We start from the raw sequence: 56,768 nt of genomic DNA, 5'->3' as shown, positions 1-56,768 counted from the left end.
CTCCTGAAACAGCTGCTTCATAAATCGCGGCGTGGGGGTCTCCCGCTTACGGTACCCCAGCGGGCGGGACAGCACCACGGTGATATCCCGCGCACCCATTTCGTAGGCGCGGATCACCGGAATGGAATCCGCCAGCCCGCCGTCGGTCATGGGCTCGCCGTTGACCCGCGGGAAGCCGCGGTAGGCAAACGGAATGGCGCAGGATGCCGGGAACACCTCGTGCATATTCTCCACCGTCACTTCCAAATAGTGTGCCCGGCCGCTCTCGACGCTCGTGGTGACCGCGAACAGGGGCACGCCATTGTCGTAGTAGCGTTGCAAGTTCAGCGGCAGTTCGTCGAAGGAAGCGTGCCAGAGCCAGGCCACATCGCAGAAGTGGCCGCCCTTGAGAAAGCGGCGCCAGTTGATGAAGTCGTCGCGCCGGGCGTGATCCAGCAGTATGCGCCGGCTGCGACCGTGATTGCCGGCCAGGTAGCCGATCAGGTTGGTGGAGCCGGCGGAAACGCCAAGGGCAAAATCAAAGGGTTGAAAATCCCTTTCGATAAAAACGTCCAGAACCCCGGCGGCGAAGATGCCGCGCATCGCTCCACCCTCAACCACGAGTGCCGATTGGGGGACGACGGTGCCTTGATTCATGGACGCTCCAGATCCCGGTTGCGATTTTGATTGGGGTAGCGAACCAAATTGTATCCATGGCGGCAGACAGACACATTTGCCGTGCCGCCCACATACAGTGACCAGAGTGCCACATTGACTGCTGCCAGCTGCCGCCTGCCAGCAACCGCCTTCGCCTTCCATTGACTTCCACTGACTTCCACTGACGTCCAACACCATCGCCATCGCCATCGCTATCGCCACAGCCACAGCATCACCACCGATACCCGCGCGCTGTAACCGCGAATGCGGCGGCTGACAAAAAAACCTCTGCCCGTTAGAGTAGCGGTGACAGGAGACTTCTCAGTCTAAATACCGCCAACAAAACCCAGCGAGCACTGAACCACTATGCCCACTCACTCCCCGATACTGCTGCCGGTTGTCGCACTGGTTGCCTGGTCTCTGATCATGTGGATCTGGATGTATGCCACCCGCCTGCCGGCTATACGCCGAGCCCACCTGGAGCTGGACCCCACGGCGCCGCAGGGGGAACTGATGAAACAGCTACCGGCGCCGGTGCGCTGGAAGGCCGACAACTACAATCACCTGATGGAGCAGCCAACGCTGTTCTACGCCATTGCGCTGGTGCTTGCGCTCACTGGTGAGGGCCAGGGAATGAACCTGACCCTGGCCTGGGTGTATGTGGCCAGCCGGGTGCTGCACAGCCTGGTCCAGGCGCTGGGCAATAAAATCGAAGTGCGCTTCCTGATTTTTGTTTTCTCCTCACTGGCGCTGTTTGGCTTGACCTTCCGCGCCGCCACAGCCCTGATGTAAACGGCAACCACTCATGTCCAAGCCACTGCAATTCGGCGCACCCTGGAGCCGCCAGCTCAAAGTGCTGACCACCCTGTTTAGCCTGTTCCTGCTGGGCCTGCCCCTGATTCTTGCAGAGCGGGCCCCGCACAATGCTCCCGCGCTTTACCAAATCGCCATCTGGCTGCCGGTGGCGATCCTGATCCTTGCCGCCCTCTTTGCCATCCGCGGTTTTGTGATCGAGGGGGAGCAGCTGCTGGTGCTGCGGCCACTGTGGAAAACCCGCATTTGCCTTCGCGACCTGCAGCGGGCGGAAGCCGACCCGGACGCCATGCAGGGCTCTGTGCGCACTTTTGGCAACGGCGGCCTGTTCGGCTATATCGGCCTGTTCCGCAACGACAGACTCGGGCGTTACCGGGCCTTTGCCACCGACGAGAAAAATTCCGTGGTGCTGCGCTTTGAAACCCACACGCTGGTGATCACCCCGGAGCAACCGCAACGGGTCGCCGCGCTGCTCAACCGCGAGAGATAAAACATGGACATGGAACATGGAGCGTGAGGTGAGAACTCTGAGACAAGAGCCGCCCAGCTAAACCCAGCCCCCTTCAACGCCCGCTCGGGCGAACACTAAGAGCTGAAAAACCAGTCGAAACCCAAGTTCAGCGTCGACCTTCGGCGTCGACCTTCAACGTCGACCTCGATGGGGTTACCGCCGCGTTATCAGTGGCAGGGAGGCCGCTAGCCAGGCCGCTCTTTTTTTATCCGTATTCCTCCGTATTCCCCTCGGCTATTGAGCGTGCGGTGCCGGCCCTGATTGAGCATTGGCCACTGCGCCGATCAATCGCCCGGCCGCTGTTGATTCGCAAGCAAGCCAATCTTCACTCAGCCTCATCCTAACCTCCTCTTGCCTCCTCTTAGCCTCCTCTTAGCCTCCTCTTAGCCACCTCACAGCGTCCACCCCGGGTCAGCGATTCTGGCTGGCGGTCGCAAAACCCAGGCCGCTGGGGGCAACCAAAACCTGCGCTCGACTGGCGCAAAGCTGGCTTGCGGTAAGCCGCCGCGACGGTGATCCAGTACCCACTTCACAGCGTAACCGTGTGCTATTTCACGCCAAATTAAACCAACCATAACTTAGGGGACTTCCAATGGGCGAACTGGTTCGTCTGGTCTATGCCAGCAAAGCTTCCTTCATGCCAATGCCAGCCAGCAGCGGGGTGGAACCGACGGTGGCCCGCATTCTGATGCAGAGCCGGCAGAACAATAGCCGCAAAGATGTAGGTGGCGTTCTTTATTTCGGGGATGGCTTTTTTTTCCAGGCTCTGGAGGGAGACCGGGGCACGGTCACTGAAACTTTCGAGCGCATCAGCGCCGACAGCCGCCACCAGCAGGTCACCACCCTGTCGATGAAAACCGTAACCACCCGCCTGTTCGCAGACTGGTCGATGAAATACGTTCCGGCCGAGAAGTCCCTGCGGGAGTTTCTCGGCCGCCGCGGCTATACGCGCTTCCAGCCACTGCGATTCTCCGAGGAGGAGGCGGAAGCACTGGTGCATTTCTTCGATGCCAAACGTGATGAGGACGTGGACGGCGGCAAAAAGCCGGGGCGCTTCAGCCTGCGCGCCCTCTTCTCGCGCAAGTCGCGCCCCGCCAATTGAGGCGGGCCGAGGGAAAAACACGCTGCCGGTGAGCTGTACAGCGCGGACTTTGCCGCTAAAGTAGAGTCCGTGCCACTGACATCCCGCTGACAATTTTCAGCCGCCGGAAGACGTTTCCTATGAAAGTGAAAGCCATTGCCGCCGCGATTCTCTCCCTGCTGTTGCTCACCCCGCTGAGTGGCAACGCCACCTGTGTGATCCTCCTGCATGGGCTGGGGCGCTCCGATGGCTCCATGCAAGAACTGGCCGAGGCGCTGGCGAAGGCCAACTTCCATACCGTCAATGTCGATTACCCCTCGACCCTGTATCCCATCGAGACGCTTGCCGGTCAGGCCATCGCCCCGGCGCTGGACCAGTGCGCCAGCGCGGCCGAAAAGACCGAAGACCCTGAGGATACCCGCGTGCATTTCGTCACCCACTCCATGGGCGGCATCCTGGTGCGCCAATACCTGAGCCGGGTCAGCATCCCCAATCTCGGTCGCGTCGTCATGCTCGGGCCGCCCAATCAGGGCAGCGAGGTGGTCGATACCCTTGGCGAGTTTCCCGGGTTTCACGCCATCATGGGTGATGCCGGCCTGCAACTGGGCACCGGCGAGGAGAGTGTTCCCAACCAGCTGGGCGCGGCGAATTTCGATGTGGGCATCATCGCCGGTACCCGCAGTATCAATCCGATCCTGTCGCAGATCATCCCCTCCACCGACGATGGCAAGGTCTCGGTGGCCAGCACCAGGCTGGAAGGCATGAGCGACCACCTGCAGATGCCTGTCACCCATGTATTTATGATGCAGAATGAGCAAGTCATCGCGCAGGTACTGCACTTTCTCCAATACGGGCGCTTTTATCGCGCCGAGCCAACGTCGCCGTGATCGATCGGCAACCCGCGTCGCCCCTGGCCGGGATTTAAGCTCGGGGGTTCAAGCCGCGTTTAAGCGCCGCTGCAGGCATCCGGCATCAGAATCCGTTAGTCTGGGCAGACTGACACCAATACAAAACCAACCCTAACGGTGGCTTTCAAGGCATGTTTCATTGGCAGTGGTCCCGCTTCGAGGACCTCACCCTCCGGCAACTCTATGACATTCTCCAGCTGCGCCAGGCTGTTTTTGTGCAGGAGCAGGACTGCGCCTATCAGGACGCCGACGGCAGGGACCAGCACAGCTGGCACCTGGCGGCGTGGGAAAAACAGGGGGAGGATTTCTCTCTGCAGGCCTATCTGCGGGTGGTGGACCCGGGCGGCAAGTATGCGGAGCCGTCCATCGGCAGGGTGCTGACAGCACCCGCCGCACGCAGGACCGGACTGGGCCGCGAACTGATGGCGCGGGGGCTGTCGCTTTGTGACCAGCACTTTTCAGGCAGTGCCATACGTATTTCCGCTCAGCTGTACCTGTCGCGGTTTTACCGGGAATTTGCTTTCGAGCCGGTTTCCGAACCCTATGACGAGGACGGCATCCCCCATATCGAAATGGTCCGTGCCGGCCGGCAGCCGTTAACCGTTAACCGTTAAACCCTGAGGACCAGCCATAGCGCCGAATACACTTCAGTGGGTTGAGGTCTTGGAGAAGAGGTGCATGATCACCACCCCGGCAATAATCAGTGTCATGCCTATGATGGCGGGCCAGTCGGGAATCTGGCGGTAAATAACCGCTCCCGCCAGGGCCACCAGCAGGATGCCGACGCCAGCCCAGATTGCGTAGGCGATACCCACGGGCATGCTCTTCAGCACCAGGGTCAGCATGTAGAAAGAAACCCCATAACCCAACACCACGAGAGCTGAGGGAAGCGGGCGGGAAAACTGCTCGGAAGCTTTGAGCGCGGTGGTGGCGGTCACCTCGGCCAGGATGGCGACTGCCAGATAAACGTAAGCCATTTTTACATCTCGAAAAAAACGGGAGCCGGCAAGCCCCCATCTTCTGGTAAATCAACCGGTCTCTGTGTTCGTCAGGAATAGGGTGTCAGTCAGGGGTAGGTATAACTGGACTGCAGCCCCAGGGGAATCCCCAGCGACCAGTACAGTACCAGGAATATCGACCAGCAGAATAGAAATACCAGCGAATACGGCAGCATCATGGAAACCAGTGTGCCGATACCGGTGCTCTTTACATAGCGCTGGCAGTACACCACCACCAACGGGAAGTAAGGCATCAAGGGGGTAATGATATTGGTTGAGGAGTCCCCTACCCGATAGGCGGCCTGGGTCAGGTCCGGCGAGAAGCCCACTTGCATCAGCATGGGGACAAAGATGGGGGCCAGCAGGGCCCACTTGGCGGAGGCCGAGCCCACAAACAGGTTTACAAAGCCCACCAGCAGGATAATTCCCATCAGCGTCACCGGTCCCGGCAGCGCCATGGCCGCGAGCAGATTCCCCCCCTCTACCGCCAGCAGCGTGCCCAGACCGGAACGGCCGAATTCGGAGATAAACAGGGCGCAGAAAAAGGCCATGACGATGTAATAGGACATGGAGCCCATGGTTTTCGACATGGCATCGATCACATCCTTGGACTTTTTAAACGTGCCCACCACATAGCCGAAGACCACACCGGGAAGAATAAACAGCAGGAAAATCAGCGGCACGATGGACTTCATCGCCGGCGCACCGAAGGCCGCCAGGTTGCCGGCGCTGTCCCGCAGGGCGGAATCGGCGGGCAGCATCCAGCCGATCAGGGCGCCGATACCGAGCAGCATGACCAGCGAGGACAGTCGCAGGGCGCGGCGCTCGCGGCTGCCCACCTCCTGCATTACCGGCATTTCGTCCGGATCACCGTCGATGGCGACGTTCTTCAGGCGCGGTTCGATCACCCTGTCGGTCAACCACCAGCCCAGCAACACGATCACCAGACTGGAAGCCGAGGTGAAAAACCAGTTATTGAGGGGATTCAGCTGCAGCTGAGGACTGACGATCTGCCCGGCAGACTGGGTAAACCCCTGCAGCAATGGATCGATGGCCGATGGCACGAAGTTGGCCGAAAAACCACCGGACACGCCGGCGAAGGCCGCCGCAATACCGGCCAGCGGGTGTCGACCGGCGGCGTAGAAAATCACCCCGCCCAGCGGGATCACCAGCACATAGCCGGCGTCCACCGCGGTGTGACTGACAATGGCCACCAGAATCAGCATGGGGGTCAGCAGCATTTGCGGCGTCACCGCCAGCAGCTTTTTCAATACCGCGTTGATAAAGCCGCTCTCTTCCGCCACCCCCACACCCAGCATGGCCACCAGCACCACCCCCAACGGCGCAAAGCCGGTGAAGGTGGTGACCATATGGGAGAGGAAGTAGGCGAAGCTGTCGCCGGACAGCAGGTTGGTGACCTGCACCGCCTCCCCCGTAGCCGGGTGAATGGCATCGAAGCGGATACCGGACAGCAGGAAGGAGACCACCCACACCGTCACCATCAAAACCAGGAAGAGCACCGCGGGGTCCGGCAGGCGGTTGCCCACCACTTCGATAAAGTTCAGCGCGCGGTTGACCCAGCCAGTCTTGGCGGAAACTTCACTGCGTGCTTGGTTATCGTTGTGCATATTGTTGCGGTCGCCTGCCATCTTGCCCTGCCATCCTTTCTTTTTGTCAGCCGATCTTGCGGATACCTACCGCATGACGCAGCTTGTCGATAAACGGTGCCGAGTAGGCCCGCGCCTTCTGCGCCCCTTTCTCCAGTTCCGTTTCAATCTGGGCCGGGTTGGCCAGCAATTCATTGTAGCGTTCACGGGCATCGCCAATCTGGCCGTTGACCAGCTCGAACAGTTGTTTTTTGGCCTCACCCCAGGCGATGCCGTCCTCAAACGCCTGGCGCATCTCGGCGGTCTGTTCCGCTGTGGCGAAGGCCTGCCAGATCTGGAATACGGTGGAGGTATCCGGGTCTTTGGGTTCACCGGGTTCCAGCAGGTTGGTCTTGATCTTGTTGATATGCTTCTTGAGCTGCTTCTCGGTCAAAAAGAGCGGGATGGTGTTGCCGTAGCTCTTGCTCATCTTGCGGCCATCGAGCCCCTGCAGGACCGCCACATGGTCGTCCACCACCGCATCGGGCAGGACAAAGTGCTCGCCGTAATGGTGGTTGAAGCGCTGGGCAATATCCCGCGCCATCTCGATATGCTGCACCTGGTCCTTGCCCACCGGCACCTTGTTGGCATTGAACATGAGGATGTCCGCCGCCATCAGGATGGGGTAGCTGTACAGCCCCATGGTGACACCGAAGTCGGAATCCTCGCCGTCAGCGCGGTTGGCATCCACCGCCGCCTTGTAGGCGTGGGCGCGGTTCATCAACCCTTTGGCGGTCATGCAGGTGAGCAGCCAGGTCAGCTCGGGGATTTCGTGGATATCGGACTGGCGGTAGAAGACCACATTATCGGTATTCAGCCCCAGAGCCAGCCAGGTAGCGGCGATTTCCAGAGTGGACTGGTGCACCTGCTGCGGGTCCTGACACTTGATCAGCGCGTGATAGTCCGCCAGGAAAAAGAAGGACTGATTGTTTTCGTCCTGGCTGGCGGCAATCGCCGGGCGGATGGCGCCGACATAGTTGCCCAGGTGGGGGGTGCCGGTGGTGGTGATGCCGGTCAGTACACGCTGCTTACTCATAAACGCTATTAATTCCGTGCTGCATTCTCGGGAGTTGGGGCCGAATAATACCCTTTTCGCGTTAATGATTGTACGCCGGGCGCCGCCTGCACGAGGGAGTGAATGGCGCCAGGCGCATAATGGAGCGAATAAAATGTATTCACGGAGACCCCGGCAGCATTGAATGAATAGGGGCGCGATCACGTCTTTTGATAAGCCCAAAGAAATCAACTCAGGATCAACCGAGGCCATACCCGCAGCGGCTCGAACAGTGGACGCCTCTACCAGCTGAATCGTTCTGCCTGCCGGATGTCTCTGCCCTGCCGCACGCCACTGGCTCATTGTGAGCATGGTGATCGCGCCGCTCCGGCTGCATATACCGTTGGTCTGTTGATATTTCTGCAAGCCATCAGTCGATTGCGGCTTGGGTACCAATACTTTTGTGCCGGCTAAAACCACAGCGGTATCGGACTTCCCAGCAAAGGAAAACAAAAGGCGAGTCTTCCGCGGATATGCTCAGCAGGAAGGAAAACCGCAACAAAAGCAAAGCGGTGCTTGCCGGCAAAGCGGCTGGAGCTCAGTGCTCCGTGCTCCGTGCTCCGTGCTCCGTGCTCCGTGCTCCGTGCTCCGTGCTCCGTGCTCCGTGCTCAGGGGCAGGTAAACCCAAGCGCTACGAAAATACGCGGGATGCGAAGGAAAGGTCGGCGGTTTATTCCCCGCCCAACAGGCTGTCAAAGGCCTGGCGATATTCCACCGCCAATCGCGCCCAACTCAAGCCCTCCATATTCACCACCGGCAGAGGCTCACCAGCCTGGAGGCTCTCGGCCAGCCCCGCGATCAATGTGACCGCGGCCTCCACCGAGCCATAGCGGCACTGGGGCGGATAGTAATCCGGATAGGCCTGCTCGTCGGGCACTACCGGCGAGCAGCCCAGGGCACAGGCTTCCATGGCCGCCAGCCCCTGGAACTCGTGGTGGGCGGTACTGAGAAACACATGACTGCCCTGCAGCAGGCGATAATACGCATCGGCAGAGGACTGATAGCCCACCGCCGCCAGGCGCGGGGCAAATCGCTGCCGGATCACTTCAAATTCGCTCGGGCTCTTGCGGAAGGACTCGCCGAGAAGATTCAGGCGGTAATCAATGCCACGGGATTCCAGTCCCTCGAGTATCTGCAGCAGCCGGTCCGGCCCCTTGTCATACTCCCAGCGGGCTGCCCAGCTGATCACCAGTGGCCCACTCTCTGGACGCGCTGGCACAGGCGAAGGCAAACACGCAGATGCAGGCGCAGACAAAGTGAACAGGCCGGGTTCCAATGGCACCGGCAGGACACGGGACTTGCCTGCAACCTCCTCACAGATTCCGGCCGGAACCTGATCCGGAAAGCGTTTCAGCAACTGGCGGGCGCCGTCCAGCAGGGAGCGTCGATTGAAATCGGAATTAAACAGCAGCAGGTCGCCGCAGAGCGCGGTATAGATATTCAGCAACTGCGGTTCCACAGACTGAAAGGCATCGCGGGTACGGGGGTAGGCAAACTGATTCTCGTGGAAATAAACCACCGTAGGCACGCTGGCGATCTCCGGCACCAGCCCCCGCAGCGCGGACAGGTCGGTCATGGAGGTGGCAACGATCAGGTCCCAGCGCTGGCGCAGAATCCCCGCTTGCTCGCCGCGGCCCCAGCTGAGGCTGTTTCCCCGCACCCGCCAGCTGAAATAGCGCGGCGGCAGGGTCAGCACGGTCCAGTGCCATTCCGGCAGCGCCGCCACCAGCCCGCGTCGCCAGCGCTTGTGACTGCCGGCATCGTAGGGAGAGAGAAGCAGGGCTCTCATAGGGCGCTCAAAGAGGCCGCGCGGAATTAATGATCGCTGTCATCAAACGGGCGCATATGGGTCAGCCGGGCAAACAGGCTGGAGGTATCCCAGCGGCCACCGCCGAGTGCCTGCACTTCGCTGTAAAACTGGTCCACCAACGCGGTCACCGGCAGCAGTGCGCCATTGCGCTGGGCCTCGTTGAGAACGATGGCCAGATCCTTGCGCATCCAGTCCACCGCGAAACCGTGTTCGTATTCGCCCGCCAGCATGGTTTTATAGCGGTTCTCCATCTGCCAGCTCTGCGCTGCGCCCTTGGAAATCACTTCCACCACCTGCTCGGCATCCAGGCCCGCGGCCCGGGCAAAGTGGAGCCCTTCCGCCAGTCCCTGAACCAGTCCGGCAATGCAGATCTGGTTGACCATTTTGCACAGCTGGCCACTGCCCACCGGGCCGAGCCGATTGGTGGCGCGGGCATAGCAGTCCAGGTAGGGCTGTGCCCGCTGGTAATCGCTTTCCGCACCGCCCACCATAATGGTCAGCGCGCCCTTCTCCGCTCCCGCCTGGCCTCCGGAAACCGGCGCATCGATGAAAGCAATGCCGCGCTCGGCGCCAACTTCCGCCAGCTCACGGGCTACATCCGCCGAGGCGGTGGTGTGATCCACAAACAGGCTGCCGGCGCCCATGCCGGCAAAGGCCCCCTGCTCACCGGTGACGACTTGCCGCAGGTCGTTGTCGTTACCCACACAGGCAAAAACCAGCTCGGCTCCGCTGGCGGCCTCCGCCGGTGTGGCAAAAGCTGCCCCGGGATAGTCGCCGAGCCACTGCTGTGCGCGGCTGGCGGTGCGGTTGTAGACCCGCAGCCGATGACCGGCTTTGGCAAGGAAGCCCGCCATGGGGTAACCCATGACACCGAGACCGAGAAATGCCACTGTCGCCATTTGCGTTACCCCCAAATCATCCAGATCAGAGCCGCGCCCAATAACAGGCGATAGATGGCAAACGGAGCCATGCCGATGCGGCTGATAAATTGCAGGAAAAAGTGAATACACAGATAGGCACTGATGCCTGAGAGCAGTGTACCGAGCAGAATATCGCCCCAGGGCACTGTTTCCAGCGAGAGCAGATCGAAAGTGAGCAGCAAAGCGCTCAGGGCGATAATGGGGATGGACATAAGGAACGAAAAGCGCGCGGCGTCCTCGCGTTTCATGCCCAGCATCAATCCGGCGGTCATGGTAATTCCTGAGCGGGAGGTTCCCGGAATCAGAGCCAAGGCCTGGGCCAGGCCAATGGCCAGCGCCTTCTTCCAGTTCAGCTGCGCCAGCGTTTGCCGGCGCTTGCCGAATACGTCCGCCCACCAGAGCAACACACCAAAACCGATGGTGGTGGCGGCAATAACGGCAGCGGAGCGCAGGTGTGTCTCAATAAAGCCCTTGAAGGCCAGTCCCACCAGACCGGCGGGAATGGTGGCCAGCACAATAAGCCAGGCGAGACGGCCATCATCCGTCCAGCGGTTATTCACCAGCCCGCCGAGACCATCGCGCAACAGCGCCCACACTTCGCCGCGAAAGTAGATGACAACCGCAGCCAGAGAGCCGAAGTGCACTGCCACATCGAAGGCGAGTCCCTGATCCGGCCACCCCAGCACTTCCTTGGGCAGGATCAGGTGCGCCGAACTGGAGATGGGCAAAAACTCGGTGAGGCCCTGAATCAGGGCCAGGAGAACAATTTGAAAAAATTCCATGGGCGGTTACTGCGAACGTATTTTTTGTCGTTTTTGCCAGGTGATTTCGTCGCGCAGGTAGAGAGGCTGCAGCTCCTCAGCGGACAGGCTGACCCCATTGCGCCAGAGCAGCGCCGCCAGCTCGGCAATATCCCGCGCGTGAATCAGGGCCGCGTCATCTACGGCATGGACCGGCGCCGACTCAAAAGCCGGGTAATGCCAGCCGGGCCCGGCACCGTACAGCTCGTGCGGCAGGTCGGACTCTCGCAGGGCGTGCACGACATCCTCCGGATTCTGCACCGCCTCCGGAAGCAGACTGCAGTTAGGCGCCTTGGGCGAGTATACCCCCCAGTAGACCTGCCCCATGCGCGCATCGAGTGCCGCCACCACCGGGGCCTCGCGCCACTCGGGATGCTGGCGGCGAACGCCAGCCGCCAGCGCCGCCAGACTGGAAACCGGCACCACCGGCTTGTCGGCGGCAAACGCCAGTCCCTGCACACAGCTGATGGCGATGCGCAGCCCGGTAAAGGAGCCAGGTCCCCGACTGACCGCCAGCGCGTCCATATCGGAGAGGTCCAGACCGGCCTGTGCGAGCACTTCGTCAACCATCGGCAGCAGTCGCTGGGTATGGTCTCTCTCTGCCTGTATAAACTGCTCAGAGACCCTGCCATCGTCATACAGGGCAACAGAACAGGCGCCAGAGGTGGTATCCAGGGCTAATAGTTTCACAGGGGGCTCAACTGACTACTTCTTCGGGGCCGAATTGTGGCACGGTCCGCGGGGAGAGTCATGTGGGCGGGAAATCATGCGGCTGCCTCAAAGGGCCAGGAGGCCATAAACAGAGCCCGCCATGGGGATTGCCGGCAATAGCTGGCGATAGACAGTCGCGCTTCGGCAGCGCAGCCATTGCAGGGAATACCCTCTGCGAGGGGCACTCAGAGAGAAGCAAAAGCCCCGCAATCGGGGCTTTCTTACCTGGCGATATCTCTGTGCAACGCGCTCTCCGCCCGCTGTGTCGCGAGCTCTCTGTCAGTCGCTGCTAAGCGGACGCTTTCCATCTCGGGTGCTTTCCATCTCGGGTGCCTCCCCTCTCGGGTGCCTTCCCTCTCGGATGCGGTCTGTGTGAGGCGGCTCGAGCAGGTACTGCCTCCACTCTGAGACTCTATGCCGGGATAGCCTGCCTGATCGGCACACCGTTACACAGGGGCCCGCCGAAGAATCACTTCTGCTTTGGCGGGCGGCCGCGACGCTTGGCCTTTGGGGCCGGAGCCTGAGCGGTAGATGCCTTCGGCGGGCGGCCCCGCCGCGTGGATTTCTTGGGACGTCCAGGGCCTTTCTTGGCTGCTGCTTTCTCGGTGACACCTTTCTCTGCGACAGCTTTCTTAGGACGGCCGACTTTCTTCGGGCGACCGGGTTTTTTCTTGACCGCTTTTTTAGCCGCCTTCTTGGCCTCGGCCTTGGCTTTGGCCGCAGCCTTTTTCTCCAGAGCCTTGGCCTTGGTGGCCGCTTTCTTCGCCGCCGCCTTTACTTTGGTCTTGGCCTTCTTCTCGGCAGCCTTGACCTTCTTGGCATCGGCCTTGGCTCGCGCCTTTCTCCAGCGCGCCTCAAACGCCTTCACTGCCGCAGCCAGATCCTTATCCGCTTTATCAGATAGCTTTTCAGCCATCTCGCTGATTTTTGCCTTGGCCGCTTCCTCAGCCTGACGAACAGCATCCATAGCCTTGGCCTTGGAGAGCTCCACCTTCGCGGCAGTCACCTTGGCACGCAAGTCCTTGGCTTTGCCATTGGCATTGGTCAAGGCTTTTTTCGCCGCAGCGGTAGCACTTTTCTGTGCCCGTTCCTTTGCCTTGGCTACCCGGTCCATCTGGGCATCCAGGGATTTGGTCGCGGCCTCAAGCGCTTTTTCAGCCTTGGTGACAACCGGCGAAACAGCTGCCGCGGCTTTGGCTTTTGCAGGGCGCTTGGCCTGTTTTCTCTTTTTTGCTACTCGTGCCATCCCTTAGTCTCCTGTCAGCGAGGAAAAACTACCTCTGCAATCTATCTAAAAGTGTGCTGGTGATGATGACGTTTTGCTGCCCCGGATTTTATGACCGCTACCGGGAGGATATGCAGCAAGTCGCAACAGTGATAAACGCTGCGACTTTATCAAAGTTAATAAAAAAAAAATGCTTTGCAAGGGAAAACAGGAAAAAAAGGTTATTAAGGAGATAAAAAATTGCTTTTTCCCCTATTTGCCGCCGAGACGAGACCAAAACGGCGGCAATTTATATTTCTCACCTCTCAATCAGGGAGGCGCAACTGAAGCGGTAACTTGTCTTCTACGATCCCGGCAAGCGCCTCAATATGATCGCCACGCAAATTCAGCGCTGGAATATATCGGTATTCACCGCCACCGGCTTCGATGAAAATAGCGCGATTCTCCTCCGCAATTTCTTCAATGGTCTCCAGGCAGTCGGCGGCAAATGCCGGGCAGATCACATCGACACTGGCGACTCCTTTTTTACCCCACTCGACCAGGGTTTTGTCGGTATAGGGTTGCAGCCACTCCGCTTTACCAAAGCGCGACTGGAAACAGAGCTGCCACTGGCCCTCGTTAAGGCCCAATTCCGCGGCCAGGCCCTCAGCGGTTTGCCGGCACTGATGGTAATAGGGGTCCCCCTTGTCCACATTGGCTCTGGGGATGCCATGGAAGGACAACAGCAGCTTTTCCGCGGCCCCATGTTTTGCCCAGTGCTCGCGAACACTGTTTGCCAGCGCCCGCACATATAGGGGATGCCGATAGTAGTCATGCACCAGCGAGATATTGGGGATATTTCTGTTACTGCGATAAATCCGCGCCACCTGGTCATAGATGGATCCGGTGGTGGTGGCCGAATATTGTGGATAGAGCGGGAAAACCACAAAGGAATCAAACCCCTCCCGCTGTAACCGCGCTACTACGTCGGCGAGCTGCGGATCACCGTATGTCATCGCGTATTCAACGCGGACATTCGTCCCCTGCCGGGACAGATGCTGCTGCAGCAGCTCCGCCTGCCGGCGAGTGTAATAAAGCAGGGGGGCGCCCTCGACAGGCTCCCCATCGAGGCCGGTATTCCAGATTTCTGCGTAGGCTGGCGCGATCCGCCGAGGGCGAAGTGTCAGGATGATGCCGTGCAGGATCGGCAGCCACACCAGCCGGGGAATTTCCACCACCCTCGGATCAGAGAGAAAATCCCGCAGAAATTTCCGCACCGCGGGGGCGCTCGGCTCCGCCGGGGTTCCCAGATTCATCAGGATTACCGCTGTCGACATACTTCAGGTCCTATGGATTCTCGCTATGGGCAGAAATGTGGATGGTAAATTGGAACCATAAAAGGCTACACCATCCGCCAGTCACGCGCTCGGCGGACACAAAAAAGCCCCCGAGCGGGGGCTTTGATACGAACCGATCAGGCCGCCAGATCAGGTCAGCGCGGCCATTACCTTCTGGCGAATATCGTCCATGGAGCCGATACCCTCCACCTTGCTGTACTTGGGCGCTGATTCGGGCATGCGCTCGGCAAGCTCGCTGTAGAAGCCCACCAGGGGGGCGGTCTGCTCGTGATAAACCTTCAGCCGGTTGCGGACAGTCTCTTCAGTATCATCAGAGCGCTGTACCAGCTCCTCGCCAGTGACATCATCCTTGCCCTCTTCCTTAGGCGGATTGTAGATAACGTGGTAAACGCGGCCGGAGCCTTCGTGCACACGGCGACCGGACAGGCGCTTGACGATTTCCTCGTCGTCCACAGCGATCTCCAGCACGTGATCGATGGATACGTCCGCATCCAGCAGGGCCTGCGCCTGAGGAATGGTGCGGGGGAACCCATCGAACAGGAAACCATTCGCGCAATCGGGCTGAGCAATCCGCTCTTTAACCAGGGCGATGATCAGATCATCTGACACCAGTTTACCGGCGGCCATAATATCCTTGGCCTCCAGACCGAGGGGGCTACCCTCTTTCACAGCTGCACGCAGCATGTCACCGGTGGAGATCTGCGGAATGCCGAATTTCTCTGTAATGAACTGAGCCTGAGTGCCTTTGCCGGCCCCGGGCGCCCCCAAGAGAATGATTCGCATAGTCAGAATGCCTCCAATTATCCGACGTGCCTATGCCCGCCGCGTCAAAAGAGCGCTACCTTACACGCTGCCCCCAGCTAGGGCAAGGCTCCCGAACCCTCGCCCCGCCTCCGCTCCCACCCCCGTGAGACGGGGCGCACGGCCCAATCAGAAACATTTCCAGAACCATTTTGGATTATGAGTCATACCTGCCTGCAGCTATGCTGTTTGCTGGGAAGCAACCCGGTGCACAGAGCCCAACCGCCGCGAAAGGGAGCCTTCGATGAAAATCGCCATCTTTAATGCGCACGATTACGACAAGCGCTATCTGGACCGCTACAACCGCCAGCATCACCACGAGCTTGTCTATGTAGACACCCACCTGGACGAAAACACGCTGGTGCTGGCCGCAGATGCGGAGGCCGTCTGTATTTTTGTGAACGATCCCGCCCCGGCGTCACTGCTCAAGCGCATGCACCACCAGGGGGTCAGAATGCTGGCACTGCGCTCCGCGGGCTTCAATCACGTCGATATTGCCGCCGCCAACGATCTGGGGATTGTCGTCGCCAATGTGCCCGGCTACTCGCCTTACGCGGTTGCCGAGCACGCTGTAGGGCTGATCCTGACCCTGGTCCGGCGCCTGGTGCGCGCGCAGGCCCGCATCCACGAGGGCAACTTTTCACTGGATGGACTGATGGGCTACGACCTGCACGGCAAAACGGTGGGGGTTGTGGGGACCGGGAAGATCGGCGCGGTGTTTGCCCGCATTATGCGCGGTTTCGGCTGTGAACTGCTCGGCTACGACCCGAAGGAAAACGAAGAGTGCCGGAAACTTGGCATGCGCTATGTGAGCTTTGAGTCCCTGTGCCGCAACTCGGACATCATTTCCCTGCACTGTCCATTACTGCCGGAAACCCGCCACCTGATTAACGAGCAGGCAATTGCGGAAATGCGCGACAGGGTCTGCCTGATCAACACTTCCCGGGGTGGTGTCATTGACACCTCGGCCATTATTCGCGGCTTGAAATCCGGCAAGATCGGCTATCTCGGGCTCGATGTCTACGAAGAGGAAGAAAACCTGTTTTTTGAGGATCACTCAGACTCGGTGATCGGTGACGATGTGTTTGCCCGCCTACTGACCTTCAACAATGTGATGGTGACGGGCCATCAGGCATTTTTCACCCATGAGGCGATCACCAATATCGCCAGAACCACACTGGAGAATGTGACAGAATTCGAGCGGACCGGCAGCTGCAGTAATCAGTTAGTGGCGAAATGAGGCGGGCAGCTTTAATTTTGGCCAGCTTAAACTTAAATCCTCCAGACTAAATAAAGCACAGCCAGCCTAAATAATGCGAACCCAGGAATAACCTCCGCCTCAGCCCTGCTCTTTGGCGAGATTCCAGAGTTGCTCCAGCTCGTCCAGTGAGGCATCCCCCGGCTGGAGCCCCTGCCGACGCAGCTCCTGCTCCACCGCAGTGAACCGCCGTTCAAACTTGCGATTGCAGCCCCGCAGCGCGCTTTCGGGTTCAACGCGCAGATGACGGGCGGCATTGACACAGGAGAACAGCAGGTCGCCCAGCTCCTCTTCAATATGCGGCGCATCACCGGCGGCGATAGCCTCGCGCAGTTCCGCCACCTCCTCCTCGATTTTTGCCAGCGCACCATCTACTGACGGCCAGTCAAAACCGACTCCGGCGGCGCGCTTCTGCAGCTTGCCCGCACGAGTAAGGGCCGGCAGGCCCACCGCCACACCCGCGAGTGTGCCGGCCTCACCCTTGGCCCGGCGCTCTTCCGCCTTGATCGCCTCCCAGTTTTTCTTGACCTGCGCCTCGTCAATCGCATCGGCACGGTTGTCGCCACGGAGTTCACCGCTGGGGAAAACATGCGGGTGACGGCGCACCAGCTTGCGCACCAGGGTATCGACGATACGGGGGAAATCGAAATGTCCGGCCTCGCGGCCGAGCTGCGCATAGAAAATCACCTGAAATAGGAGATCCCCCAGCTCCTCGCGCAGATGCTCGAAGTCCTCCGCGTCAATGGCCTCCGCCACCTCATAGGCCTCCTCGATGGTGGAGGGCACAATGCTGGCGAAGTTCTGCTTCAGATCCCAGGGGCAGCCACCCTGCGGGTCGCGCAACTGCGCCATCAAAAAAAGCAGGTCATCGACGGAATAATGTTTTTCCACGGGGATTCCCTTATCGAGCGTCTGTTCTCGCAATCTGTATCGGTGCACCTACCAGAGCAGCGGAAAAAACGGCGGCTCAGTGCAGCATCCGCCGCTTGGCGGAAGCCACGTTCGGCAGCTGGTTGATGCGGTGCAGCACTCGGCTCAGCTCCTCGAAATTGTGAATCTCTGCGGTCAGCACCATATCCACCGTGTGCTTGTTCTTGTTGGAGCGGGTCTGCATGGCGGTAATATTGATCCGCTGACTGTCCAGCATGGCGGTGATGTCCCGCAGCAGTCCATGACGGTCGTAGGCCTCGATCATGATTTCCACCGCGTAAAGTTCCTGTGGCTTTTCCGCCCACTCCACCTGCAGCACACGGTCGTGTTCGCTCACCTGCATACGCAGCATATTCGGGCAATCCTTGCGGTGAATCGACACGCCGCGACCGAGTGTGATGTAACCCATGATGTCGTCGCCGGGTACCGGATTGCAGCAGCGGGCGATATGCGTCATGAGGTTACCCACCCCGTCGATATACACATCGGTCATGCCCTCGCCACGGGCCACGGACGCGGTCAATGAGGGGGTGGGTTCCGCCAGGTCCACCTTGACCATCCGCTGCGCGGCGTTCAGCACCTGCCCCACACCGATATCCCCCGCGCCCACCGCCGCGTAGAGATCGTCGAGGGAATGCATATTGAGCTTGGCCGCCAGTTGCTCGAAATTGAAATCGATCAGGGCCAGCTGCTTGAACTCGCCATCGAGGATGCTGCGGCCATCGGCGATATTCTGGTCGCGAGCCTGCTGCTTGAACCAGTGAATAACCTTGGCGCGGGCGCGGGAGGTGGTGATATACCCCATCCCCGGCGACAGCCAGTCACGACTGGGCGCCTCGCGCTTGCCGGTGAGGATTTCCACCCGGTTGGCGGTCTGCAGTTCATGGTTCAGCGGCACGATACGGCCATCTACCTTGGCGCCGCGGCAGCGGTGCCCAATCTCGGTGTGAATCTTGTAGGCGAAGTCTAGCGGGGTGGCGCCGCGGGGCAGGTCCACGACGTGGCCATCGGGGGTAAAGACGTAGATGCGGGTATCCACATCGCTCGACTGCAGGTCTTCCTGCAGCGGGTTGCCACCCACTTCCTCATGCCAGTCCAGCACCTGGCGCAGCCAGGAGATCTTCTGTTCATAGCCATCCTGGCCTTCGGACTTCTGATCAGTGCCCTTGTAGCGCCAGTGGGCGCAGACCCCGTACTCCGCCTCTTCGTGCATGGCGAAGGTGCGGATCTGAACTTCCAGCACCTTGCGCTCCGGCCCGATGACCGCGGTGTGCAGGGAGCGGTAGCCGTTTTCCTTGGGCGAGGCGATGTAATCGTCGAACTCGTTGGGGATGTTGCGCCACAGGTTGTGCACGATGCCGAGAACGGCATAGCAGTCGCGCACCGTCGGCACCAGAATGCGCACCGCGCGGATGTCGTAGACCTGGGAGAAACCGATATTCTTGCGGCGCATTTTGCGCCAGATACTGTAGATATGCTTGGCACGACCGAAGACATCGCCCTCGATATCCGCCCGTTTCAGCTCGCCGCGCAGCAGGTCCAGGACTTCTTCGATGTATTTCTGCCGCGCCAGGCGCTTTTCATCCAAAAGCTTGGCGATCTGCTTGTAGTCCTCGGGTTCCAGATAGCGGAACGAGAGGTCTTCCAATTCCCACTTGATATGGCCGATGCCGAGCCGATGCGCCAGCGGCGCGTAGACATCGGCCACTTCCCGGGCAACCCGCCGGCGCTTGGCCGGGTCGGCATTCTTGGCCGCCCGAATGGCACAGGTGCGCTCGGCCAGCTTGATCAGCGCCACGCGCACATCGTCCACCAGCGCCACCAGCATGCGGCGGATATTCTCGGAGTGCTCCTCCACCGCCAGGCTGCGGTTGGTGCCGGTCTCCGCGCTCTGGCTGCGAATGGCCGCCATGCGCAACACACCACGGATCAGCTTGGCGACGGTTTTGCCAAACTCTTCTTCCACCTTTTTCAGCGGCAGGCGCTTCTCGCGCACCGCCCGGTACAGCACCGCCGCGCAGAGGGCCTCGCCATCGATCTGCAGGTCGGCGAGTATCTCGGCCATTTCCAGACCGGTCAGGAAGCTGCTGGCCCCCTCCGCCCAGATATTCTCGGCGGCGATGGCCTGCTTTTCCGCCTCGGCACTGAGCTCGGCGGCACGACGCAGGGTGACCAGTGCGCCACCGTCGAGACTCGCCAGAGTCTGCACATGGCGCAACCAGGACTCGAGGTCCAGTTCGGCGTCACTGCCGATGGAATGATGCTTGCGGACTTGTACCATGGGTAATTGGCGACCGGTTTACTGACTGAACAATCCGGAGGAGAGGTAGCGATCCCCCCGGTCACAGATAATGGCAACAATCGTGGCATTCTCCACCTCGGCGGACACCCGCAGGGCCGCGGCCACCGCGCCACCGGAGGAAACACCGCTAAAGATACCCTCTTCCCGCGCCAGGCGCCGCGCCATTTCCTCGGCCTCAGCCTGTTCCATATCAATCACCCGGTCCACTTCATCCGGCACGAAGATCTGCGGCAGATAGGCCTGCGGCCAGCGGCGGATGCCGGGGATGCTGGAGCCCTCCGTGGGCTGCAAGCCGACAATCTGTATCTCCGGATTCTGCTGTTTGAGATAGCGCCCACAGCCCATAATGGTGCCGGTGGTGCCCATCGACGAGACAAAGTGGGTGACCTGCCCCCCCGTCTGGCGCCAGATCTCGGGGCCGGTGCCCTCCAGGTGCGCGAGGGGGTTGTCCTCGTTGGCAAACTGGTTCAGTACCAGCCCCTTGCCTTCGGATGCCATTTGCTGGGCCAGGTCGCGGGCGCCCTCCATGCCGTCCTCGCCGGAAACCAGAATCAACTCGGCACCGTAGGCGGTCATGGCCGCCTTGCGCTCGTCGGTGGCGGTCTCCGGCATGATCAGAATCAGGCGGTAGCCCTTGATGGCTGCGGCCATGGCCAGGGCGATGCCGGTGTTGCCGCTGGTCGCTTCTATCAGAGTATCGCCAGGCCTGATCTGCCCGCGCGCCTCGGCACGGCTGATCATAGACAGCGCGGGGCGGTCCTTCACCGAGCCGGCGGGGTTGTTGCCCTCGAGCTTGAGAAGAATCCGGTTGCTGGTCTTGCCCGGCAGGCGCTGCAGCCTGACGAGCGGCGTATTGCCGACGGTATCGGCAATCGTTGGGTAATCCATAAGCGGGCTTGTTCCATCGCAAAGCGGAGCGCCATTCTACCCTCCGCGGGGCCCACCTGCGACCTCGATCCCGCGCGGCTAATGCCCTGTGACTAATACCTTGCGCGCCCCAGTCTTGCAGTCTCGCAGTCTCGGGCGGCAGCGAGTAGAATCGAACAAAAATAACACGATATAAATTTGGGATTTCCATGGCTGCACTCCCAACACCGGGAAAGGCGAGTCCGCCTGCCGAGCGTCCGCCCTCACTGCGCGCCCTTGTCTACCGCTTTACCCTCGCTCCCTCGCTGTTACTGGCCCTGACCTTGGGAATACTGTTCACCCTGCAGCAGATGAACGAGCACCGCCAGCTGCTGGAAACCCACGGTCGCGCCAGCGCTGAGCAACTGGCCGAGCTGATTGAGCTGATTGAGCTGAGCGGTGCACACCCGATCCAGCTGCGCACCGAATGGCTGGACAAGAGTCTGCTGGCACTGATGCTGGAAAAAGACATGGTGCGCTCGGTGCGGGTTTACGCCGCCGGCAGTGACGCGTCGAATTCAAATGGCCAATTGAAGCTACTCGCCAGCGCCGGACCGCGGCCGCGACTGGAAATCACCGCAGCGGATATTGTCCACAGAGATCCATTTATCTTTGAACGGGGTGACAGCCTGCAGGTTGTGCATCCCCTCAAGGGAGAACCGGTCAGCCGCTGGATCAGCATTGAGCTGCACCGCCCCTACTTTATTGTTCGCATCTACCAGATAGCCCTGGTGACACTGTTGGGGTTGATTCTGTGCGCCCTCGCTGCGCTCATATGGGCCACATATATATCGGAGAAATTCAGCCGCGTGCTCGAGAACCTTGGCAACCGCTTGGAATCCATTGGGCGCGGTCACTTCGAGACGCGGGAAAACAAGCTGGACATCCTCGAACTGCACCGGCTCGGCAACCGCATCAATGCCATGGCGGAAAGTCTTCGCGTCTATCAGGACGAGTACAAATCCAGTGTACTGGAATCCATGGAGGACCTGCGCCAGTCACTGGACGCCATGGAAGAGCAGAATATCGAGCTGGACCTGGCCAGGAAGAAAGCCGTCGAGGCCAGCCGGGTCAAGTCCTCCTTCCTCGCCAACACCAGCCACGAGATTCGCACCCCACTGAACGGCATCATCGGCTTCACCAACCTGCTGCTGAAGACCGAACTGGACGAACTGCAGCAGGATTACCTGCAGACGATCCTGCGCTCGTCGGAGAACCTGCTCACCACCATCAACGACATCATGGACTTCTCGCGGATCGAGTCCGGCAACCTTGTGCTCGATTACAGCCCCATGGACCTGGGGCTGCTGCTGGAGGAAACCCTGCAGATTCTCGCCCCCTTCGCCTATGACCACCGGCTGGAGCTGGTGCCGCTGCTCGACAACCAGTTGCCGCGCACCCTGATCGGCGATCCATTGCGCATCAAGCAGATCTTCACCAGTCTGGTTGGCAATGCGGTGCGCCAGTCCTCCGAGGGCAATATCCCGGTGCGTATCAGTGTGCAGTGCGGCAAGGACTCGGAACTACAGGTTCGATTCAGCGTCACCGACCTCGGCAACCGCGCAGATCCCCGCGCCCGGCGCGAGTTACACCAACTGCTGGAAACCTCCACCCACGAGCACGACCAGCAGATCAGCAGCGCCGGCCTGGGACTCGCCATTGCCAGAAGCCTCATCGTCCAGATGGGCGGCAGTATCGGCGTTGATGAGGCCGCCGGCGGGGGAGCCACCTATTGGGTGCACCTGCCCTTGCAGCTGGAACGCAACAGCACCACACCAATACGCGAGCGCTTCCCCGGCTCCAGAGTTCTGCTGGCGGACCCCAACCGCATGACCCGGATACAGGTGGCGCAGCTGCTTCAGTACTGGGAGGTGGAGCCGGTGGAGCTCGGTGATACGGACACCCTCAAACCGGCCATCGAACAGATGTGGCGTCACGACGCCCTGCCGGATGCGGTGATCATCGATACCGCCATTGCCGCTGGCGACTTCGAGCCATTTATCCAGTGTGTGCAGTCCCTTGCGGATACTTACCAGTGCCGCATCATCGTACAGGGCTCGCCGGTGGAGCTGCGCCGCTGCTACGAGCCCCTGCGCACCCGGGCGCTGGCCTTCCTCGCCAAACCGGTGACCCGCGACAACCTGCTGCGCGCCCTGCGGCGGGCCGCCCCGCACCAGAATTCCGTCAAGAACATCGCCCAGAGTCCTAAGCTGTCGGGGCCGGGGGTGCCCAGAGTACTGGCCGTGGATGACCATGAACCCAACCGCCTGTTGATCGGCGAGCTGCTCCGAGGCCAAGGGGTCGAGGCCACGATTGCCGCCAGCGGCCCGGAGGCGCTGCGCCTATCGAGTCAGCAGTCATTCGATCTGATACTGATGGACATACAGATGCCCGGCATGGATGGCATCGAGACGACACGACAGATCCGCGCCGCAGAGGGGGAGCGCCGTACCCCCATCGTCGCCTTGACCGCCCATGTGGGCACGGAGGAAAAGGCGCGCCTGCTGGCAGCGGGACTCGACGACTACCTGAGCAAGCCGGTGAGCGAGGCCCAGCTGCGCTACACCATCCAACGCTGGATGAAAATTCTCGCACCGCAACGCTCCGAAAGTAAAACCTTTGATGTTCCGCGGCTGGTGGATATCAGCGAGAGTCTGCAGCTAAGCAACAAAGACGCCGCCCTTGCCCGCGACATGTTGCAGATGCTGATCCGCGGACTGGTGGCTGATGAACAGGAAATGCATCGCCTGTTCGCCGCCGGCGACCACCGCGGCCTGTTCGAGCTGGTGCACAAAATACACGGAGGCTGCTGCTACTGTGGCGTGCCCCGGTTGCGGGAGACCACCGGCCAGCTGCAGGAACTGCTGCGCCCGCTGCAAAAAGAGCACTCTGCGGAAATCGATGAGCGCGCCGTTGACGCGGTGATTCGCGAAGTGCGCGCCCTGCGCGAGTGGGCCTCGGAGCAGAACCTGGACGTGCTGTTCGGCTTAGAAGAACCGCAGGAATCAGAGCAACAAGAGCAACCTGGACAACCTGAGGAAGCAGAAAAGCTCCACGGGAGCCTGCAGAAAAAAGCGCAGGAGAGCAAAGAGAAAAACGAAAGCAAAGAGAAGAAAGAGAGCGAGACCTGAAAGCCGGTGGGACAAAGGCTTGCCTGTTCCTGCAGTGGCTCATTTAGCGCGATGGCTAATTACAGCCACGACCAGTTGCAGAAATGGCTAGTTACCGCAATGACTAGTCAGGGCAATGACCAGCGACCAGCAGGCTCTGCTTCACCCTGTCCTTCAGCGTAGGCCTCTCTAAAAATGATCCTGCCTGCTTGGGCCATGGCTCTCTTTAAGACTTGCCAGCGCTTAAGTATTGCCAGCAGTACTGGCAGCGCCTTCAAATATCACGAAGGCGAGCGCAAAATCCTTTTCATCGGAGAGGGTCAGGTGAATGCGGCCGACACCGAGAGCCTCTGCCCGCCGCAGCGCCTCGCCGCTCAACCGGACCTCCGGGGCCTGCCCGCGGTGGCGGCGCACCTCAAGATCCTGCCAGGAAATCCCCGCACCGATGCCGGTCCCAAGCGCTTTGCCAAGCGCTTCTTTGGCGGCAAAACGCTTGCACAGGTAGGCCGCCCGGTTCGGTACCGCCAGCGCAGAGAAGGCCTCCCGCTCTGAGGCGCAGAGAACCCGCTCAACAAAGCGGTCGCCAAAGCGGCGCCAGGCCGCTTCGATCCGGGTGTAACTGCAGATATCCGTACCGATGCTAACAATCACTTTTTACCGTAAACCTGTCTGAACAATTCCCTGCTCTGCAACGGTTTGTCACCGAGCATTGGCCCCAGCAACAAAGCGGTCAGGCGTTTCGCCGCCGCCAGAAGGTCCGGCGCCAGTGGCCCCCCTCGCAGCGCACTGTTAATCCCCAGCAGCTCACGGCCATGGAAATCATCGGCGCGCTGAGCGTCTTCCCCCGCCCGATAGATGGGCACAAAGCCCGTTTCACGCTGCAGCCGATAAACCGTGCCTGATTCCAGCTGCCCCTGCGAGGCCGCACAATAATCCAACGGGGGGCAACTCCCCAACTCATTCAACAGCTTCAACTCAAAAAGCCGCAATGGCGCCAGCAATTCACCGGCGTCTTCCCCGGTCAGCGCCTTCAGCCCCTGCAGCAACTCCTGATAGGCGGCAAAAACCTGATACTGGGATTCCCCAACGGGCAATAGCCTGACCAACAGCTCGTTGACATAGAGACCGCCATAGACCGCGCGCCCCCGCAGCCAATACGCGCTGCCGGCACTTTCCACTGGCCCCAGGGTTTTGAGCTCGCCACGCCCCATCAGGGTCACCAGCAACGGGCTGAAAGGCTGCAGTGCCTGCTGACGGCGCTGCTTGTCCCGCCGCGCACCGCGGGCGACGCAACCGATGCGCCCGTGCTCCGGGGTCAGCAACTCCAGGATCAGGCTCGAATCACGGAAGGGGCGCGAGTGCAGGATATAGGCGGGTTGTGGCGGTTGCTGAAATGACATGACTGAAATGACATGGCTGAAGTGGCATGGCTGGGGGGAAAACCGGGCTCAAGGGTAGCGCCTGGGGAGCAAGCATCGCACAATCGCCCCGGCCGTGCACCGCCTGCGCAGAACCAGCCCAGAGCCGGCAGAATCAGTCGTCGCGGTAACCGAGGCTGCGCAGCGCCCGCTCGTCATCGGACCAGCCGGATTTCACCTTGACCCACAGGTTCAGCATCACCTTGCTGTCAAACAGGCGCTCCATATCCTGACGAGCCTGACTGCCAATCTGCTTAATCCGCTCACCCTTGTTGCCGATGATGATGCGCTTCTGACCGGAGCGCTCCACCAGAATGGCGGCACTGATATGCAGGACTGCGCCGTCCTGACTGAATTCCTCCACCTCCACCGTCACCTGGTAAGGCACTTCCGCGCCCAGCTGCCGCATGACCTTCTCCCGCACGATCTCAGCGGCGAGAAAGCGGGAACTGCGGTCGGTGATCTGGTCTTCCGGGAAAAAGTGCACGCCCTCCGGCAATCGCTGCACAATTACCTGCTCCAGAGTGTCCAGATTGACACCGCGCAGCGCGGAAATTGGCACTATCTCGGCCTTCGGATGCTGCTCTGCCAGCGCCTGCAACTGGGGCAGCAGCTCGCTCTTATCCTCGAGCTGGTCCACCTTGTTGACCGCGATAATCAACGGGCACTTAAGGCCGCGCAGCTTGTCTGCCACCAGTTGGTCGCCCTCGGTCCAGCGGGTCCGCTCGACCACAAACACCACCACATCCACGTCCCGTGCCGCGCTGCTGGCCGCGCGGTTCATATAGCGATTGATGGCCTTGTCGGCGTCGGCGTGCAAGCCTGGGGTATCGACAAAAATAATCTGGTTGGTGCCGTCGGTTTTGATGCCGAGCATATTGTGGCGGGTGGTCTGCGGCTTGCGTGAGGTGATGGCCAGTTTCTGCCCCAGCATATGGTTGAGCAGCGTGGACTTGCCCACGTTCGGTCGGCCGACAATGGCCACATAGCCGCAGCGCGAGGGTTGATCTGTCAAGGGGTTCTCCAGTCGTTCGCCATGAAATGGCAGCTAAAAGCCCACACGCCCACGTCCGGAGAACTTAAAAGTTGCTCTGGTCGCGGGGGGCGATCATCAGTCTGAGTGTAAGGTCAATTTTCGCCGACGAGGCGCCTGTAGGCCTCAGTGGCAGCGAGCTTCTCCGCACTGCGGCGGCTGCTCGCCTCGCCGCGGACCGGCTCGCTCAAGCCTTTCACCCGGCACTCCACCACAAAGCGCTGCGCGTGCTCGGCGCCGGACACGTCGACAATGGCGTATTCCGGCAGCGGCCGCTGGCGTGCCTGCAGCCACTCCTGCAGACGGGTTTTGGGGTCTTTGGCAGTCTCCAGGGAGAGGTGCTGGAGCCGGCTGGCAAACCAGGCCAGAACCCGCGCGCGCGCCACCTCCAGACCCGCATCCAGATAAATGGCGCCGATCAGGGCCTCCACAGCATCGGCGAGGATGGAAGCGCGGCGAAAGCCACCGCTTTTCATTTCACCCTCGCCGAGGCGCAGGCAGTCGCCGATTTCCATCTCCCGGGCGAGTTTGGCCAGGGTTTCCCCGCTGACCAACTGCGCGCGCAGGCGGCTCAACTGCCCCTCCCTGCCGTCGGGAAACTTGTCGAACAGTGCCGCGCCAATAGTAAAGCCCAGGATGGAGTCACCGAGAAATTCCAGCCGCTCGTTGTTGCGGCTGCCAGCAGAGCGATGGGTCAGCGCCAGCTCCAGCAGGTCAGTGCGAGCAAATTGATGGCCAAGCCGCAGGCACAGGCGCTCGAGAAGAATATCAGTCACGTTTACGCAATTGTTCCAGGTCTACCAGCGGCTCACAGCAGAGATCCGTCTTGGCGATGTTGAGCTGCTTGTTGAACTTCATAATGACATCCACGTTATAGATCAACGGCTGGCGCAGTTCGTAAGCGACACTCACCAGCATGCCATCCGTACCAGGGATCACCCGCACCGCCTTGGTGGGCTCCCCGCGCACGTTGTTGAGGGTGAAAAAGCGGCTCATTTCCTGCTCGATCTCACCGCGTGTCATGTTGCGTACACGGGGATTCTCCGCAAGCGCGCGCAGCGCCTGATCGACATAGCTGGCGTCGAGGTAGGCCGGTGCCATCTTGGCGACACAGGTGAACACAAAACCGAACGCGGCCACTACCATCAGCCAGCCCCAATAGCCCATGCCGCGCTGGCGGCGCAGGGAGGTTTGCAGTTGTCCAGACATGGAAAAGCCCTCTTTTTTATTGTCGAAGATGATTTGCTACCACTTCCGTTGGCTACCACTTCCATTCAACAACTCGTCTACTGGATTGATCCCGCGCGTGTGAAACTCGGCAGGCTGAACAGGTCGTCCCAGTGCATCCAGATGGCAAACGCCTTGCCGACGATATCCTTCTCGGGCACAAAGCCCCACTCGCGGCTATCCAGACTGTTATCGCGGTTGTCCCCCATCATAAAGTAGTGGCCTTCGGGCACCACACCCTCGAAGTTGGCAAAGCGGCTCGGCACAATATGCTTGGCCATCAGGTGGCGCTCACCATCAATCTCTTCCCAGGCCACTTCAAATTGCGGATTGGCCGGTGGCAGCGCCTGGATCAGCTCCTGCGAGGCCCGCTTGCCATTGATATACAGGACGTTGTCCTCCACCCGGATCTTGTCGCCCGGAAGGCCGATCACACGCTTGATGTAGTAGGTGTCATTCATGTGCGGGGGAAAGAACACCATCACATCACCGCGTTGCGGCTCGCCGATATCCAGCACTTTCTGGCGCGAAACCGGCAGGCGGAGTCCATAGGCGAACTTATTCACTAGAATAAAGTCCCCCACCTGCAGGGTGGGCACCATGGAACGGCTGGGAATCTGGAAAGGCTCTGCCACGAAAGAGCGCAGCACAAACACGATCCCCAGCACCGGGAAGAACGACTTGGCGTACTCCACCACGGCGGGGTCTTCGGAGCCCGGCTGGCGCCGGCGCGCAAAAAACAGGCTGTCCAGCAACCAGATGATACCTGTGATCGCCACCAGCCACAGCAGGATCAGCGGGAAGTTAATATCCATTCATTGCTCTCATGTTGTTCCGGTGGATTCTACTGGTCCACCTTCAGAACCGCCAGAAACGCCTCCTGAGGCACTTCCACCCGGCCCAGCTGCTTCATCCGGCGCTTGCCGGCTTTCTGTTTTTCGAGCAGCTTTTTCTTACGGGTGACGTCACCGCCGTAGCACTTGGCGGTTACGTTCTTGCGCAGCGCCTTGACCGTGGTGCGGGCGACCACCTGACCACCGATCGCCGCCTGAATGGCCACGTCAAACATCTGCCGCGGAATCAGCTCCTTCATTTTCTCCGCCATGGCACGCCCCTTCTGCTGGGCGTGGTCGCGGTGCACGATCAGCGCCAGCGCGTCAACGCGGTCGCCATTGATCAGGATATCCAGACGCACCAGCCTTGCCGCCTCGAAGCGCGCGAAACTGTAATCCAGCGAGGCGAAGCCACGACTCACGGATTTGAGGCGGTCGAAGAAATCCATCACCACTTCGTTCATGGGCAGCTCGTAGCGCAGGGAAACCTGGCTGCCCGCATACTGCATGTCTTTCTGGATACCGCGCTTCTCCACACACAGGGTGATGACGTTGCCCAGATACTCCTGCGGCACGAGGATATTCACCTCCGCGATCGGCTCGCGCATCTCCTCAATGGAGCCCACATCTGGCAGGCGCGATGGATTGTCCACCAGCACTACCGAGCCATCGGTCTGCACCACCTCGTAGACCACCGTCGGGGCCGTGGTAATCAGGTCCAGGTCGTATTCACGCTCCAGCCGCTCCTGGATGATCTCCATATGCAGCATGCCGAGAAAGCCGCAGCGGAAACCGAAACCGAGGGCGTCGGAGACCTCTGGCTCATAGAACAGGGAGGCGTCGTTCAGGGAGAGTTTTTCCAGCGCATCGCGGAAGTTTTCATAATCGTCGGAGCTGACCGGGAACAGACCGGCGTACACCTGTGGCTTCACCTTCTGGAAGCCCGGCAGCATGCTGACCTCTTCGGCACCCTTGGAATGGGTCAGGGTATCGCCCACCGGCGCGCCGTGGATATCCTTGATGCCGGCGACCACAAAGCCCACTTCGCCGGCGCGCAGCACGCCGGTCTCTTTGCGCTTGGGGGTAAAGATGCCGACGCTGTCCACTACATGGGCGCGGTTGATGGACTTGGTGACGATCTTGTCTTTGATCTTCAGGGTGCCCTGCACAACGCGCACCAGGGAAACCACCCCCAGATAGCTGTCAAACCAGGAATCGATAATCAGCGCCTGCAGGGGCGCATTCACATCGCCCTCCGGCGGCGGCACCAAGCGCACCAGATCCTCGAGCACATCCTCAACACCGAGGCCGGACTTGGCGCTGCAGCGGGTGGCCTCGGTGGCATCGATACCGATGATGTCCTCAATCTCTTCGGCGACCTTGTCCGGGTCCGCCTGGGGGAGGTCCATCTTGTTCAGTACCGGGATCACTTCCAGACCCTGCTCGATGGCGGTGTAACAGTTGGCCACGGACTGCGCCTCGACCCCCTGAGCCGCGTCCACCACCAGCAGCGCGCCCTCGCAGGCGGCCAGGGAGCGGGATACCTCGTAGGAGAAGTCCACGTGTCCGGGAGTGTCGATGAAGTTCAGCTGGTAGGTCTTGCCGTCGCGCGCCGTATAATCCAGGGTCACGCTCTGCGCCTTGATGGTGATGCCGCGCTCTCGCTCCAGATCCATGCTGTCCAGAACCTGCTCGGCCATCTCCCGATCGCTGAGGCCGCCACAGACCTGGATAAACCGGTCCGCCAGGGTGGATTTACCATGGTCGATATGGGCAATGATGGAGAAATTGCGGATATGGGAGAGATCTGTGGCCACTGCGGAGTAGAAACCCTTGAAAAATCAAAATGTTAGCCGGAAATGACACCGGTTGTGTGGCGCAAGTCTATCAGAACTGTTGATGAGTAGTGAGTGCCCGTTAGCGCTGTCGGCTTTGCGGCGGCAGCGCTGACGGGGCAGTGGCGGGTCGCCCCCGCCGGTTTGCGGTTATTCGTCGATCTGAATGGTGCGGAAAGTGGGCTGTCCACCGCGGAAGAAACGAATCGGCAGCAGTTCATTGGCGGGCAACTGCTTGACCACACTGAAATAGTCTTGCAGATCCGTGACTTCTTCGAAGCCCAGCTGCGCGATAATGTCGCCGTTGCGCAGGCCCGCCCGGGCTCCGGGCTTGCCGGGCACCACCTGCTTCACGATGACGCCGCTATCGACGCCCAAGCGCTGCTTGAGCCCCTCCGGAATTTCTTCCACTTCCAGACCGAGGCGACCGCCGATGTCATTGGACGGGTTCACCGCCGCCTGCTGGTTCGGTCCGTCCTCGCCGGGCAGGGCACCAACCGTAACCTGCACCCGCACACTCTTGCCCTTGCGCATCAGATCCACCGGAACTTCCGCCCCCGGGCGGGTCTGGCCAACCGCGTGCGGCAGATCGCCGGACTCCATGATCCGCTCGCCGTCAAAGCGGGTGATGATATCCCCCGCCAGGATGCCGGCCTCAGCCGCCGGAGCTCCGGACTCCACCTGCGCCACCAGGGCGCCGGCGGGACGGGAAAGCCCCATCGCCTGGGCCATATTGCGGTCCACATCCTGGATGCCGACACCCAGCCAGCCCCGGTCCACTCGCCCCTTGTCGCGCAACTGCGCCACCACGTCCTGTGCCAGACGGGCCGGAATGGCGAATGACAGGCCGATAGAGCCTCCGCTGCGGGTATAAATCTGGCTGTTGATGCCAACCACCTCACCGTTCAGGTTGAACAGCGGCCCGCCTGAGTTGCCGGGGTTGATGGCCACATCGGTCTGAATAAACGGTACATAGTTCTCACGGCTCTCGTTAGGGATACTGCGCCCCATGGCGCTGACAATACCGGCACTGGCGGAGTAGTCGAGCCCGAATGGGGAGCCGATTGCCACCACCCATTCACCCACCTGCAGCGCCTCGGAATCCCCCCAGCTGACGGTTGGCAGATCATCCCCCTCGATTTTCAGAAGGGCCAGGTCGGAACGCGCATCGGTGCCGATCACCCGAGCGTCGTACTCGCGACGGTCCGTCAGGGTAACGACCACCTCATCGGCGCCATCCACCACATGGTTGTTGGTTACCACGTAACCGTCGCTGGAGATAATAAAACCGGACCCCATGCTGGCTGCCGGCCGCTGCTCCCGACCGCGCGGCTCAAGGAGATGGCGGAAGATATCCGGGATCTGCTGCTGGTACTGCGGCGGCAAAGCACTGGTGGCGCGAGTGCGCTCGACGGTATTGATCTTCACCACAGCCGGCGAATTCTTCTGGATAAGATCTGTCAGTTCCGGCAGCCCCCGGGCACAGGCAGATGCAGAGATCATCAGGCAGAGAATGAAAAAAGAATGCGTAACGCGCTTTAGCATGGGTTTGTTACCTTTGATTATTCCATCTACTATCCAATCGAATATCCAATCGAAATGTCGAGAAGATGCTGAGATAGTGCCGAAAGTGTCTATAACAAGTGCCAACAAAAAAAGTGCCAGCAAAGGTGTCAAAAAGGTGCCGGGTAATTGTCGGCAAGGGCTCAAAATTCCTCACAAGACACCCTCTGACGCGGCACAGTCTCTGGGCTTACACAGTACAACCTCGGTGCGGTACCGCATAAGCGCACTCAGCCACGGGCTCTCGGTAACCTTTTAGTGGCGTTTTAGCCGCAAAAGTTCGTTTTTTCAGTGTAAAGCAGTGTAAGGATTCCCTGAACGCTGCAGCAGCCAATTCACGGGACCAGCTATGCCCTCCAACCCCACTCTATCCACCATGCGCCCCAGGCCCGATCGCGGCCAGTTCAGCCACCACCGCGAGGTTTATGGCCGCTCCGTACTGGGCGCCCCGCTGCTCTACTTCCCCGCTCAGGGTGGCACGCGGAAGGGGCTCATCATCGCCGGCACCCATGGAGACGAGACCGCCGCGGTGATCGCCCTCTCCTGCGCCTTGCGCGCCCTGCCACCGGAACAGCTGAACCACCATGTGGTGTTGGCGGTCAATCCGGATGGCTGCCAGCTGGGCCTGCGCGCCAATGCCAACGGGGTGGATTTGAACCGCAACTTTGCCACCGCAAACTGGAGTGCCGAGGACAGCGTTTACCGCTGGAACAGCCAGGCCGACGAGCGCGACGTACGACTCAAGACCGGCAGCCGTGGCGGCTCGGAACCGGAAACCGAAGCCCTGTGCCAGCTGATCGAGAAGCTGTCCCCCGCGTGGGTGGTCACTATCCATGAACCGCTCGCCTGTATTGAGGACCCGGATGAGAGCCCGCTGGCCAACTGGCTCTCGGAGCGCCTGAAACTGCCACTGGTCAGCGAGTTGGGCTACCCCACGCCGGGCTCCTTCGGCAGCTGGTGCGCCGAGCGAAACCTGCCATGCATCACCGTCGAGTTTCCGCCGATCTCCGCCGACCTCGCCAGCGAGGACTACCTGCCCACCCTCTTCGACCTGCTCAGTTATGAAATTGACGAGAGCGCGGGCTAAGACAAGCGAGAATCAAGCAGAGCAAGAACGAATAGGGGCGGGAATGAGCGAGAGCGAGGTAAGAGTGAACAAGGTAAGAGTGAACAAGGTAAGGGAAAGCGGGGTGAAGAAGAGCGGGGCGAGGGAACGCGGGCAAGATCGGGAATCAAACAAGCGAAGATAACAGCAGCGCAAACCCTCAATCCCAGTAAACCCGCCCGCCGGCAAAACGCAGCGGCGGCACCACATCCCTGGCAAGCCAGGTAGGGCCATCCAGATCCCGAAAGCGCACCTTCTCCCCCAGCGGCCAGGCGGCGCGGATGGCCCGGGAGGTACACAGCATACAGCCCAGCATCAGCGCAAAGCCCGCCGCCTGTCCCGCCTCTGCCAGCGCCAGCGCCTCGGTGATCCCGCCAGTCTTGTCCAGCTTGATATTGATCATCTCGTAGCGCCCGCGCAGGCGCGACAGGTCGCCCCGCGTGTGGCAGCTCTCATCCGCGCAGATCGGCAGAGGGTGGGAGAAGCTGGCCAGAAACTCATCCTCGCCGGCGGGCAGGGGCTGCTCCAGCATCGCCACCCCCAGCTGGGCAAGGGACTGGCAGCGCTCGACCAGATTGCCTGGGGACCAGGCTTCATTGGCGTCGATCACCAGCTGCGCCTCCGGCGCGGCGCGGCGAACCGCCATCACCCGCTCCAGCACCTGCCGGTCGTCCAGCTTGAGTTTGAGCACGCGCACACCGTCGGCCACTGCGGCCTCGGCGGCGCGCGACATCCTCTCCGGGGTATCGATCACGAGGGTCTGCACTGTGTTCAGGGAGCGGGGACCAGTACAACGGCGGCCAGTTGCGGGACTGGTGACAGCAGAGGACTCCCAGTCGGCCAGCGCACAGTCCAGAGCATTGCGGGCCGCCCCCGCGGGCATAAGCGCCTGCAGTTGTTCTCGGTCGAGGCCGGCCTCCACTTCCGGCAAAACGGATTCGAGCTGTGCCAGCACCGACTGCACGCTCTCACCGTAGCGGGGGTAAGGCGTGCACTCTCCCACCCCGCTGCGGCCAGCTGCGGTCAATTCCACCACCACCACTTGCGCAGAAGTGCGAGCGCCACGGGAGATCACAAAGCTGGTGCGCAGGGGCCAGGTTTCCACATAGCAGCGCGCGCGCATGGAGGCCTCCGAGAGATCCCGGAACCGCGACTGCGGCTCCTGCCCCCAAGTTTAGGCTGGGGGAGCGCAGTTGTTCCGCTTAGCGGGACTCGATACGAAGCAGGGTCGGCGAGAAACTCGGATCAGCGGCGCGGCGGTGGCTGAACCAGCGCACGACCAAAGCGCCCAGTGCGAGGCCGGCGATGGCACCGACAATGGCGCCGGGCTCCCCGGCCACCTCCTGCCCCCCGTAGGCCAGAAGTAGCAGTGCCAGAAGCGGCACCAGATAGACCAGCAGTGCCGCGGTGGTGAGCGCGTGCTCGGCAATACCGATCACGGCGATATCATTCAGACGGACAGCGGCGGTGTCCCGGCTGTTGAGCGCCACGCGGATACGCGACGCATTGGCCCAGTAATCCCCGAGCAGGCCTGTGCCACACCCGGACTTGGCCGCACAGCCGTGGCAACCACTGCGCTGAACTGTCTCCACCCAGATGGCATCCGCCTCAATGGCGACGATGCGCCCGCGCTCCTCCACCAATGGCTCAGCCTCCCGTGGTCACGGCACGAGCCAGCAATTGCGCGGTGCTGTCCGGAATCTCGCCGACGACGGTCACGGTGTAATTGATACCGTCCACCTCAATCTGGTCCATATAGGCCACTGTGGCGCCGCGAATGGCCTTGCCCTCGAAGTTCAGCTCCGGCCCGAGGCGCTGGACAAACACCGTAAAGACACTGAGGCCATCGCTGAAAACCAGCATGTCGCCATCGCTCAGGGTCCGCGCTGCCATCGGACGGTAACCATCGGGGAGCCAACCCAGGCGCCAGCGGCTTTGAACCGGGACACAGGGAGCGCGGTTATCGATATGCCGCGCAGACGCGGACTGCGGCTGCAGGTCGCCATCTTCGACCGGAGAAAGGTCCAGCTCAACAAACTGATACCGCTCCAGTACCTTGCCCTGTGGACCGATCAGCATGGAGCGCAGCGGCAGGCCGGTCTCCCGGTCGAGATTGACGACGATGCCCAGGCGATGGCGATCCCGCGGTCGGGCTTCGAGAGTCACAGTGGCGCGATCGGCGATACGCTCCTCACCGCGCACGGAAAACTGGTAGGCCTGCTGCAGGCGTTGCTGTTCGGCAGCGCTCAACAATGCGGCGCGATTGATAGGCCCCGGGGCGCCCTCGCAGGCACGAGGCACTCCGTGACTCACAAGCTCTCTCTGGTCACCGCTCAAGTAGCGCACCCGCTCCACCTGCTGCCCATCGCGCACCCCGTGTACCACCTGCAGTGTTTCGAGCATGCCCGCGTGCTCAAAGGTCACCAGACCGGAATACTCCAGCTCGTTGACCGCCCGGCCCAGCTTTTCCAGCCACGGGGCGACACTGTCTGAGCCCTCCGGCAGGCTGCCCGCGGGGACACTTGCCGCCCCCGAGTTCTCGCCAGGCATGACCGGCTGTTGTTGTGGCTGTGGCTGGGCAAGAGCCAGGGGGGCCATAACCCATAAGCACAAAGCCAACAGCGTTCTGTTGGCTTTGGTTTTTCTGTGGAGAAATTTCGTAACGCGCAATGCTATTGACCGTCCTGCTCACCGTAAGTGGCGCGGGCGAAGGGCACCATACCCTGACTGCCCAGGTGCGCGGCCTGTTCGGAATGCTGGATCATGACCCGGTTGAGGTGGCGCATCAGCTCCGGGGTTGGAATCTGCTGCACCATCGCCGCCTGACCCGGCACGCCACTCTTGGGTTCAGGCACCACACGGGGGGAAGCGGTGCTCACCGCGCGGGTACTGGGACCGGGGGCATAGAAGCTGCTCGGCTGCACGGGAGGCTGCACCACTGGCTGCTGAACTGAGCTTTCAGCCTCGGCCACCAGTTGCTGGGCCGCGTCCTGTGGCGACTGAGAGAATTGAGAGAACTGCTGCACACCGAGAATGGCCGCAAACGCGACCGTGGCGGCTACCGCGCCACGGGACAGCATCTGCCGCCAGCGGGGGGCGGAATCATTGGCCGCCACGGTGGCTGCCGAAGCCGACTGCGACAGCGGCTCCTCGCGGGCGATTGCGGCGGAAATCCGCGCCGCGAGATCGCTATCGGGCATGGCCACTTCTTCCCGGCGCATCACGCTGGCGGCCAACTGATACCGCGACCAGCGCTGGCCCGCTTCGGAACTGGCTGAGCCACTTTTCAGCAACCGCTGCAACTCCAGCTCATTCGCCTCGCCGTCCATCAATGCGGACAGGGACTCGTTCAGCCGATCCTGATGATTCCCGTGGGACATACGGGCCAACCCTCTCTAACACTATGTATTTTGCGTTTTGCGACCACACAGCTGTGCGATCACAAGCGACCATTTGAAATCACAACATTGAGGCCACGACACTGAAACCGCGACACCGAAACCACTAAATCGAAAACACTAAATCGAAAGCACCTCACTGAAACCACAGCGCCTGGCACTCACAAGGCCTTGCTGCACAGCAAACCCGCACTGTGGCGCCAATATGCAATGCCGACAGGCCACGGTTTGCGCTCACAAGGCGCAATCCGCTTCGGCGCCGGCTGGCGGTCACAGGCAGATCGCATGGAAGCGGTTACCAGTTCTGACCGGCCAGCGGGCAATTTGTTTCGCGCCGCTGGCAAAAAAAACGCTGATTCTCCAATGGCGCGGCCTGGACTCAGCTGCTATCCCCCAGGGGTTCCGGCTCACCGGCCAAAACAGCCTGTACTGTCCGGTCTATGGCCTCGCGCGCGCGGAAGATGCGCGAGCGCACGGTTCCCACCGGGCAATCCATCACCTCGGCGATCTCCTCGTAGCTGAGCCCCTCCATTTCCCGCAGGGTGACCGCCGAACGCAGGTCCTCGGGCAGGGCGCGGATCGCATCGAACACCGCGGTTTCCAGCTGGTCGCGGAATAGCTGATTCTCGGGGGTTTCGTTGTCCCGCAGCAGGTCGGCTCCGGAATAGAACTCGGCGTCGTCCAGGTCCACATCCGAAGACGGCGGGCGGCGCCCTCTGGAAACCAGGTGATTCTTGGCGGTATTGATGGCGATGCGGTACATCCAGGTGTAGAAGGCACTCTCACCGCGAAAGTTGGCGAGGGCGCGGTAGGCCTTGATAAAAGCCTCCTGCGTCACATCCTGAACTTCTGCATGATCCTTGATAAAACGGCTCACCACAGCGAGGATCTTGTGCTGGTATTTCAAAACCAACAGGTCGAAGGCGCGCTTGTCGCCCTTCTGGACACGCTCCACCAGCTGGCGATCACTCGGTGACGCCTGTTGCGATGTCATCCCCTACCCCCATTAAGCACTGCGCCTGGGGAGCAAACCCGGCAAAGTCCGGACCGGCCGGCGCAAGCGTATTCTGTACTGTGTCCAAGACACTGGCGATAGGACATAAGTTCCCGGCCAAATCGACGTTTCTGAAGTAGCCGGTATACTACGCCACCCTTTTTAACAATGAAAACTATGAACGCTCAGGCAAATTACGATGTTCTGGTGATTGGCAGCGGCGCCGCGGGCCTCACCCTGGCCCTGCATCTGGCAAGCCGCTACCGGGTCGCCCTGCTGTCAAAGCAGCGCCTTCAAGACGGTTCCACCTGGTTTGCCCAGGGCGGCATTGCCGCCGTGCTGGACGATACGGATTCGGTCGAATCCCATATCGCTGACACGCTGGACGCGGGTGCGGGCCTGTGCCACCCGGACGCCGTTCGCCACACGGTGGAAAACGGCGCAGCCGCGATTCGCTGGCTGATCGAGCAGGGGGTGAACTTCACCCGCGAGGACGGGGATTACCACCTCACCCAGGAGGGCGGTCACAGCCACCGGCGCATCATCCACAGCGCCGACGCCACCGGCATGGCCGTGCACAGCACCCTGATCGAACAGGTGCGCGCGGCGCAAAACATCGACTGCTTTGAGCACCACATCGCTCTGGACCTGATCCGCCAGCCAGACCCGCAGCGGGGCCGTTTCCGCTGCGCCGGTGCCTATGTGTACAACAAGAATACCGAAGAGGTTGAGCTGTTCCAGGGCCGCGCCGTGATACTGGCGACCGGCGGCGCCAGTAAGGCCTACCTGTATACCAGCAACCCGGACGGCGCCAGCGGCGATGGGATCGCCATGGCATGGCGCGCCGGGTGCCGGGTGGCGAATATGGAATTCAACCAGTTCCACCCCACCTGCCTCTATCACCCCAAGGCCAAGGCTCTACTGGTCACCGAAGCCCTGCGCGGAGAGGGTGGGCAGCTGAAGCTGCCCGACGGTGAACGCTTTATGCATCGCTTCGACAAGCGCGGTGAACTGGCGCCGCGGGATATCGTCGCCCGCGCCATCGACCACGAAATGAAGCGGCTGGGGGCGGACTGCCTCTATCTGGATATTTCCCATAAAGATGCCCGGTTTGTCCGCGAGCACTTCCCCACCGTCTACAAGAACTGCCTGCAGTACGGCATCGACATCACCAAAGAACCCATCCCGGTGGTGCCCGCGGCCCACTATACCTGCGGTGGCGTGATGGTCGATGAACACGGCCGCACCGATCTTGACCAGCTGTACGCCATTGGCGAGACCACCTTCACCGGCCTGCACGGCGCCAACCGGCTCGCCAGCAACTCACTGCTGGAGTGCCTGGTTTACGCCCGGGCCGCGGCGCGGCATATCGAAGCCACCCTCGACGATGTGCAGCCACCGCGACCGGCACCGGCCTGGGATGCCTCGCGGGTGACGGATTCCGACGAAGACGTGGTGATCTCGCACAACTGGGATGAGCTGCGACGGTTTATGTGGGACTACGTGGGTATCGTGCGCACCCGCAAGCGCCTGCTGCGGGCGCAGCACCGGGTGAAGATGCTGCAGGGGGAAATCCGCGAGTTCTACGCCAACTACCGCATCACCAGCGACCTGATCGAACTGCGCAACCTGGCCCTGGTGTCCGAGCTGATTATCCGCTCGGCACTGGACCGGCGCGAAAGCCGCGGACTGCACTATTCACTGGACTACACCGGGCTGCGGGAACTGGCCATGGACACCATTCTGGTACCGGAAAACTTCGCCGGTCAGCGCCTGTTCGTCTGAACAGGCCCTTACCCGCCGGTTGGCGATTGGCGATTGGCGATTGGCGATTGACAGAGAGGATCCCCAACGGCAAGCGTCAATAGGGGAAGTGCCAAAGGGAAAGCGCCAAAGGGAAAGCGCCAAACAGCGAATATCAGCGTGAATAGCGCAGCGCCACCTGCAGGCGCCGCCAGTCCTCCGCCATCACGCTGTCGCGCGCCAGCACCAGGCGCCGGTGGCGACCATGCCGGTCACGCCCGTTGATCACAATCAGCCAGGGCCACAGCACCAGCTCTCCACAGAGATCAATCTCCTGTGTTTCTAAGCCGGCCTGACGCCAGAACCAGCGCCGCTCAGCGGTGACGATTTCTCCGCGATAGCTCAGGAGGCGGCGACTCTCACGCAGGCCAACCGCCAGCACCAGCAGGACCGCCGGGGCCAGCAGCGTGACAGCAATGCCGGCCACCCAGAGCACCAACAGGGTGTTCAGAACAATCAGGGCAAGGAGCAGGAGAAGAAGACGGGAGGGGGAAACCGGGCAGCGCAGCCTGGCACTGCGCCCCACGGCATAGAACTCGCGGGAGGCCCCGTTACTCCTGCAATCCGGTGTTGTCACGGATGATCTGCACAATGCGTTGCAGCTCCGGATCGATGGGGTCATCGCGGCGCATAAACCAGGCGAAAAGATCCTGATCCTCATTCTCCAACAGCTGAATAAAGCGCTGCTTATCCGCAGGCTCGAGGGTGTCGTAGACGTTCTCAAGAAACGGCAACAACACCAGATCAAGTTCGAGCATGCCGCGGCGACAGGCCCAGAACAGTCGGTTACGATCCATACTTCAAATCCCGCTATCATGACCGGCGCATTGCCGGTATAGCGACGCAAAGGCGCCACTATCTGCTTCAGTCTGTGGTTTGCGCGCAGTATACCCGCCGCCCCAGCCACTGAATAGAAGAGCCCCTCCATGACATGGAATTAGGGCATAGAGTTAGGGCGCCAAGTAGCGACACCGAGTGGAGGCACCGAGTTGAGCTACCCAGATGAAGCCCCAAGGTGGGCTACCAAGGTGAGGCACTCGGGCTGGCAGCGGATTGCGCTTGAAAATCCCGCCGCCAGCCCAAAATACTCATTTCCTCCAGCAGTGCGGAAAAGCGAACGGGTCATGACTACAGATCAACAGATGGATCGACAGATGGATCGACAAGAGTGGCACGATTTCCTCAGTGGCGAAGGCGCCAGCTGGGAAGGCGACAGGACCCGGTTTCCCGACTGCGAGGCAGACTTGCGGCTGATCGACCTCAGCCCTTGGGGCGCGGTATCGGTGCACGGCCCGGACAGCCAGAAATTCCTGCAGGGCCAGCTTACCTGCGACCTGGTCAACCTGCCGGAGGGGCACGCAACCTTCGGCGCCCACTGCAACCCCAAGGGGCGCATGATCAGCGCCTTTCACGCCCTCAAGGAATCGCCGGACAATATCCTGCTGAGCCTGCCCCGCGACCTGGCCCCGATCGCACTGGCGGGGCTGACCAAATACGCGGTGTTTTTCAAAACCGACCTGCAGGAACTCAACAACAGCCATCAGTGGCTGGGCCTGCAGGGCGCCGGCGCGGCTTCACGGGCTGCGGAGCTGCTGTCAGTAGCGGAGCTGTCACACCTGGAAGCCGGCGCGGCGCGGCGCTTTACCTTCGAGGACGGCGAGGCTCTGGCGCACGTGTTAAACAGCGAGCAGGTTGCCATCCTGGTGCCGCTCGCAAGCGCACCGGCACTGTGGCAAAAGCTTGCCGCTGGCGCCACCCCCAGTGGACTCTGTCACTGGCAGCTGCGACTTATTTCCGAAGGTATTCCCCAATTACACGCCGAGACCAGCGGCATCTTTATTCCGCAAATGCTCAACCTGCACCTGTTGGGCGGAGTGAGTTTCAAAAAAGGCTGCTACACCGGGCAGGAAGTGGTCGCCCGGCTGCAGTACCTCGGACAGGCCAAGCGGCGCATGTATCGCGGCCGCTGCGCAAGCGGCGATCTGCCCCCACCCGGCGCATCAATCCTGGAGGTGAAAAGTGCTGAGGAGAGCAGCAAGAGCTGTGGCGATATCGTGATCGCCGAACGCAGCGAACAGGGCGTCGAACTATTGGCGGTGCTCACCAACAGCAGCGTCGCCGCCGGCACGCCCCTGCGGCTGGAAGACGGCCGCCAGCTGGAGCTGCTGGAACTGCCCTACGATGCCGATGCCGATCCGCTGACCGATTCCGACTGACTGTACTGAGTGCCCCAGCGACTGAGGCCCTCTGAGACTGAACCACAGGGCAGCAGAGCGATCCTCGCGGATGCCGCGGGAAGTTACTTCTCCCGTTTACACCTCCACCGCCACCCGCTGCAGCGCGGCGGCCTCCGGCAGAGCCCAGTCAATGGGCGTCTTGCCGTGCTGCACCAACCAGTTGTTGGCCAGGGAGAATGGCCTGGTGCCAAAAAAACCCCGGTGCGCCGAGAGTGGCGACGGATGCGGGCCTTTCAATACCAGGTGTCTCCCGCTACCGATAAAAGCGCCCTTCTTCTGCGCGTAACTGCCCCAGAGAATAAACACCAGCCCATCCCGCTGTTCGGCCAACGCGTGGATCGCCGCATCGGTAAACCGCTCCCAGCCGCGCCCCTGATGAGCGCCGGCTTTGCTGTCTTCCACTGTAAGAGTTGCATTCAGCAGCAACACCCCCTGCTCCGCCCAGGGCTGCAGACAGCCGTGTTGAGCCGGCGCAATACCGAGATCCGACTGCAGTTCCTTGTAGATATTTTTTAAAGACGGGGGAACGCGCACACCGGGCATCACCGAAAAACACAGGCCGTGTGCCTGGCCCGGGCCGTGGTATGGGTCCTGCCCCAGAATCACCACTTTCACCTGATCGAAAGGGGTGGAGTTGAAGGCATTGAAGATCTGTGGCCCGGGGGGGTAAATGTGTTTGCCGGCCCGTTTTTCCTGCCGCAGGAATTCCCGCAGCTCCGCCATATAGGGTTTGCGAAACTCGCTTTCCAGCACCTTGCGCCAGCTTGGATGAATTTTAAGGTGCTGATCAGTACTCATGCCTGTGCTCATGATATTTGCCGAAAAATCCTCTTTACTTCTTTTTGCAGCGCGGGCACGACTTGCGCATCGAACCAGGGCCGTCGCTTCAGCCACAGGGTATTGCGCGGGCTGGGATGTGGCAGGGGAAAATATCCCGCGGGCAGGACATCGCCAAAATGGCGCACGTTCTCGTCAAGGCTGCCATACCAGTGCGGCAGGTAATAGCGCTGCGCATACTGACCGACCAGCAGGGTCAACTGCAGCTGCGGCATCTGCTCCAGCAACCGCGCGTGCCAGGTGGCCGCGCACTCCTTCCGCGGCGGCAGGTCGCCCCCCTTGCCGCGCCCGGGATAACAGAAAGCCATGGAAACAATGGCGATGCGGGATTTGTCGTAGAAGGTATCCCGGTCCATCCCCAGCCACTGACGCAGACGATCGCCGGAAGGGTCATTCCAGGGGATGCCGGTTTCATGCACCCGTTTGCCGGGGGCCTGACCGATAATCAGTAAACGCGCCGTTTCCGAGGTCCGCAGTACCGGATTCGGCCCCAGCGGCAGAAACTCCTCACAAATCCTGCAGGCGCGCACCTCTTCCAGCAGCGGAATCAGTGTGCTCATTGCAGCGATAGGGCCTGCGCTTTTGCGACGGGAGGGTGTGCAAGCTTAAGCAGCAGCCCGCGCCGGTCCTGCGGGTCGGCCACACGGCCGACATTGTTATTGTCCAGCACCACATAAATACCGCTGCTGTCGATGGCGAGTCCCTCGCCCTTGCCGAAAGCGGTCTCCTGATACACGTAGGGCGGCGCCTCCTCGATGGCACGGTAATCGATGCACCACTGGGGCAACAGATTCGGCAGTGAGCGCCGACACACGGCAAAGGCATTGCGCTCAAGGGTGTAGAGGGCGCCGTCATAAAACGCCAAACCGGTCAGATCCTCTGGGCGTCCGCGAAAATTCAGCCCCGGCGCCGGCGGAATCTCCAGTAATTGCGCCGGCCCGGCGCCATTAGCAAAACGCACCAGGCCGCGGCGGTTGCGCTCCAGCGCGACCCATAAATCGTCGCCGGCCACAACCAGCCCCTCGCCGGCGCCATTGAAGTGCGCCATAAAATCCCCCTCGCGGGCCGCCTTCGCCCAGCGCAGAGGCAGCCAGCGGGTCTCTCCGGAAGCATTCGCGGTAGCGATCAGGTGATGCCGTTCGCTGACGACAAAGATCTGCTGGCCATTACAGGTAATACCCTCAAAGTCCGCCGCGCCGCCGCCCTGCACCGCGCTCAGCAGGCGCGCCCTCGGCCCGCCATCACTGCTGGCCGGTGCCTGCAGCGCGGCAAAAGTGGCGCGCGGCACCAAAGCTGCGCTGTCACTGTCTGCCGTGAGATTCACGCTGTAGATATCGGCGGAATTTTTATCGGAAACCGCCAGCAGCTCACCGTTACAGAAGCTCAACCCGGAAATATCCAGACCGGCACTGCCATCCAGCCAATAGCTGGCCAGTAACTGTGCCGGGCGCACCAGATCGCTGGCCGCCGCCGGCCCCGTTGCGCCCAGAAAAACAGCGACGGACAACAACCAATATTTGAGCATCCTGATGCCCCCGATCAGTCGCGAAAATTATTGAACTGCAGTGGCTGGTCAAGCTCTTTTCCCCGCAGCATGGCCATCACCTGCTGCAGGTCGTCCCTCTTCTTGCCAGTGACACGCACCTGGTCCCCCTGAATAGATGCCTGCACTTTCATCTTTTCGTCTTTGATCAGCTTGACGATTTTTTTCGCCAGCTCTTTTTCGAGACCGTTTCTCATGGTGATAGCCTGCTTGACCGTCTTGCCGGACTGCTCCAGCTGACCGATTTCCATGGCCAGCGGATCGATGTCGCACTTGATCAGCGCGGCGCGCAGCACGTCCACGATTTGGTTCACCTTCTGCTCCGATTCAGTGCGAATCAGCAGGTTGAAATCATTCATCTCCAGTTCGGCATCCACGCCCTTGAAATCGAAGCGATTTCCCACGGTGCGATTCACCTGATCCACGGCATTGGTCAACTGGTGTTTATCCACTTCAGATACGATGTCAAATGAGGGCATCGGCTTCTCCATTCGGTTTTTATCGAGGGTTTTTATTTGAGTAGTTCGGGCGCGACTTCCACACTGCGGTCATCCGAACTCAGCCAGATATGGCCATCCTGTATGGTCGCCTGTAATTCCATATTGCGATCCGCCAGAGCGGCGAGCGCCTCGCAGGCATCCGCCGGCAACCGGTAAACACTCAGGTTAGCGAAACGCGCCAGGGCCCCATCCAGCTTCTGCCACCAGACCGGCGCCGTACGGCGACCGTAACTGTATAGCAAAACCCGCTCTGCACGGGCACAGGCTTTGCGGATGCGGTCTTCCGACGGCAAACCCACTTCAATCCAGATCTCCAGCTCGCCACCAAGGCTCCACTGCCACAGATCCGCCTCCTCATCGGAGGAGAGGCCGCGGGTGAACTCCAGCCGCTCGGAGGCGTTGAGCGCGAACGCCAGCAGCCGCACCATCATCCGCTCATCGGTTTCAGAGGGGTGGCGCGCCAGCGTGAGCTGGTGGGCGCCATAGTAGTCCCGGTCCATGTCGGCAATTTGCAGGTGGGCCTTGAAGATCGTTGCTTTCAGTGCCATTCGGTTTCTCGTTCAGCAGGTGGACCGGCCGCGGATTGGCGGGGGGCTATTATTGTCGGGCGATTGCGGAAAAGCGGATAACTGCGATGTTTTCACAATTCTGTGGCGGGCGCCGGCCATTGCACTGGCGTCTTACTGCCTGGTCCATACTGGCTCTGTGCGCGCTCTCGGCGAGCGGCTGCGGGGTTAACAACATCCCCACCATGGACGAGCGAGTCAAGGCCGCCTGGGCACAGGTGGAGAATCAATATCAGCGGCGCGCCGACCTGATTCCCAATCTGGTCAAGACCGTCAAGGCCTACGCCGACCACGAGGGGCAGACCCTGCTGGCTGTGACCGAGGCCCGGGCCAAGGTCAACTCCATGCAGGTGGATGAAAACATCATCAACGACCCGGCCAAATTGCAGCAGTTCGAACAGGCCCAGCAGCAGTTGAGCGGTGCCCTGTCGCGTTTGATGGTGGTGGTTGAGCGCTACCCAGACCTCAAATCCAGCCAGAACTTCCTCGCCCTGCAGTCACAGCTGGAAGGCACCGAAAACCGCATCAGCGTTGCCCGGCGTGATTATATCGCCGCGGTACAAGCCTACAACACCGAAATCCGCACCTTCCCCGGCAGGATCTGGCACTCGGTTCTGTACAGCGACCTGCCGCTGCGGCCCACCTTCCAGGCCAGTAAAGAGAACGCGCATGAGGCACCGGAGGTGGACTTCCACTAACGGAAACGAGAAAGGACAGGACAAAACAGGACAGGACAGGACAGGACAGGAGCAGCATGGGTCAACAACAGCGATGATGTCCCTCCGCCCCGCCAGCGCACGGCGCGGAAGCTTCATTTTATTCTGTCTTGCACTCTGTACAGTGATCTGTGCTGCACTTAGCGCAGCAATCGCGCTTGCCAACCCGCAGTTCCCGGTACTGTCGGGACGGGTGGTGGACAAGGCCAATTTGCTCGATGCAGCCGCCGAATACCGTCTGACGGAAATGACCCTGGCCCACGAAAAACAAACCGGCAACCAGATAGTGGTGGTCACTGTGCCCGACCTGCAGGGGCAAACCATTGCCGAATACGGCTACCAGCTCGGCCGGCACTGGGGCATTGGCAAAAAGGGCAGGGATAACGGCGTGCTGTTGATTGTGGCACCCAGCGAGCGACAGGTGCGTATCGAAGTGGGCTACGGTCTCGAGGGCGCGCTGACCGATGCGCTGTCGGCCAACATTATCCACACCAAAATCCTGCCGCACTTTCGCAGCGGCGATTTCGATCAAGGCATCACAGCGGGCATTGAGTCGATCATTGCGGCGATTAAAAACGAGTATGTGGCCGAGCCCACCGAAAACCGCAAAGATCGGCGCCTGGCCCTGCTGGTGGGATTCTTTCTGGTGCTGATTATGTTGCAGCTGTTTGGCAGCTCGCTGCTTGGCGCATCCAGCGGTCGCGGCAGTTACCGGCGCGGGCGCTTCGGGGGATATTACGGTGGTGGCGGTTTTGGCGGCGGAGGCGGAGGCTTCGGCGGTGGTGGGGGCAGTTTCGGCGGCGGGGGCGCATCGGGAGGATGGTGATGCTCACAGATCAACAGCGCCGGCGGGTATCCGAGGCGATTAAAAAAGCGGAATCCCGTACCGATGCCGAACTGGTGACCGTCCTCACAGGGCAGTCCGACAGCTACCTGTATATTTCCACCCTCTGGGCGGCATTCCTTGCCCTGCTGCTGGCCCCACTGATGCAGTTCTTCCCCTGGTGGCTGGACTTGCGCGAGGCGTTTGTCCTGCAATGGGTACTGTTTATCCTGCTGGCCGCGCTGTTCCGCTGGCGACCGCTCACCATGCGCCTGGTGCCGAAACGGGTCAAATACTGGCGCGCGGCCAATGTGGCGCGGAGGGAATTTCTGCAACAGGAACTGCACAGCACCCAGGGTCGGCTAGGGCTGCTGATTTTTGTTTCCGAGGCGGAACACTATGTGGAAATTCTCGCGGATCGGGGGCTCGCCGAACTGATCAACGATGAGACCTGGCGCGATGTGGTCGAGCACTTTATCAGTGAAGTGAAACGGGGCCGCACCGGCGATGCATTTGTCCATTGCATCGAACGCTGCGGCGACCTTCTCGCAGAGGTTGCGCCGCAGACAGTCGTCAAAAACGAGCTGCCCGATCACCTGATTATTCTCGATCAATAAAACCGTCGCCTGCGGAAAATCATCGACCGTTTCAGCCCAGCGCCCGCAATCCAGAGCCAAAACCCTTCCGTAAAACACCGCCCACGGCAACAGCAAGCGCACGGGCAAGAGCAAGAGCAAGAGCATGAAAGAGATACAGGCAGGCAGATGCGGAGGTGGCAGGAGTGCCGTCAGGCGGAGAAAAGAACAGCGCAGCGATCGGGGCCCCAGCACTCAACAGCTGGGCCCCCGATCAGCACCCGATACCGGTTCAGTCGGTTTCCGGGCGCATATGCGGGAAGAGCAACACATCGCGAATCGACGGTGAGTTGGTCAGCAGCATCACCAGGCGGTCGATACCGATGCCCTCACCCGCCGTGGGCGGCAGGCCATATTCCAGCGCGCGGATATAGTCCGCGTCGAAGTGCATGGCCTCGTCGTCACCGGCGTCCTTCTCCGCAACCTGCGCCTTGAAGCGTTCGGCCTGGTCCTCGGCGTCATTCAACTCGGAAAAGCCGTTGGCAATCTCGCGGCCACCGACGAAAAACTCAAAACGGTCGGTGACAAACGGGTTGTCGTTGTTACGGCGTGCCAGCGGTGAAACCTCGGTGGGGTATTCGGTGATGAAGGTGGGCTGGTCGAGGCGGTGCTCGACAGTCTTCTCGAAGATTTCAATCTGTACCTTGCCAAGTCCCCAGCTGTCCTTGAGCGGAATACCCAGGTCCCCGGCCACCTTGCGCGCGCCGTCGATATTGTCGATATCCGCAGCACTCAGGCCGGGGTTATAGCGCAGGATGGAATCGAAAACGGACAGGCGCGTAAACGGCTTGGCGAAGTCATAGCTGCTGTCCTGGTAGGTCACGGTGGTGGAACCCAGCACATCGCTGCAGATGCCGCGCAGCATTTCCTCGGTGAGATCCATCAGGTCGTTGTAGTCCGCATAGGCCTGGTAGAACTCGAGCATGGTGAACTCGGGGTTGTGACGGGTGGACAGACCCTCGTTGCGGAAGTTGCGGTTGATCTCGTAGACCCGCTCGAAACCGCCCACCACCAGCCGCTTCAGGTACAGCTCCGGTGCCACCCGCAGATACATGTCGATATCCAGCGCGTTGTGGTGGGTGATAAACGGCCGCGCTGTGGCGCCGCCGGGAATGACCTGCAGCATCGGCGTCTCCACTTCCATAAAGTGGTGGCCGTTGAGGAAGCGACGGATATAGTCGATCACCTGCGAGCGGATGCGGAACACTTCGCGGGATTCCGGCGTGGCAATCAGATCGACATAGCGCTGGCGGTAACGCAGCTCCTGGTCGGCGATGCCGTGGAACTTCTCCGGCAGCGGGCGCAAGGCCTTGGTCAGCAGGGTGAAATGCTCGCAGTTCACATACAAGTCGCCCTTGCCGGACTTGTGCAGCGCGCCCTGCACGCCGACGATATCGCCGATATCCCAGCCGCCGAAGCGCTCCTTGAGTTCCTTCTGGGTGTTTTTATCCGCATACAGCTGAATACGCCCGGACACGTCCTGTATCACCATAAACGGGCCGCGCTTGGCAACAATCCGCCCCGCCACACAGGCGGAGCCGCCCAGCTCTTCGAGCGCTTCCTTGCTCTTGTCACCGAACGCCTGCTGCAGATCAGCAGCCAGGTGTTCGCGGCGGAAACTGTTCGGGAATGCATCGCCCTTTTCGCGCAGGGCGCTCAATTTCGCGCGGCGCTCGGCGATCAGCTTGTTTTCGTCTTGCTGCATTTCGGTCATGGGAACTTCCAGTACGGAATATTAAAGTGTGTAGGCAAACATCAGGTTTGCGGGGGGCCGCCGCAGTACCAGGCCAGCCACCCGCGAGGTCACATCAGAGTCCGGCCTTGAGGCTGGCCTCGATAAACTGGTCCAGGTCTCCGTCGAGTACCGACTGACAGTTGCTGGTCTGCACACCGGTGCGCAGGTCCTTGATACGCTGGTCGTCGAGGACATAGGAGCGAATCTGGCTGCCCCAGCCAATATCCGCCTTGCTGTCTTCCATGGCCTGCTTCTCGGCATTGCGCTTCAGCATCTCCTGCTCGTAGAGCTTGGCCCGCAGCATCTTCCAGGCCTTGTCGCGGTTCTGGTGCTGGGAGCGCTCGCTCTGGCAGGCCACCACAATGCCCGAGGGAAGATGGGTCAGGCGCACGGCGGAGTCGGTCTTGTTCACGTGCTGACCACCGGCGCCGGAGGCGCGGTAGGTGTCTTCACGCACCTGAGACTTGTCCACCTCGATCTCGATGTTGTCATCGATTTCCGGCGAGACAAACACCGAGGTGAAAGAGGTGTGGCGGCGATTGCCGGAGTCGAATGGCGACTTGCGCACCAGGCGGTGCACGCCGGTTTCGGTGCGCAGCCAGCCAAAGGCGTGGTCGCCGACAAAGTGGATGGTGGCACTCTTGATGCCGGCCACTTCCCCGGCCGAGGCTTCCTCCAGCGTGGTTTTGAAGCCGTGAGCCTCGCCCCAGCGCAGGTACATACGCAGCAGCATCTCGGCCCAGTCCTGGGCTTCGGTGCCGCCGGAGCCGGCCTGGATTTCCAGGTAGGCGTTATTGGGGTCGTTCTCGCCGGAGAACATGCGGCGGAATTCCAGTACCGCCAACTGCTTCTGCAGTCCGTCGATTTCCGCGGCCACTTCCGTCACGGAGTCTTCATCATTCTCCTCCACCGCCATATCCAGCAGCTCGCGGCAGTCGCCGATACCGGAATCCAGATTTTCAATGGTGGTGACGACGGTTTCCAGGGAGGCGCGCTCGCGACCCAGTTCCTGGGCGCGATCCGGGTTATCCCAGACAGAGGGCTCTGCCAGTTCCAGTTCGACTTCGGTCAGTCGTTCTTTCTTGCTGGCGTAGTCAAAGATACCCCCTAAGAACGTCGGTGCGCTCCTCGAGGTCTTTCAGCTGATTCAGCAGCGGGTTGATTTCCATGATCTCTCGGCTTCCGGGCAATTTAAAAGCGGCGCGCATTCTACCGTAGCGCGCCGGGGTACTGCCAGTCGCGGGCAGCGGTCCTGCCCGCGCACCGATGGGAGAGGGGTGAGGCGGGGGCCGCTCAGCGGTCGGCGGAGGGGCAGTCGCGGTGCTGATACTCGATCGGCTGGGCCGGGTCAAAACCCAGCTGCAGGGCCGCATCGAGGGAGTTCTTATTGATCAGATGGAGCAGGATATCGCCGGTCTGGCCACCGCATACCGACGGGTAGGCCCGGTCTGTACGCACGCCACAGCGGGACTCCTGCACCTTTACCCCCTGGGCAGACAGGCGCTCGCCGCTCTTGGCAAGAGTCGTGCCGCCGCCCTCACACTGCATATTGCCGCGGCTTTCGAATATCCAGAGCAGCTCCTCGGGCCTGCCGGCAGGCGCCTGCGTCTTGCCCTCAGGCCCGGCATCACCGCCCGCGGCCGGCTCGTTTTTATCCCCGGGGCCACAGGCGCACAACAGAGCAGCGGCCAGCAGCAGACAAAGGGTTCTAAAGCTCATCAGTTCTCCTCCCTGAGAATTTCGACACGGGCGCGATGGATGACCACCCCTCAGCCAAATGCCAGCCAGCCGCCCACCAACAGCATCAGGGTGCCGGCGATGCGATTGATCAGGCGCACGTTTTCCCCCCGCGCCAGCAGGCGGCTGAGCGTGCGGCCTCCGGTGGCGTAGATCAGCATGCAGAGGGTTTCCAACAGCAGAATAATAGCAACCAGCACCGCCAGCTGTGGCGCGAGCGGCCGCGCCTCACTGATAAACGGCGGCAACAGGGCAATAAAGAAGGCCCAGCCTTTGGGGTTGGCCACCGCCGTCAGGAAACCCTGCAACGCCAGTGCCGAGCGCGCCGGCGGTTCAGCGATTCGGTCCTGCGCCGCCACCATCACCATGCGCCCGCGCGCCCGCCACATCTGCACCCCCAGCCATGCCAGGTAGGCGCCGCCGGCAACCTTGAACAGCTGGAAGGCCTCGGGGTGGCGCAGCATCAATGCGGCGATCCCCAGCACGGCGGAAAGCGCCACCAGCGCCACCCCGGCAAGCTCGCCCAGCATCATCCAGCCGGTGCGCCGCACCCCCACCGTCATGCCGAGGGTCAGCGCCAGGGTCATGCACATACCCGGGGTGATGGATACGAAGAAAAAGGTGGGCACGAACAGGGCCAGCACGGAAAAATCGATTACTCCTAGCATCTCAGCACCTCAAAACCTCAGTGGTGACTCCCCGCATGGGCGCCATAGCGGCTCAGCAGCATGCCGGCCAGCATCAGGCTGCAACCGATCAGCTCCGGCAGCGCCAGCACTTCGCTGAGGATCAGCCAGCCGGAAATCACCGCGAAAACGGCCTCCAGACTCATAATCACGGTAGCGTGTGATGTGGCCGCATGGCGCAGACCCAGCAACTGGAATGTAAAGGCGAGCGCGGTGGAAAAGATCATCATATAGGCGATGGGCCATGCGGCATCCACCGCGCCCTGCAAGGTGGCGTCTTCCACCATCAGCGAAGCCACCGCCGACAGGAATCCACAACACAGAAACTGCACCACCGCCAAACGCAGCGCATGGAAACCCCGCACCAGCCGATCCGCCGTCAGCACCTGAATGGCGAAGGCGAAAGCGCCGGCAAATACCAGCAGGTCGCCGATCAGCTGAGTCTCCGCGGAGAAATCACTGAGCCAGTAGAGGCCCAGCAGCGCCACCGCAATACCGGCCCAGGTCCAGCGGTTGGTGGGCTTGCCCAGCGAGAGTCCGATCACCGATACCAGCAGCATTTCCATACCGGAGATAAAACCGGCACGGCCGGCACCGGTGTAAACGAGACCACCCTGCTGCAGCGCCGCCCCCAGAAACAGCCAGAAACCGAGGATAGCACCGGGACCCAAACAGTCGCGCCAGCGGCTGCGTATCGGCACGCCCGCCTGTGGCGTCGCCACATCCCGGCGCGAGGACAGCCAGTAGACCACTGGAATCAAAATCAAACCGCCGAGGATAAATCGCCAGGCATTGAAGGCCAGCGGCGGCATATGTTCCATCGCGATCTTCTGCGGCACAAATGCCAGCCCCCAGAATAAGGCCGCCAGCAACAGCAGCAGTTCCGCCCTCGCCTGTTCTGCTTTCATCTCGATAAGTCCTTGGAAGAAAGTACTACTAAAAGTCTGTTACCGAACCATCAGGCCCGGCGCTGCACGCCACACTGAACTGCGCACTGAACTGCGCAAAGCAGCTGTGCTGATGCGCGCATACGAAAGAATATTCACCGTATAACCTGCACATAACCTGCACATGGCCCGCGCTGTTCTGCGTTTGCCCTGCGCCGCGCACCACACGAACACAAGCGGCTATTCATTCAAAGCGATTCACCCAAATGAATTCGAGCGGTGAAGGCCGGCGCCCCACAGGGCGGCTCGCTCACAGCGGCTCCAGATGGCTCACCAGCAGCTGCAACGACTCCCGCCCCCGGAACTCGTTAATATCCAGCTTGTAGGCGAGGCGCACGCGGTCGGCGGCCCGAGGCCATTGCTCGGTGTCCACATTGAAGGCAATGGCGTCCAGCGCCAGCTGCGGGCTCGCCTCCGGCGCGACCACCATTTTCAGGTGCCGCTCGCCGACGATACGCTGCTGCAGCAGCAAGAATTCACCGTCGAATACCGGCTCCGGAAACGCCTGTCCCCAGGGCGCCAGGGCGCGGAGGGAGGCGGCCAGCGGCAAGGTGAAATCCGCCGGCTGCAGCGCGCCGTCGGAGTCAATCACCGCCTGCAACTGCCCCTCGGTTAAACGCTTGCGCACCGCAGTCTCGAACGCCTCGGTAAATGCCCGCAGGTTTTGTCGCGGCAGGCTCAGCCCCGCCGCCATGGCATGGCCGCCAAACTTCGAGATCAAATGGGGCTGGGCCGCCGCCACGTCGCTCAGGGCATCGCGGATATGCAGGCCGGGGATGGAGCGGGCCGAACCCTTGATCAGGCCGTTATCGCCATCCGCAAAGGCAATCACCGGGCGGTGAAACTTTTCCTTGATACGGCTGGCGAGAATACCCACCACCCCCTGGTGCCACTGCTCGTCGTAGAGGCACAGGCTCCAGGGAATCTCGCCCTCAAGCCGCAGCCTGTCCAAAGCCGCCATGGCCTCGCGCTGCATGCCCTGCTCGATGGCCTTGCGATCCCGGTTCAGCGCATCCAGCTCCGCGGCCAGTTCCCGCGCCTCCGCCGGGTCGCGGGTCAACAGACAGCGGATACCGGTGCCGATATCGTCGAGACGCCCGGCGGCGTTGATGCGCGGGCCGAGAATAAAGCCGATATCGGTGGTGGAGAGCCGGCGCCGATCGCGCCCGGCCACCTCCAGCAGCGCCTCTATACCGGGCCGGCAGCGGCCGGCGCGGATACGGGCAATGCCCTGATGCACGAGGATGCGGTTGTTGTGATCCAACGGCACCAGGTCGGCCACGGTGCCGAGCGCCACCAGGTCGAGGTATTCCGCCATGTTCGGCGCGGCGATGCCGGACTCGGCAAACCAGCCATTCTGCTCCAGCGCGCTCTTTAGACGGCTGAGCAAATAGAAAATCACTCCCACACCGGCCAGGTTCTTGCTGGGGAAATCGCAGTCCGGCTGATTCGGGTTGACGATAGCATCCGCCTGCGGCAGCTCGCTGCCGGGCAGGTGGTGGTCCGTAACGACGACTTTCATGCCGGCGGCGCGGGCGGCGGCCACGCCATCGATGCTGGAGATTCCGTTGTCCACGGTGATCAGCAGGTCCGGGGCCGTCTCCTTGGCCACCGCAACAATTTCCGGGGTCAGGCCGTAGCCAAAATCAAAGCGGTTCGGCACCAGGAAATCGACCTCCGCGGCACCCATAGCGCCGAGGGCGAGCACGGCCAGGGTGCTGCTGGTAGCCCCGTCCGCGTCGAAGTCGCCCACAATCAGGATGCTTTCGCCACTGCGCACCGCCTGTTGCAGGATGCGCACCGCCTCCGGCAGGCCGCGCATGGTGTCTGGCGCCTGCAGGCGATTGAGACGGTGGTCGAGGGCGGCCTCACTGGTGACGCCGCGGCCAAGCAGCACTCGCTGCAGGATTTCCGGTGTATCAGAAGCAAAACGGCCAGTGGACAAATCCACTGGCCGTCGCTGAATGGTCTTGTTCATTCTCGCTCAGTTTGATCAGTTGTTGCGCGAGCTTCCCGGGGCCGGCAGCCCCACAAGAGGTGGGGTGGCGGTCAATCGGCCCCGAGTGCCGTTGCCATAAAGTCGTGGACCCTGCCAAGCTCGTTGGGCAGCACTTTCATGCGCTCCTCGCGCTCGAACAGGTCCTGCATATGGGGCGGCAGGGGAATCTGCTCTGTGGGCAGCGCGCGGGCCACCGCATCGGGGAATTTTGCCGGGTGCGCGGTCGATAAGCAAACCATGGGATCGGCATTCGAACGCCGCACCTTGCGCGCGGCCTCGACCCCAATCGCGGTGTGCGGATCGAGGATATAGCCGCAGGATTCGTACACGTCGCGGATAACCTCCACAGTGCGCAGGTCGTCCACCTTCCAGGAGGAGAAGACCTCGCGCGCCTGGCCCAGCGCCTCTTCGCTGAGGTGCATGGGCGCAGAGCGGTCCGCCAGCAGGTCGGTCACGGCCGCGCCATCGCGGTCGTAGAGGTCAAACAGCAGCCGCTCGAAGTTGCTCGACACCATGATATCCATGCTCGGCGAGAGGCTGTGCACCAGCTCCCGGGGCGTGTGGTCATTGTCGCTGATGCAGCGGTGCAGGATGTCGTTGGCATTGGTGGCGATCACCAGCTGGTCGATGGGCAGGCCCATCTTCCGCGCCAGATAGCCGGCGAAAATATCGCCGAAGTTACCGGTGGGAACGGAGAAGTTCACCGCCCGGTCCGGCGCACCGAGGCTGACGGCCGCATAAAAGTAATAAACAATCTGGGCCATGATCCGCGCCCAGTTGATGGAGTTGACCGCCACCAGACGACGCCCGTCGGGCAGGAAGGACTGGTCTGCGAAACTGGCCTTGACCATATTCTGGCAATCGTCAAAGTTGCCCTCGAGGGCGATATTGAACACATTGTCCGACAGAACCGTGGTCATCTGCCGCCGCTGTACTTCAGACACGCGGTTGTGGGGATGCAGAATAAAGATATCGATATTGTCGCAGTGCCGGCAGCCCTCGATCGCCGCCGAGCCGGTGTCACCGGAAGTGGCGCCCAGCACCACCACACGCTCGCCGCGCTTTTTCAGCAGATGGTCGAACAGCTGTCCGAGGAATTGCAGCGCGAAATCCTTGAACGCCAGTGTTGGGCCCTGAAACAGCTCCAGAATCCACTCGTTACTGGCGGTCTGCACCAGTGGCGCAATGGCTGTGTGGCGGAAATTACTGTAGGCACGCTCGATAATGCCGCGCAGCTCCTCGTCGCTCAGCTCACCACCCACGAACGGCTGGATAATCCGAAAGGCCAGCTCGCGATAATCGAGTCCTGACATCGCGCGGATTTCCTCGCGGGAAAAGCTCGGCAGGGACTCCGGCACGTACAGGCCGCCATCACTGGCGAGACCGGCAAGAACGGTGTCAGAAAAAGAGAGCGACGGCGCACGGCCGCGGGTGCTGATAAATTTCACGGTGTTTCCGCTTACTAAACCAATGGAACAATGTGGAAAATGAAACAGGAGATGAGATTGCCGGTGCAGCTGGGGCTGAATGCGGTAGCGCCAGTGGCCACCGAATCCAGCCCGCACAACTCAGCCCAGCGGCTCAACCCGAATGCGTACAACTTCGCCTTCAACGGTATCCAGCGCTTCTATCTGGGCAACAGCCTCACGCAGGCGCGCCTCTTTGGCACGGCTGGTGAGGATCACCACCGGCACCAGGGCCTCGCCTTCGGCAGGCTCGTGCTGGATCAGGGCCTCGATACTGATACCCTGATCGCTGCAGATTTTCGCCACCTGTGACATTACGCCCGGTTTGTCATGGGCGGAGATTCTCAGGTAATAACTGGTCACCACCTCTTCCATCGGCAGCACTTCGGATGCGCTCTGGCTGCCCTCGGCAACACCCGCCAGCGGCACGCGCTGGTCCGGTGTGGCCTCAAGTGTACGGGCGACATCGACGATGTCCGCGATAACCGCAGAGGCGGTCGCTTCGGCGCCGGCGCCGGCGCCATAGTAGAGAGTCGGGCCTACCGCATCGCCGTTTACCAGTACGGCGTTCATTACCCCGTTGACACTGGCAATCAGGCGGCGCTCGGGAATCAGTGTCGGGTGCACGCGCAGCTCCACACCCTGCTCGGTGCCACGGGCGATGCCGAGATGCTTGATGCGGTAACCCAGTTCCTCCGCATAGCGAATGTCTTCACTGGAAATACCGCTGATGCCCTCGGTGTAGACCTTGTCAAATGCGAACGGCATACGAAACGCCAGCGAAGCCATAATCACCAGCTTATGGGCGGCATCGATACCCTCCACGTCAAAAGTGGGATCGGCCTCGGCGTAGCCGAGCGCCTGGGCCTGCGCCAGCGCTTCTTCAAAAGTACGCCCTTTGTCGCGCATTTCACTGAGGATGTAGTTGCCAGTACCGTTGATGATGCCAGCCAGCCACTGTATGCGGTTGCCCACCAGGCCTTCACGGAGGGACTTGATGATCGGAATACCGCCGGCCACGGCCGCCTCGTAGGCAATGCTGACGCCCTGCTCGGCGGCAGCGGCGAAGAGCTCGTTGCCGTGCTCGGCAATCAACGCCTTGTTGGCGGTGACGATATGCTTGCCGTTGCGGATGGCGGTCAGTATCAGTTCGCGGGCGACCGTAGTGCCACCAATCAGTTCAACGAGAATGTCCACGTCGGGATTGCTGGCCACATCGAAGATCTCACGGGAGACATTGACCTGGCTGGTGTCGCAGGCGGGGTTATCACGCCGCGCGCCAATCTGCACGATTTCTAGCGGACGACCGCAGCGGGCGGCGATATCCTCGGCGTTGCGGCGCATCACATTGACCGTGCCACTTCCCACAGTACCG

The 56,768-nt window shown here is 61.2% G+C and carries 55 protein-coding genes (2 of these 55 only partly in view); 13 read left to right on the top strand and 42 right to left on the bottom strand.

Translation table 11 applies throughout. The features are described from left to right. A protein-coding gene (locus ABEA58_RS02240; RefSeq protein WP_345548447.1) for a patatin-like phospholipase family protein crosses the window boundary here: on the bottom strand, window positions 1–636 show its 5' portion. Its footprint begins 237 nt before the window's first position; only the first 636 of its 873 coding nucleotides appear in the window; the start codon lies at window positions 634–636; its stop codon lies off the left edge, out of view. A 366-nt stretch (window positions 637–1,002) separates the two neighbouring features. Between ABEA58_RS02240 and ABEA58_RS02235 the strand changes: the two genes are divergently transcribed. The 5 genes from ABEA58_RS02235 (at window position 1,003) to ABEA58_RS02215 (ending at window position 4,563) form a co-directional block, all read left to right on the top strand. After that, window positions 1,003–1,428: an MAPEG family protein gene (locus tag ABEA58_RS02235; RefSeq protein WP_345548444.1), complete on the top strand. Its 426-nt coding sequence runs from the start codon at window positions 1,003–1,005 to the stop codon at window positions 1,426–1,428. Between the two features lie 13 nt (window positions 1,429–1,441). Continuing rightward, on the top strand, window positions 1,442–1,939 hold the full coding sequence (locus tag ABEA58_RS02230) for a PH domain-containing protein (protein ID WP_345548442.1): 498 nt from the start codon (window positions 1,442–1,444) through the stop codon (window positions 1,937–1,939). 613 nt (window positions 1,940–2,552) lie between these two features. Then, window positions 2,553–3,062, top strand: coding sequence for a BLUF domain-containing protein (locus ABEA58_RS02225; protein WP_345548440.1), 510 nt, complete (start codon window positions 2,553–2,555; stop codon window positions 3,060–3,062). A 119-nt stretch (window positions 3,063–3,181) separates the two neighbouring features. After that, window positions 3,182–3,928: an esterase/lipase family protein gene (locus ABEA58_RS02220; RefSeq protein ID WP_345548438.1), complete on the top strand. Its 747-nt coding sequence runs from the start codon at window positions 3,182–3,184 to the stop codon at window positions 3,926–3,928. 152 nt (window positions 3,929–4,080) lie between these two features. Continuing rightward, on the top strand, window positions 4,081–4,563 hold the full coding sequence (locus tag ABEA58_RS02215; protein WP_345548436.1) for a GNAT family N-acetyltransferase: 483 nt from the start codon (window positions 4,081–4,083) through the stop codon (window positions 4,561–4,563). Between the two features lie 33 nt (window positions 4,564–4,596). On the opposite strand, the gene ABEA58_RS02210 is transcribed toward ABEA58_RS02215, so the two are convergent. From ABEA58_RS02210 to adk, 10 genes are all read right to left on the bottom strand, one after another. After that, on the bottom strand, window positions 4,597–4,926 hold the full coding sequence (locus ABEA58_RS02210) for a DMT family transporter (protein ID WP_345548434.1): 330 nt from the start codon (window positions 4,924–4,926) through the stop codon (window positions 4,597–4,599). Between the two features lie 89 nt (window positions 4,927–5,015). Next, entirely contained in the window at window positions 5,016–6,596 is a 1,581-nt protein-coding gene (locus ABEA58_RS02205) for an AbgT family transporter (protein WP_345548432.1), read from the bottom strand. A gap of 25 nt (window positions 6,597–6,621) precedes the next feature. Continuing rightward, a complete protein-coding gene (locus ABEA58_RS02200) occupies window positions 6,622–7,629 on the bottom strand; it encodes a tryptophan--tRNA ligase (protein WP_345548430.1) in 1,008 nt (335 codons plus the stop codon). 688 nt (window positions 7,630–8,317) lie between these two features. Next, the gene (locus ABEA58_RS02195; protein WP_345548429.1) at window positions 8,318–9,436 is read right to left on the bottom strand and encodes a tRNA-queuosine alpha-mannosyltransferase domain-containing protein; all 1,119 of its coding nucleotides are present in this window, start codon (window positions 9,434–9,436) and stop codon (window positions 8,318–8,320) included. Between the two features lie 26 nt (window positions 9,437–9,462). After that, window positions 9,463–10,356, bottom strand: a complete 894-nt coding sequence (locus tag ABEA58_RS02190) for an NAD(P)-dependent oxidoreductase (protein WP_345548427.1) — start codon at window positions 10,354–10,356, stop codon at window positions 9,463–9,465. A gap of 5 nt (window positions 10,357–10,361) precedes the next feature. Further along, on the bottom strand, window positions 10,362–11,159 hold the full coding sequence (locus ABEA58_RS02185; RefSeq protein ID WP_345548425.1) for an undecaprenyl-diphosphate phosphatase: 798 nt from the start codon (window positions 11,157–11,159) through the stop codon (window positions 10,362–10,364). Window positions 11,160–11,165: 6 nt separating this feature from the next. Then, window positions 11,166–11,867: a tRNA (adenosine(37)-N6)-threonylcarbamoyltransferase complex dimerization subunit type 1 TsaB gene (tsaB, locus tag ABEA58_RS02180; RefSeq protein ID WP_345548423.1), complete on the bottom strand. Its 702-nt coding sequence runs from the start codon at window positions 11,865–11,867 to the stop codon at window positions 11,166–11,168. 490 nt (window positions 11,868–12,357) lie between these two features. Continuing rightward, window positions 12,358–13,002: a hypothetical protein gene (locus ABEA58_RS02175; protein ID WP_345548421.1), complete on the bottom strand. Its 645-nt coding sequence runs from the start codon at window positions 13,000–13,002 to the stop codon at window positions 12,358–12,360. Between the two features lie 416 nt (window positions 13,003–13,418). Continuing rightward, on the bottom strand, window positions 13,419–14,429 hold the full coding sequence (gene hemH / locus ABEA58_RS02170; RefSeq protein ID WP_345548420.1) for a ferrochelatase: 1,011 nt from the start codon (window positions 14,427–14,429) through the stop codon (window positions 13,419–13,421). A gap of 150 nt (window positions 14,430–14,579) precedes the next feature. After that, window positions 14,580–15,233, bottom strand: a complete 654-nt coding sequence (gene adk, locus ABEA58_RS02165; RefSeq protein WP_345548418.1) for an adenylate kinase — start codon at window positions 15,231–15,233, stop codon at window positions 14,580–14,582. 262 nt (window positions 15,234–15,495) lie between these two features. On the opposite strand from adk, the gene ABEA58_RS02160 reads away from it, so the two are divergent. Beyond that, on the top strand, window positions 15,496–16,491 hold the full coding sequence (locus ABEA58_RS02160) for a 2-hydroxyacid dehydrogenase (protein ID WP_345548416.1): 996 nt from the start codon (window positions 15,496–15,498) through the stop codon (window positions 16,489–16,491). Between the two features lie 99 nt (window positions 16,492–16,590). Here the strand turns inward: ABEA58_RS02160 and mazG are convergent, their stop codons facing one another. The 3 genes from mazG to cysM form a co-directional block, all read right to left on the bottom strand. Continuing rightward, the gene (gene mazG, locus ABEA58_RS02155) at window positions 16,591–17,400 is read right to left on the bottom strand and encodes a nucleoside triphosphate pyrophosphohydrolase (RefSeq protein ID WP_345548414.1); all 810 of its coding nucleotides are present in this window, start codon (window positions 17,398–17,400) and stop codon (window positions 16,591–16,593) included. Between the two features lie 76 nt (window positions 17,401–17,476). Beyond that, a complete protein-coding gene (gene relA / locus ABEA58_RS02150) occupies window positions 17,477–19,720 on the bottom strand; it encodes a GTP diphosphokinase (protein WP_345548413.1) in 2,244 nt (747 codons plus the stop codon). 18 nt (window positions 19,721–19,738) lie between these two features. Beyond that, the gene (gene cysM / locus ABEA58_RS02145; RefSeq protein WP_345548411.1) at window positions 19,739–20,629 is read right to left on the bottom strand and encodes a cysteine synthase CysM; all 891 of its coding nucleotides are present in this window, start codon (window positions 20,627–20,629) and stop codon (window positions 19,739–19,741) included. A 188-nt stretch (window positions 20,630–20,817) separates the two neighbouring features. Between cysM and ABEA58_RS02140 the strand changes: the two genes are divergently transcribed. Then, window positions 20,818–23,778, top strand: coding sequence for a response regulator (locus ABEA58_RS02140; protein WP_345548409.1), 2,961 nt, complete (start codon window positions 20,818–20,820; stop codon window positions 23,776–23,778). A 222-nt stretch (window positions 23,779–24,000) separates the two neighbouring features. Here ABEA58_RS02140 and acpS read toward each other — a convergent pair whose 3' ends face one another. The 8 genes from acpS to ABEA58_RS02100 all read right to left on the bottom strand — a co-directional run bounded on the left by acpS (window position 24,001) and on the right by ABEA58_RS02100 (window position 31,648). Further along, the gene (acpS, locus tag ABEA58_RS02135; protein WP_345548408.1) at window positions 24,001–24,408 is read right to left on the bottom strand and encodes a holo-ACP synthase; all 408 of its coding nucleotides are present in this window, start codon (window positions 24,406–24,408) and stop codon (window positions 24,001–24,003) included. Further along, a complete protein-coding gene (gene recO, locus ABEA58_RS02130) occupies window positions 24,405–25,157 on the bottom strand; it encodes a DNA repair protein RecO (protein WP_345548405.1) in 753 nt (250 codons plus the stop codon). The genes acpS and recO overlap by 4 nt, the downstream gene beginning before the upstream one ends. A 133-nt stretch (window positions 25,158–25,290) precedes the next feature. Continuing rightward, a complete protein-coding gene (era, locus tag ABEA58_RS02125; RefSeq protein WP_345548403.1) occupies window positions 25,291–26,190 on the bottom strand; it encodes a GTPase Era in 900 nt (299 codons plus the stop codon). Between the two features lie 113 nt (window positions 26,191–26,303). Continuing rightward, a complete protein-coding gene (gene rnc, locus ABEA58_RS02120; RefSeq protein WP_345548401.1) occupies window positions 26,304–26,984 on the bottom strand; it encodes a ribonuclease III in 681 nt (226 codons plus the stop codon). Next, window positions 26,977–27,417, bottom strand: a complete 441-nt coding sequence (locus tag ABEA58_RS02115) for a DUF4845 domain-containing protein (RefSeq protein ID WP_345548399.1) — start codon at window positions 27,415–27,417, stop codon at window positions 26,977–26,979. The genes rnc and ABEA58_RS02115 overlap by 8 nt, the downstream gene beginning before the upstream one ends. Before the next feature lie 77 nt (window positions 27,418–27,494). After that, complete coding sequence (gene lepB, locus ABEA58_RS02110; RefSeq protein ID WP_345548397.1) at window positions 27,495–28,250, bottom strand: signal peptidase I; 756 nt, start codon at window positions 28,248–28,250, stop codon at window positions 27,495–27,497. Window positions 28,251–28,279: 29 nt separating this feature from the next. After that, entirely contained in the window at window positions 28,280–30,085 is a 1,806-nt protein-coding gene (gene lepA, locus ABEA58_RS02105; RefSeq protein WP_345548395.1) for a translation elongation factor 4, read from the bottom strand. 168 nt (window positions 30,086–30,253) lie between these two features. Continuing rightward, window positions 30,254–31,648: a Do family serine endopeptidase gene (locus ABEA58_RS02100; RefSeq protein ID WP_345548393.1), complete on the bottom strand. Its 1,395-nt coding sequence runs from the start codon at window positions 31,646–31,648 to the stop codon at window positions 30,254–30,256. A gap of 367 nt (window positions 31,649–32,015) precedes the next feature. On the opposite strand from ABEA58_RS02100, the gene mpaA reads away from it, so the two are divergent. Continuing rightward, window positions 32,016–32,753, top strand: coding sequence for a murein tripeptide amidase MpaA (gene mpaA / locus ABEA58_RS02095; RefSeq protein WP_345548391.1), 738 nt, complete (start codon window positions 32,016–32,018; stop codon window positions 32,751–32,753). 178 nt (window positions 32,754–32,931) lie between these two features. Here the strand turns inward: mpaA and ycjG are convergent, their stop codons facing one another. The 5 genes from ycjG to rpoE all read right to left on the bottom strand — a co-directional run bounded on the left by ycjG (window position 32,932) and on the right by rpoE (window position 37,163). Then, entirely contained in the window at window positions 32,932–33,894 is a 963-nt protein-coding gene (gene ycjG / locus ABEA58_RS02090) for an L-Ala-D/L-Glu epimerase (protein ID WP_345548389.1), read from the bottom strand. A gap of 79 nt (window positions 33,895–33,973) precedes the next feature. Beyond that, window positions 33,974–34,411, bottom strand: coding sequence for a SoxR reducing system RseC family protein (locus ABEA58_RS02085; protein ID WP_345548480.1), 438 nt, complete (start codon window positions 34,409–34,411; stop codon window positions 33,974–33,976). Between the two features lie 7 nt (window positions 34,412–34,418). Continuing rightward, window positions 34,419–35,321, bottom strand: a complete 903-nt coding sequence (locus ABEA58_RS02080) for a MucB/RseB C-terminal domain-containing protein (protein ID WP_345548388.1) — start codon at window positions 35,319–35,321, stop codon at window positions 34,419–34,421. 122 nt (window positions 35,322–35,443) lie between these two features. After that, window positions 35,444–36,151 carry a sigma-E factor negative regulatory protein gene (locus tag ABEA58_RS02075; RefSeq protein WP_345548387.1) on the bottom strand — a complete coding sequence of 236 codons (708 nt, stop codon included), beginning with the start codon at window positions 36,149–36,151 and terminating at the stop codon, window positions 35,444–35,446. A 397-nt stretch (window positions 36,152–36,548) separates the two neighbouring features. Then, window positions 36,549–37,163 (bottom strand): RNA polymerase sigma factor RpoE, encoded by a 615-nt coding sequence (rpoE, locus tag ABEA58_RS02070; RefSeq protein ID WP_345548385.1) that lies wholly within the window; start codon window positions 37,161–37,163, stop codon window positions 36,549–36,551. Between the two features lie 177 nt (window positions 37,164–37,340). Here rpoE and nadB point away from each other — a divergent pair, with 177 nt between their 5' ends. Beyond that, the gene (gene nadB / locus ABEA58_RS02065; protein ID WP_425563504.1) at window positions 37,341–38,948 is read left to right on the top strand and encodes an L-aspartate oxidase; all 1,608 of its coding nucleotides are present in this window, start codon (window positions 37,341–37,343) and stop codon (window positions 38,946–38,948) included. 133 nt (window positions 38,949–39,081) lie between these two features. Here the strand turns inward: nadB and ABEA58_RS02060 are convergent, their stop codons facing one another. After that, complete coding sequence (locus ABEA58_RS02060) at window positions 39,082–39,543, bottom strand: protein YgfX (protein WP_345548380.1); 462 nt, start codon at window positions 39,541–39,543, stop codon at window positions 39,082–39,084. Then, the gene (locus ABEA58_RS02055) at window positions 39,518–39,763 is read right to left on the bottom strand and encodes an FAD assembly factor SdhE (protein ID WP_345548378.1); all 246 of its coding nucleotides are present in this window, start codon (window positions 39,761–39,763) and stop codon (window positions 39,518–39,520) included. Before ABEA58_RS02055 ends, ABEA58_RS02060 begins: the two co-directional genes overlap by 26 nt. A gap of 327 nt (window positions 39,764–40,090) precedes the next feature. On the opposite strand from ABEA58_RS02055, the gene ygfZ reads away from it, so the two are divergent. Continuing rightward, window positions 40,091–41,182 carry a CAF17-like 4Fe-4S cluster assembly/insertion protein YgfZ gene (gene ygfZ / locus ABEA58_RS02050; RefSeq protein WP_345548376.1) on the top strand — a complete coding sequence of 364 codons (1,092 nt, stop codon included), beginning with the start codon at window positions 40,091–40,093 and terminating at the stop codon, window positions 41,180–41,182. Window positions 41,183–41,278: 96 nt separating this feature from the next. Here ygfZ and ung read toward each other — a convergent pair whose 3' ends face one another. From ung to ABEA58_RS02025, 5 genes are read right to left on the bottom strand one after another with little or no spacing between them, the layout of a single operon-like run. Then, complete coding sequence (gene ung, locus ABEA58_RS02045; protein WP_345548374.1) at window positions 41,279–42,001, bottom strand: uracil-DNA glycosylase; 723 nt, start codon at window positions 41,999–42,001, stop codon at window positions 41,279–41,281. Between the two features lie 8 nt (window positions 42,002–42,009). Then, window positions 42,010–42,600 carry a uracil-DNA glycosylase family protein gene (locus ABEA58_RS02040; RefSeq protein WP_345548372.1) on the bottom strand — a complete coding sequence of 197 codons (591 nt, stop codon included), beginning with the start codon at window positions 42,598–42,600 and terminating at the stop codon, window positions 42,010–42,012. Continuing rightward, on the bottom strand, window positions 42,597–43,565 hold the full coding sequence (locus tag ABEA58_RS02035) for an esterase-like activity of phytase family protein (RefSeq protein ID WP_345548370.1): 969 nt from the start codon (window positions 43,563–43,565) through the stop codon (window positions 42,597–42,599). Before ABEA58_RS02035 ends, ABEA58_RS02040 begins: the two co-directional genes overlap by 4 nt. Before the next feature lie 14 nt (window positions 43,566–43,579). Next, window positions 43,580–44,062 (bottom strand): YajQ family cyclic di-GMP-binding protein, encoded by a 483-nt coding sequence (locus ABEA58_RS02030; RefSeq protein WP_345548368.1) that lies wholly within the window; start codon window positions 44,060–44,062, stop codon window positions 43,580–43,582. 32 nt (window positions 44,063–44,094) lie between these two features. After that, a complete protein-coding gene (locus ABEA58_RS02025; protein ID WP_345548366.1) occupies window positions 44,095–44,631 on the bottom strand; it encodes a YaeQ family protein in 537 nt (178 codons plus the stop codon). Between the two features lie 86 nt (window positions 44,632–44,717). Between ABEA58_RS02025 and ABEA58_RS02020 the strand changes: the two genes are divergently transcribed. The 3 genes from ABEA58_RS02020 (at window position 44,718) to ABEA58_RS02010 (ending at window position 46,805) form a co-directional block, all read left to right on the top strand. Beyond that, the gene (locus ABEA58_RS02020) at window positions 44,718–45,347 is read left to right on the top strand and encodes a LemA family protein (protein WP_345548364.1); all 630 of its coding nucleotides are present in this window, start codon (window positions 44,718–44,720) and stop codon (window positions 45,345–45,347) included. 214 nt (window positions 45,348–45,561) lie between these two features. Continuing rightward, window positions 45,562–46,191 (top strand): TPM domain-containing protein, encoded by a 630-nt coding sequence (locus ABEA58_RS02015; RefSeq protein ID WP_345548362.1) that lies wholly within the window; start codon window positions 45,562–45,564, stop codon window positions 46,189–46,191. Continuing rightward, on the top strand, window positions 46,191–46,805 hold the full coding sequence (locus tag ABEA58_RS02010) for a TPM domain-containing protein (RefSeq protein WP_345548360.1): 615 nt from the start codon (window positions 46,191–46,193) through the stop codon (window positions 46,803–46,805). Before ABEA58_RS02015 ends, ABEA58_RS02010 begins: the two co-directional genes overlap by 1 nt. Before the next feature lie 250 nt (window positions 46,806–47,055). Here the strand turns inward: ABEA58_RS02010 and lysS are convergent, their stop codons facing one another. From lysS to ABEA58_RS01970, 8 genes are all read right to left on the bottom strand, one after another. Continuing rightward, window positions 47,056–48,537, bottom strand: a complete 1,482-nt coding sequence (gene lysS / locus ABEA58_RS02005; protein ID WP_345548358.1) for a lysine--tRNA ligase — start codon at window positions 48,535–48,537, stop codon at window positions 47,056–47,058. A 94-nt stretch (window positions 48,538–48,631) separates the two neighbouring features. Then, window positions 48,632–49,727, bottom strand: a protein-coding gene (gene prfB / locus ABEA58_RS02000) for a peptide chain release factor 2 (protein ID WP_345548357.1) whose coding sequence is annotated in 2 segments (ribosomal slippage) — window positions 48,632–49,654 and window positions 49,656–49,727 — 1,095 coding nt in all. Because the reading frame shifts where the segments join, the coding sequence is not laid out codon by codon here. Between the two features lie 124 nt (window positions 49,728–49,851). Beyond that, on the bottom strand, window positions 49,852–50,277 hold the full coding sequence (locus ABEA58_RS01995; RefSeq protein ID WP_345548355.1) for a hypothetical protein: 426 nt from the start codon (window positions 50,275–50,277) through the stop codon (window positions 49,852–49,854). 50 nt (window positions 50,278–50,327) lie between these two features. Next, window positions 50,328–50,963 (bottom strand): LysE family translocator, encoded by a 636-nt coding sequence (locus tag ABEA58_RS01990; RefSeq protein ID WP_345548353.1) that lies wholly within the window; start codon window positions 50,961–50,963, stop codon window positions 50,328–50,330. 17 nt (window positions 50,964–50,980) lie between these two features. Next, window positions 50,981–51,889: a DMT family transporter gene (locus ABEA58_RS01985; RefSeq protein ID WP_345548352.1), complete on the bottom strand. Its 909-nt coding sequence runs from the start codon at window positions 51,887–51,889 to the stop codon at window positions 50,981–50,983. Between the two features lie 289 nt (window positions 51,890–52,178). Next, window positions 52,179–53,906 (bottom strand): single-stranded-DNA-specific exonuclease RecJ, encoded by a 1,728-nt coding sequence (gene recJ, locus ABEA58_RS01980; RefSeq protein ID WP_345548350.1) that lies wholly within the window; start codon window positions 53,904–53,906, stop codon window positions 52,179–52,181. A gap of 71 nt (window positions 53,907–53,977) precedes the next feature. Beyond that, window positions 53,978–55,375, bottom strand: coding sequence for a threonine synthase (gene thrC / locus ABEA58_RS01975; protein WP_345548348.1), 1,398 nt, complete (start codon window positions 55,373–55,375; stop codon window positions 53,978–53,980). Between the two features lie 120 nt (window positions 55,376–55,495). Further along, window positions 55,496–56,768: the 3' portion of a homoserine dehydrogenase gene (locus ABEA58_RS01970; RefSeq protein WP_345548478.1), read on the bottom strand. 68 nt of this gene lie beyond the right edge of the window; the window shows 1,273 of its 1,341 coding nt (coding positions 69–1,341); its start codon lies off the right edge, out of view — the gene reads right to left on this strand; the stop codon is at window positions 55,496–55,498.

Source organism: Microbulbifer aestuariivivens, assembly GCF_039545115.1.
GTDB lineage: Bacteria > Pseudomonadota > Gammaproteobacteria > Pseudomonadales > Cellvibrionaceae > Microbulbifer > Microbulbifer aestuariivivens.
Note: the sequence above shows the minus strand (reverse complement) of the source record. Positions and strands in the feature narration are given on the sequence as shown.

What these genes read in the sequence shown, in the direction of transcription:
- ABEA58_RS02175 (WP_345548421.1), bottom strand. Translation starts at nt 13,002, where the DNA reads ATGGACCGGGTAGCCAAGGCAAAGGAACGGGCACAGAAAAGTGCTACC.
- ABEA58_RS01990 (WP_345548353.1), bottom strand. Translation starts at nt 50,963, where the DNA reads ATGCTAGGAGTAATCGATTTTTCCGTGCTGGCCCTGTTCGTGCCCACC.
- ycjG (WP_345548389.1), bottom strand. Translation starts at nt 33,894, where the DNA reads ATGCGCGCGCGCTGCTATGTGGAAACCTGGCCCCTGCGCACCAGCTTT.
- ABEA58_RS02080 (WP_345548388.1), bottom strand. Translation starts at nt 35,321, where the DNA reads ATGCCTGGCGAGAACTCGGGGGCGGCAAGTGTCCCCGCGGGCAGCCTG.
- ABEA58_RS02160 (WP_345548416.1), top strand. Translation starts at nt 15,496, where the DNA reads ATGAAAATCGCCATCTTTAATGCGCACGATTACGACAAGCGCTATCTG.
- ABEA58_RS02215 (WP_345548436.1), top strand. Translation starts at nt 4,081, where the DNA reads ATGTTTCATTGGCAGTGGTCCCGCTTCGAGGACCTCACCCTCCGGCAA.
- ABEA58_RS02100 (WP_345548393.1), bottom strand. Translation starts at nt 31,648, where the DNA reads ATGCTAAAGCGCGTTACGCATTCTTTTTTCATTCTCTGCCTGATGATC.
- ABEA58_RS02025 (WP_345548366.1), bottom strand. Translation starts at nt 44,631, where the DNA reads ATGGCACTGAAAGCAACGATCTTCAAGGCCCACCTGCAAATTGCCGAC.
- hemH (WP_345548420.1), bottom strand. Translation starts at nt 14,429, where the DNA reads ATGTCGACAGCGGTAATCCTGATGAATCTGGGAACCCCGGCGGAGCCG.
- ABEA58_RS02190 (WP_345548427.1), bottom strand. Translation starts at nt 10,356, where the DNA reads ATGGCGACAGTGGCATTTCTCGGTCTCGGTGTCATGGGTTACCCCATG.
- ABEA58_RS02210 (WP_345548434.1), bottom strand. Translation starts at nt 4,926, where the DNA reads ATGGCTTACGTTTATCTGGCAGTCGCCATCCTGGCCGAGGTGACCGCC.
- mpaA (WP_345548391.1), top strand. Translation starts at nt 32,016, where the DNA reads ATGCCCTCCAACCCCACTCTATCCACCATGCGCCCCAGGCCCGATCGC.
- ABEA58_RS02140 (WP_345548409.1), top strand. Translation starts at nt 20,818, where the DNA reads ATGGCTGCACTCCCAACACCGGGAAAGGCGAGTCCGCCTGCCGAGCGT.
- relA (WP_345548413.1), bottom strand. Translation starts at nt 19,720, where the DNA reads ATGGTACAAGTCCGCAAGCATCATTCCATCGGCAGTGACGCCGAACTG.
- recO (WP_345548405.1), bottom strand. Translation starts at nt 25,157, where the DNA reads ATGTCATTTCAGCAACCGCCACAACCCGCCTATATCCTGCACTCGCGC.
- ABEA58_RS02055 (WP_345548378.1), bottom strand. Translation starts at nt 39,763, where the DNA reads ATGGATCGTAACCGACTGTTCTGGGCCTGTCGCCGCGGCATGCTCGAA.
- ABEA58_RS02040 (WP_345548372.1), bottom strand. Translation starts at nt 42,600, where the DNA reads ATGAGCACACTGATTCCGCTGCTGGAAGAGGTGCGCGCCTGCAGGATT.
- ygfZ (WP_345548376.1), top strand. Translation starts at nt 40,091, where the DNA reads ATGACTACAGATCAACAGATGGATCGACAGATGGATCGACAAGAGTGG.
- ABEA58_RS02205 (WP_345548432.1), bottom strand. Translation starts at nt 6,596, where the DNA reads ATGGCAGGCGACCGCAACAATATGCACAACGATAACCAAGCACGCAGT.
- ABEA58_RS02020 (WP_345548364.1), top strand. Translation starts at nt 44,718, where the DNA reads ATGTTTTCACAATTCTGTGGCGGGCGCCGGCCATTGCACTGGCGTCTT.
- ABEA58_RS02235 (WP_345548444.1), top strand. Translation starts at nt 1,003, where the DNA reads ATGCCCACTCACTCCCCGATACTGCTGCCGGTTGTCGCACTGGTTGCC.
- cysM (WP_345548411.1), bottom strand. Translation starts at nt 20,629, where the DNA reads ATGGATTACCCAACGATTGCCGATACCGTCGGCAATACGCCGCTCGTC.
- ABEA58_RS02075 (WP_345548387.1), bottom strand. Translation starts at nt 36,151, where the DNA reads ATGTCCCACGGGAATCATCAGGATCGGCTGAACGAGTCCCTGTCCGCA.
- ung (WP_345548374.1), bottom strand. Translation starts at nt 42,001, where the DNA reads ATGAGTACTGATCAGCACCTTAAAATTCATCCAAGCTGGCGCAAGGTG.
- ABEA58_RS02195 (WP_345548429.1), bottom strand. Translation starts at nt 9,436, where the DNA reads ATGAGAGCCCTGCTTCTCTCTCCCTACGATGCCGGCAGTCACAAGCGC.
- rpoE (WP_345548385.1), bottom strand. Translation starts at nt 37,163, where the DNA reads ATGACATCGCAACAGGCGTCACCGAGTGATCGCCAGCTGGTGGAGCGT.
- ABEA58_RS02010 (WP_345548360.1), top strand. Translation starts at nt 46,191, where the DNA reads ATGCTCACAGATCAACAGCGCCGGCGGGTATCCGAGGCGATTAAAAAA.
- ABEA58_RS02035 (WP_345548370.1), bottom strand. Translation starts at nt 43,565, where the DNA reads ATGCTCAAATATTGGTTGTTGTCCGTCGCTGTTTTTCTGGGCGCAACG.
- adk (WP_345548418.1), bottom strand. Translation starts at nt 15,233, where the DNA reads ATGCGAATCATTCTCTTGGGGGCGCCCGGGGCCGGCAAAGGCACTCAG.
- ABEA58_RS01985 (WP_345548352.1), bottom strand. Translation starts at nt 51,889, where the DNA reads ATGAAAGCAGAACAGGCGAGGGCGGAACTGCTGCTGTTGCTGGCGGCC.
- ABEA58_RS01995 (WP_345548355.1), bottom strand. Translation starts at nt 50,277, where the DNA reads ATGAGCTTTAGAACCCTTTGTCTGCTGCTGGCCGCTGCTCTGTTGTGC.
- recJ (WP_345548350.1), bottom strand. Translation starts at nt 53,906, where the DNA reads ATGAACAAGACCATTCAGCGACGGCCAGTGGATTTGTCCACTGGCCGT.
- ABEA58_RS02225 (WP_345548440.1), top strand. Translation starts at nt 2,553, where the DNA reads ATGGGCGAACTGGTTCGTCTGGTCTATGCCAGCAAAGCTTCCTTCATG.
- nadB (WP_425563504.1), top strand. Translation starts at nt 37,341, where the DNA reads ATGAACGCTCAGGCAAATTACGATGTTCTGGTGATTGGCAGCGGCGCC.
- ABEA58_RS02185 (WP_345548425.1), bottom strand. Translation starts at nt 11,159, where the DNA reads ATGGAATTTTTTCAAATTGTTCTCCTGGCCCTGATTCAGGGCCTCACC.
- ABEA58_RS02200 (WP_345548430.1), bottom strand. Translation starts at nt 7,629, where the DNA reads ATGAGTAAGCAGCGTGTACTGACCGGCATCACCACCACCGGCACCCCC.
- ABEA58_RS02220 (WP_345548438.1), top strand. Translation starts at nt 3,182, where the DNA reads ATGAAAGTGAAAGCCATTGCCGCCGCGATTCTCTCCCTGCTGTTGCTC.
- ABEA58_RS02230 (WP_345548442.1), top strand. Translation starts at nt 1,442, where the DNA reads ATGTCCAAGCCACTGCAATTCGGCGCACCCTGGAGCCGCCAGCTCAAA.
- lepB (WP_345548397.1), bottom strand. Translation starts at nt 28,250, where the DNA reads ATGGATATTAACTTCCCGCTGATCCTGCTGTGGCTGGTGGCGATCACA.
- ABEA58_RS02030 (WP_345548368.1), bottom strand. Translation starts at nt 44,062, where the DNA reads ATGCCCTCATTTGACATCGTATCTGAAGTGGATAAACACCAGTTGACC.
- lysS (WP_345548358.1), bottom strand. Translation starts at nt 48,537, where the DNA reads ATGACCGAAATGCAGCAAGACGAAAACAAGCTGATCGCCGAGCGCCGC.
- ABEA58_RS02115 (WP_345548399.1), bottom strand. Translation starts at nt 27,417, where the DNA reads ATGTCTGGACAACTGCAAACCTCCCTGCGCCGCCAGCGCGGCATGGGC.